At 73.8% G+C, this 57,671-nt stretch carries 47 protein-coding genes and 2 tRNA genes (2 of these 49 only partly in view); 27 read left to right on the forward strand and 22 right to left on the reverse strand.

What is annotated here, in order from left to right; genetic code table 11:
* From E4A51_RS09735 to E4A51_RS09765, 7 genes are all read left to right on the forward strand, one after another.
* A protein-coding gene (locus tag E4A51_RS09735; protein WP_134851614.1) for a DUF6049 family protein crosses the window boundary here: on the forward strand, positions 1-2,035 show its 3' portion. The gene continues 104 nt to the left of window position 1, outside the view; 2,035 of the gene's 2,139 nt are visible here — the last part of the coding sequence; its start codon lies beyond the left edge, outside the window; it ends in the stop codon at positions 2,033-2,035.
* The gene (gene murJ / locus E4A51_RS09740) at positions 2,032-3,720 is read left to right on the forward strand and encodes a murein biosynthesis integral membrane protein MurJ (protein WP_370297493.1); all 1,689 of its coding nucleotides are present in this window, start codon (positions 2,032-2,034) and stop codon (positions 3,718-3,720) included. The genes E4A51_RS09735 and murJ overlap by 4 nt, the downstream gene beginning before the upstream one ends.
* Before the next feature lie 73 nt (positions 3,721-3,793).
* Entirely contained in the window at positions 3,794-5,590 is a 1,797-nt protein-coding gene (locus E4A51_RS09745; protein WP_134851615.1) for a protein kinase family protein, read from the forward strand.
* Positions 5,591-5,738: 148 nt separating this feature from the next.
* Positions 5,739-6,755 carry a thioredoxin-disulfide reductase gene (gene trxB, locus E4A51_RS09750; RefSeq protein WP_134851616.1) on the forward strand — a complete coding sequence of 339 codons (1,017 nt, stop codon included), beginning with the start codon at positions 5,739-5,741 and terminating at the stop codon, positions 6,753-6,755.
* Positions 6,752-7,090, forward strand: coding sequence for a thioredoxin (gene trxA / locus E4A51_RS09755; protein ID WP_070319033.1), 339 nt, complete (start codon positions 6,752-6,754; stop codon positions 7,088-7,090). The genes trxB and trxA overlap by 4 nt, the downstream gene beginning before the upstream one ends.
* Positions 7,091-7,162: 72 nt before the next feature.
* Positions 7,163-8,506, forward strand: coding sequence for a PLP-dependent aminotransferase family protein (locus E4A51_RS09760; RefSeq protein WP_134851617.1), 1,344 nt, complete (start codon positions 7,163-7,165; stop codon positions 8,504-8,506).
* A 1-nt stretch (position 8,507) separates the two neighbouring features.
* Positions 8,508-9,482, forward strand: a complete 975-nt coding sequence (locus E4A51_RS09765; protein ID WP_134851618.1) for a D-alanine--D-alanine ligase — start codon at positions 8,508-8,510, stop codon at positions 9,480-9,482.
* A gap of 207 nt (positions 9,483-9,689) precedes the next feature.
* Here the strand turns inward: E4A51_RS09765 and E4A51_RS09770 are convergent, their stop codons facing one another.
* The 9 genes from E4A51_RS09770 to rpmH form a co-directional block, all read right to left on the reverse strand.
* Entirely contained in the window at positions 9,690-10,835 is a 1,146-nt protein-coding gene (locus E4A51_RS09770) for a ParB/RepB/Spo0J family partition protein (protein ID WP_134851619.1), read from the reverse strand.
* Positions 10,832-11,887 (reverse strand): ParA family protein, encoded by a 1,056-nt coding sequence (locus E4A51_RS09775; protein ID WP_046529674.1) that lies wholly within the window; start codon positions 11,885-11,887, stop codon positions 10,832-10,834. The genes E4A51_RS09770 and E4A51_RS09775 overlap by 4 nt, the downstream gene beginning before the upstream one ends.
* 979 nt (positions 11,888-12,866) lie before the next feature.
* Positions 12,867-13,544 carry a 16S rRNA (guanine(527)-N(7))-methyltransferase RsmG gene (rsmG, locus tag E4A51_RS09780; protein WP_226237924.1) on the reverse strand — a complete coding sequence of 226 codons (678 nt, stop codon included), beginning with the start codon at positions 13,542-13,544 and terminating at the stop codon, positions 12,867-12,869.
* Between the two features lie 3,697 nt (positions 13,545-17,241).
* A complete protein-coding gene (locus tag E4A51_RS09790; RefSeq protein ID WP_134851622.1) occupies positions 17,242-17,517 on the reverse strand; it encodes a hypothetical protein in 276 nt (91 codons plus the stop codon).
* A gap of 1,468 nt (positions 17,518-18,985) precedes the next feature.
* Positions 18,986-19,501 carry a R3H domain-containing nucleic acid-binding protein gene (locus tag E4A51_RS09795; RefSeq protein WP_046529676.1) on the reverse strand — a complete coding sequence of 172 codons (516 nt, stop codon included), beginning with the start codon at positions 19,499-19,501 and terminating at the stop codon, positions 18,986-18,988.
* Positions 19,502-19,565: 64 nt separating this feature from the next.
* On the reverse strand, positions 19,566-20,687 hold the full coding sequence (gene yidC / locus E4A51_RS09800) for a membrane protein insertase YidC (protein ID WP_134851623.1): 1,122 nt from the start codon (positions 20,685-20,687) through the stop codon (positions 19,566-19,568).
* A 22-nt stretch (positions 20,688-20,709) separates the two neighbouring features.
* Positions 20,710-20,997 carry a membrane protein insertion efficiency factor YidD gene (gene yidD / locus E4A51_RS09805; RefSeq protein ID WP_082740305.1) on the reverse strand — a complete coding sequence of 96 codons (288 nt, stop codon included), beginning with the start codon at positions 20,995-20,997 and terminating at the stop codon, positions 20,710-20,712.
* On the reverse strand, positions 20,994-21,365 hold the full coding sequence (gene rnpA / locus E4A51_RS09810) for a ribonuclease P protein component (protein WP_134851624.1): 372 nt from the start codon (positions 21,363-21,365) through the stop codon (positions 20,994-20,996). Before rnpA ends, yidD begins: the two co-directional genes overlap by 4 nt.
* A gap of 11 nt (positions 21,366-21,376) precedes the next feature.
* A complete protein-coding gene (rpmH, locus tag E4A51_RS09815) occupies positions 21,377-21,514 on the reverse strand; it encodes a 50S ribosomal protein L34 (protein ID WP_043601468.1) in 138 nt (45 codons plus the stop codon).
* A gap of 543 nt (positions 21,515-22,057) precedes the next feature.
* Between rpmH and dnaA the strand changes: the two genes are divergently transcribed.
* The 13 genes from dnaA to E4A51_RS09875 all read left to right on the forward strand — a co-directional run bounded on the left by dnaA (position 22,058) and on the right by E4A51_RS09875 (position 36,332).
* Positions 22,058-23,626 (forward strand): chromosomal replication initiator protein DnaA, encoded by a 1,569-nt coding sequence (gene dnaA, locus E4A51_RS09820; protein ID WP_070320752.1) that lies wholly within the window; start codon positions 22,058-22,060, stop codon positions 23,624-23,626.
* 779 nt (positions 23,627-24,405) lie between these two features.
* The gene (gene dnaN, locus E4A51_RS09825; protein WP_046529681.1) at positions 24,406-25,536 is read left to right on the forward strand and encodes a DNA polymerase III subunit beta; all 1,131 of its coding nucleotides are present in this window, start codon (positions 24,406-24,408) and stop codon (positions 25,534-25,536) included.
* An 87-nt stretch (positions 25,537-25,623) separates the two neighbouring features.
* Positions 25,624-26,553, forward strand: coding sequence for a phosphogluconate dehydrogenase (NAD(+)-dependent, decarboxylating) (gnd, locus tag E4A51_RS09830; RefSeq protein WP_046529682.1), 930 nt, complete (start codon positions 25,624-25,626; stop codon positions 26,551-26,553).
* Positions 26,554-26,558: 5 nt separating this feature from the next.
* Positions 26,559-27,755, forward strand: coding sequence for a DNA replication/repair protein RecF (recF, locus tag E4A51_RS09835; protein ID WP_070320751.1), 1,197 nt, complete (start codon positions 26,559-26,561; stop codon positions 27,753-27,755).
* A 127-nt stretch (positions 27,756-27,882) separates the two neighbouring features.
* The gene (locus E4A51_RS09840) at positions 27,883-28,446 is read left to right on the forward strand and encodes a DUF721 domain-containing protein (protein WP_226237914.1); all 564 of its coding nucleotides are present in this window, start codon (positions 27,883-27,885) and stop codon (positions 28,444-28,446) included.
* Between the two features lie 207 nt (positions 28,447-28,653).
* Entirely contained in the window at positions 28,654-30,729 is a 2,076-nt protein-coding gene (gene gyrB, locus E4A51_RS09845) for a DNA topoisomerase (ATP-hydrolyzing) subunit B (RefSeq protein WP_046529684.1), read from the forward strand.
* Positions 30,730-30,795: 66 nt separating this feature from the next.
* Entirely contained in the window at positions 30,796-33,390 is a 2,595-nt protein-coding gene (gyrA, locus tag E4A51_RS09850; protein ID WP_070320068.1) for a DNA gyrase subunit A, read from the forward strand.
* Entirely contained in the window at positions 33,387-34,382 is a 996-nt protein-coding gene (locus E4A51_RS09855; RefSeq protein WP_046529686.1) for a DUF3566 domain-containing protein, read from the forward strand. The genes gyrA and E4A51_RS09855 overlap by 4 nt, the downstream gene beginning before the upstream one ends.
* 134 nt (positions 34,383-34,516) lie before the next feature.
* Positions 34,517-34,590, forward strand: a tRNA-Ile gene (locus E4A51_RS09860).
* A 61-nt stretch (positions 34,591-34,651) separates the two neighbouring features.
* The gene (locus E4A51_RS18710) at positions 34,652-34,771 is read left to right on the forward strand and encodes a DLW-39 family protein (protein ID WP_213319957.1); all 120 of its coding nucleotides are present in this window, start codon (positions 34,652-34,654) and stop codon (positions 34,769-34,771) included.
* 16 nt (positions 34,772-34,787) lie between these two features.
* Positions 34,788-34,860, forward strand: a tRNA-Ala gene (locus E4A51_RS09865).
* A gap of 117 nt (positions 34,861-34,977) precedes the next feature.
* On the forward strand, positions 34,978-35,943 hold the full coding sequence (locus E4A51_RS09870; RefSeq protein WP_134851625.1) for an aldo/keto reductase: 966 nt from the start codon (positions 34,978-34,980) through the stop codon (positions 35,941-35,943).
* The gene (locus E4A51_RS09875; protein ID WP_070320070.1) at positions 35,940-36,332 is read left to right on the forward strand and encodes a MerR family transcriptional regulator; all 393 of its coding nucleotides are present in this window, start codon (positions 35,940-35,942) and stop codon (positions 36,330-36,332) included. The genes E4A51_RS09870 and E4A51_RS09875 overlap by 4 nt, the downstream gene beginning before the upstream one ends.
* Here the strand turns inward: E4A51_RS09875 and E4A51_RS09880 are convergent.
* On the reverse strand, positions 36,298-37,707 hold the full coding sequence (locus tag E4A51_RS09880) for an MFS transporter (RefSeq protein WP_206120019.1): 1,410 nt from the start codon (positions 37,705-37,707) through the stop codon (positions 36,298-36,300). The two genes, E4A51_RS09875 and E4A51_RS09880, sit on opposite strands and share 35 nt — an antisense overlap.
* 54 nt (positions 37,708-37,761) lie before the next feature.
* On the opposite strand from E4A51_RS09880, the gene E4A51_RS09885 reads away from it, so the two are divergent.
* Entirely contained in the window at positions 37,762-38,397 is a 636-nt protein-coding gene (locus E4A51_RS09885; RefSeq protein ID WP_134851626.1) for a TetR/AcrR family transcriptional regulator, read from the forward strand.
* Positions 38,398-38,472: 75 nt separating this feature from the next.
* On the opposite strand, the gene E4A51_RS09890 is transcribed toward E4A51_RS09885, so the two are convergent.
* The 6 genes from E4A51_RS09890 to E4A51_RS18345 all read right to left on the reverse strand — a co-directional run bounded on the left by E4A51_RS09890 (position 38,473) and on the right by E4A51_RS18345 (position 45,160).
* Positions 38,473-38,940, reverse strand: a complete 468-nt coding sequence (locus E4A51_RS09890) for an ATP-binding protein (protein ID WP_206120021.1) — start codon at positions 38,938-38,940, stop codon at positions 38,473-38,475.
* A 124-nt stretch (positions 38,941-39,064) separates the two neighbouring features.
* Complete coding sequence (locus tag E4A51_RS09895; RefSeq protein ID WP_134851627.1) at positions 39,065-40,069, reverse strand: hypothetical protein; 1,005 nt, start codon at positions 40,067-40,069, stop codon at positions 39,065-39,067.
* A complete protein-coding gene (locus E4A51_RS09900) occupies positions 40,056-40,622 on the reverse strand; it encodes a hypothetical protein (protein ID WP_070320073.1) in 567 nt (188 codons plus the stop codon). Before E4A51_RS09900 ends, E4A51_RS09895 begins: the two co-directional genes overlap by 14 nt.
* Before the next feature lie 146 nt (positions 40,623-40,768).
* Positions 40,769-41,449: a GNAT family N-acetyltransferase gene (locus tag E4A51_RS09905; protein ID WP_134851628.1), complete on the reverse strand. Its 681-nt coding sequence runs from the start codon at positions 41,447-41,449 to the stop codon at positions 40,769-40,771.
* A 248-nt stretch (positions 41,450-41,697) separates the two neighbouring features.
* The gene (locus tag E4A51_RS09910) at positions 41,698-44,088 is read right to left on the reverse strand and encodes a glycoside hydrolase family 9 protein (RefSeq protein WP_134851629.1); all 2,391 of its coding nucleotides are present in this window, start codon (positions 44,086-44,088) and stop codon (positions 41,698-41,700) included.
* Positions 44,089-44,296: 208 nt separating this feature from the next.
* Complete coding sequence (locus E4A51_RS18345) at positions 44,297-45,160, reverse strand: hypothetical protein (protein ID WP_046529692.1); 864 nt, start codon at positions 45,158-45,160, stop codon at positions 44,297-44,299.
* Positions 45,161-45,318: 158 nt separating this feature from the next.
* On the opposite strand from E4A51_RS18345, the gene E4A51_RS09920 reads away from it, so the two are divergent.
* Positions 45,319-45,858, forward strand: a complete 540-nt coding sequence (locus E4A51_RS09920) for a peptidylprolyl isomerase (protein WP_070320076.1) — start codon at positions 45,319-45,321, stop codon at positions 45,856-45,858.
* Positions 45,859-45,889: 31 nt separating this feature from the next.
* The gene (locus E4A51_RS09925; RefSeq protein WP_046530972.1) at positions 45,890-46,762 is read left to right on the forward strand and encodes a rhomboid family intramembrane serine protease; all 873 of its coding nucleotides are present in this window, start codon (positions 45,890-45,892) and stop codon (positions 46,760-46,762) included.
* A gap of 166 nt (positions 46,763-46,928) precedes the next feature.
* Here the strand turns inward: E4A51_RS09925 and E4A51_RS09930 are convergent, their stop codons facing one another.
* On the reverse strand, positions 46,929-47,180 hold the full coding sequence (locus E4A51_RS09930) for a cell division protein CrgA (RefSeq protein WP_046529694.1): 252 nt from the start codon (positions 47,178-47,180) through the stop codon (positions 46,929-46,931).
* A gap of 194 nt (positions 47,181-47,374) precedes the next feature.
* Between E4A51_RS09930 and E4A51_RS09935 the strand changes: the two genes are divergently transcribed.
* The 4 genes from E4A51_RS09935 to E4A51_RS09945 are packed head-to-tail and all read left to right on the forward strand — an operon-like array spanning position 47,375 to position 49,830.
* The gene (locus tag E4A51_RS09935; protein ID WP_233421154.1) at positions 47,375-48,235 is read left to right on the forward strand and encodes a DUF881 domain-containing protein; all 861 of its coding nucleotides are present in this window, start codon (positions 47,375-47,377) and stop codon (positions 48,233-48,235) included.
* On the forward strand, positions 48,232-49,002 hold the full coding sequence (locus tag E4A51_RS09940) for a class E sortase (RefSeq protein WP_070320077.1): 771 nt from the start codon (positions 48,232-48,234) through the stop codon (positions 49,000-49,002). The genes E4A51_RS09935 and E4A51_RS09940 overlap by 4 nt, the downstream gene beginning before the upstream one ends.
* 43 nt (positions 49,003-49,045) lie before the next feature.
* Positions 49,046-49,210: a hypothetical protein gene (locus tag E4A51_RS18350; RefSeq protein WP_156442110.1), complete on the forward strand. Its 165-nt coding sequence runs from the start codon at positions 49,046-49,048 to the stop codon at positions 49,208-49,210.
* Positions 49,207-49,830 (forward strand): aminodeoxychorismate/anthranilate synthase component II, encoded by a 624-nt coding sequence (locus E4A51_RS09945; RefSeq protein WP_070320078.1) that lies wholly within the window; start codon positions 49,207-49,209, stop codon positions 49,828-49,830. The genes E4A51_RS18350 and E4A51_RS09945 overlap by 4 nt, the downstream gene beginning before the upstream one ends.
* A gap of 63 nt (positions 49,831-49,893) precedes the next feature.
* Here E4A51_RS09945 and pknB read toward each other — a convergent pair whose 3' ends face one another.
* The 5 genes in view from pknB to E4A51_RS09970 are tightly spaced (each overlapping or abutting the next) and all read right to left on the reverse strand, a layout consistent with a single transcriptional unit that may run on beyond the window.
* On the reverse strand, positions 49,894-51,903 hold the full coding sequence (gene pknB, locus E4A51_RS09950; RefSeq protein ID WP_134851630.1) for a Stk1 family PASTA domain-containing Ser/Thr kinase: 2,010 nt from the start codon (positions 51,901-51,903) through the stop codon (positions 49,894-49,896).
* Positions 51,903-53,228 carry a serine/threonine-protein kinase gene (locus tag E4A51_RS09955; RefSeq protein ID WP_134851631.1) on the reverse strand — a complete coding sequence of 442 codons (1,326 nt, stop codon included), beginning with the start codon at positions 53,226-53,228 and terminating at the stop codon, positions 51,903-51,905. Before E4A51_RS09955 ends, pknB begins: the two co-directional genes overlap by 1 nt.
* Positions 53,225-54,676, reverse strand: coding sequence for a penicillin-binding protein 2 (locus E4A51_RS09960; protein WP_070320081.1), 1,452 nt, complete (start codon positions 54,674-54,676; stop codon positions 53,225-53,227). The genes E4A51_RS09955 and E4A51_RS09960 overlap by 4 nt, the downstream gene beginning before the upstream one ends.
* Positions 54,673-56,253 (reverse strand): FtsW/RodA/SpoVE family cell cycle protein, encoded by a 1,581-nt coding sequence (locus tag E4A51_RS09965; protein ID WP_134851632.1) that lies wholly within the window; start codon positions 56,251-56,253, stop codon positions 54,673-54,675. The genes E4A51_RS09960 and E4A51_RS09965 overlap by 4 nt, the downstream gene beginning before the upstream one ends.
* On the reverse strand, positions 56,253-57,671 hold the 3' portion of the coding sequence (locus E4A51_RS09970; protein WP_134851633.1) for a Stp1/IreP family PP2C-type Ser/Thr phosphatase. 39 nt of this gene lie beyond the right edge of the window; the window shows 1,419 of its 1,458 coding nt (coding positions 40-1,458); the start codon falls outside the window, past its right edge — the gene reads right to left on this strand; it ends in the stop codon at positions 56,253-56,255. The genes E4A51_RS09965 and E4A51_RS09970 overlap by 1 nt, the downstream gene beginning before the upstream one ends.

Raw genomic sequence — 57,671 nt, forward strand, 5'->3', positions numbered from 1 at the left:
GACGACGAGCCGGGGCGCGAGCACCCCCGCCGCGGACCTCGACCCGGTCCGCGTGCAGATCACGCAGGTCACGCCGAACGTGCTGCGCCCCGGCGACGACCTGGTCGTGCAGGCGCGCCTGACCAACACGACCGACGAGGAGATCGCGAACCTCCGTGCGCGTGTGCGCCTCGAACGCATCCGCCCGGGGTCGCGGGCCGACCTCGCGACGTGGCTCGAGCCCGGCACGGCCGACGCCCGCGCCCGCGTCGGCACGGTCGTCGCGACGGTCGCCCTCGAGGAGCCGCTCGCCCCCGGCGCGTCGGCGGACGTCGAGGCGCGGGTGCCCGCGGACGGCGTCGGGCTGCTGGACCGCCCCGACACGTGGGGGCCGCGCGGGCTCGCGGTCGAGGCGACCGGCGGGCGCAGCGCACGGCTCGGCCTGCAGCGCACGTTCGCGCTCTGGGCGACCGAGGGTGACGTCGCCCAGGCGCGGCTGTCGGTGCTCGCACCCGTGGTCGGCCCGGCGCCCGTGCCCGCCGGCGTCGACGTGACGGCGCCGGAGCCCGCCCTCGACGAGCTCGTGCGCGGCGGCGGCAGGCTCGCGGCCGTGCTCGACCTCACGCGCCGCCACCCCGACGTCGCGCTCGCGGTCGACCCGGCGCTGCTCACCGCCGCGCGTGCCGAGTCCGGCCCCGTCGCGACGTGGGCCGACGCGCTCGTGGCCGCGAGCAGCGGCCGCGACGTCGTCGCGCTGCCGTGGTCGGACCCCGACCTCGTCGCGCTCGCGCACGCCGACCAGCCCGACCTGCTGACGGCGGCGGTGGACGCGTCCGCGCGCGCGGCCGCGACGGACGTCACCGACGGCAGCCCGTTCGCCGCGCGCACCGACGTGCTGTGGGCACCCGGCCCGACCACCGACCGCGCGACCGTCGACCTCGCCGCGGCGGCCGGGGCGTCGACGCTCGTGCTCGCCCCGGGCGACCTCACGACCGACGTCGACGCCGCCGGCGCGCGCACGGTGCTGCCCACCGACGACGGCACCGTCACCGGGCTCGTGCCCGACGCGACGCTCACGACGCTGCTGGTCGACCCGACGTCGCTCGACCCGGCGGCGACCCGCGCGACCGTCGTGCAGCGCGTCCTCGCCGAGCTCGCGGTGCTCGCGCGCGCGTCGACCGACGGGCCGCAGCACGTGCTCGTCGCGCTGCCCCGCACGGCGACGCCCGACGTCGCGCTGGTCGACGCCGCGCTGACCGCGGTCCAGGGTGCGCCGTGGTCGCGCTCGGCGCCCCTGACCGCGCTGCTGGGCGCCACCGACGCGGCCGCGCCGCGCGACACGCTCCCGGCGCAGACCGACGTCCCCGCGGCGCTCGCGCCCGAGCAGGTCACGCGGCTGGCCGACGCGCGGTCCGCGACCGTCGCGTTCGCCGGCGTCACCGACGACCCCGCGACGGTCCTGCGCGGCGTCGACGCCGAGGTGCTCGCACCGCTCTCGACCGCGTGGCGCGCCGACCCCGACGCACGCGCCCGGCTCGTCGACGCGGTCATGGCGGACGTGGACGCCCGGCGCACCGGTCTCACGCTCGCCCCCACGAGCACGCAGAACCTCATCAGCGCCGACAGCGAGGTCCGGTTCTCGGTCCGCAACGAGCTGCCCGCCGCGGCGTCGGTCCGCGTGCAGGTCACGCCGCGCAAGGCGTGCCTCGACGTCGACCCGAGCGACGTCGTGGTCGTCCCGGCGGGCAGCGACGAGGTCGTGCCCGTCGCCGTGCACGCGATCGCCAACTGCGAGGTCGTGGTCGAGGCCGTGCTCACCGGCGCCGACGGCACCGCCCTGGCCGCACCCGTGACGTTCGTGGTGCGTGCGTCGCCGACCATCGAGTCGGTCGGCACGCTCGTCGTCGGCGCGCTGCTCGCGGTCGGGCTCGTGCTGGGCGTCGTGCGGACCGTCCGCCGCGGCCAGAGCGCGCGGCGCGGCGCGCACCGCGTCGAGGGCGAGGAGGGCACGCGCCCGCTGCCGGTGCTGGGCGGCGCCCCGGAGGAGGACCAGTGACCGCGACGCCCCCGCCCCGCGACCCCGCGACGCCGGGCGACCCGGGGGACGTCCCGGACGAGGCGCCTCAGGGCGGCCTCCGGCGCGGGGCGGCGCTGATGGCGAGCGGGACCGCCGTGTCCCGCCTGCTGGGGTTCCTGCGCGCCATGGTGCTCGCGGCCGCGATCGGTGCCACGGGCCAGGCGGCCGACGCGTTCTCGGTCGCCAACAAGCTCCCCAACGTGCTGTACATGCTGCTCGCGGGTGGCGTTCTCAACGCCGTGCTCGTGCCGCAGGTCGTCCGCGCCTACAAGCGCGACGGCGGGCAGGAGTACGTCGACCGCCTGCTGTCGTTCGGCTTCGCGCTGCTGGCGGGCGTGTCGGTGGTCCTCACGCTGGCCGCCCCGCTGCTGGTGCGGCTGTACGCCGACCCGTGCAGCACCACGCAGCTCGCGCTCGCGACGACCTTCGCCTACTGGTGCATCCCCCAGCTCTTCTTCTACGGCGTCTACGCCCTGCTGGGCCAGGTGCTCAACGCACGAGGGTCGTTCGGGCCGTACATGTGGGCGCCGGTCGTGAACAACCTCGTGTCGATCGCCGGGTTCGGCGTCTTCATGGCGGTGTTCGGCGGGGCGTCGGCAGACGTCACCTGGGGCACCCCGCAGATCGCGGTGTTCGCCGGCTCGGCGACGCTCGGCGTCGTCGCGCAGGCGCTGGTCCTCGTGCCGGCCCTGCGTCGCGCCGGCGTCGGCTACCGGTGGCGCTGGGGGCTGCGGGGCTCGGGTCTGGGACGAGCCGGCAAGGTCGCGACCTGGACGTTCATCGGCCTGGCCATCGGCCAGCTCGGCTACGTCGTGGTCTCGCGCGTGGCATCGGCGGCCCCCGGCGCGGCCTGCGTCGCGACGTCCGACATCGCCGGCAACGCGGCCTACGACTACGCCTTCATGCTCTTCATGCTGCCGCACTCGCTTGTCACGGTGTCACTCGCGACCGCCCTGTTCACGCGGCTGTCGGCACGCGCGCACGACGGCGACGTCGCAGGCGTGCGCGCGGACCTCTCGACGGGTCTGCGCGTCGTCGGGCTGTTCACCCTGATCGCGGGTGCCGGGCTGACGGTCCTCGCGCGGCCCGTCGTGCGGCTCATCCTCGTCTCGTCCTCCGAGGCGGCCGTGAGCGCCGTCGCGGGCGTCGTCGTCGCGATGGCCGTCGGGCTGCCGGCGTTCGGCGCCTGGTCGATGTGCCAGCGCGTCTACTACGCGTACGAGGACGCCAAGGGCATGGTCCCCGTCCAGGCCGCGATGGCGGGCGTCGTCGTCGCCGGGACGCTGCTCGGGCAGGCGGTGCTCCCCCACAGCGCGTGGGTGGCCGGCGCGGGCCTGTCGATGAGTGCGTCGTACCTGCTCGGGACGCTCATGGCGATGCGGGCCCTGCGCCGACGGCTCGGGGGTGACGTCGACGGCGCCCACGTGCTGCGCACGCACGCCCGCGCCGGTCTCGCGACGGTCGCGGCGGCCGCGGTGGGCGTCGCCGTGCTGCTCGTCGTGCAGGTCGTCGGCCCGGGCGGCGTCGTCGGCGCCCTGCTGCAGTGCGCGGTCGTCGGGACGGTGATGGTGCTGGTGTACGTCGGCGGGCTGAAGCTGCTGCGCGTGCGCGAGCTGGACCAGCTCGTGGGGCCGCTCGTCCGGCGCCTGCGGGGGCGGCGCTGACGGCAGGCCGTCTAGCATGCTCACGGGACGCGCGGCCGCGCGTCCCGCCGACGTACGTCTCGGAGGTGGCACGGTGACGGAGCAGGTCGGGCCGGGCACGGTGCTCGCGGGGCGCTACCGGGTGGTCGACCCGCTGCCGTCGGACCTCGAGGGCGTGTCCGTGTGGCAGGCCACCGACCAGATCCTCGACCGACCCGTCCGTGTCCGCGTCCTGCGCTCGGGCGCGGTCACGCCCGCTCTCGACGCCGCGCGCCGCGCCGCGCTCGTGACCGACGCGCGCCTCGTGCGCGTCCTCGACGTCGGCACCCACGAGGGCGTCGGCTACGTCGTGTCCGAGCAGATCACCGGGGCGTCGCTCGCGCAGCTCGTGGAGCGCGGCGCGCTCACCCCGGACCAGGCCCGTGCCGTCGTCGGCGAGGCCGCCGCCGCGCTCGAGGTCGCGCGGCGTCGCGGTGTGCACCACCTCGCGCTGCGCCCGTCCGTCGTCCACGTGTCCTCCGACGGACGCGTCGTGGTCTCGGGGCTCGCGATCGACGCCGCGCTGCTGGGCGTCGCGCCGACCGACGCGCGCGAGACCAGCCGGCGCGACGCCGTCGACCTGGTGCGCCTGCTGTACACGGGCCTGACCGGTCGGTGGCCGGCGGCCGACGACGACGCCGTGTCGCCGCGCGTCCCGGCCGCACCCGTCCTCGACGGGACGGTCGTGCCGCCCGCCGAGCTCGAGGCGGGCGTGCCCAACGACCTCGACACGCTGTGCTCGGTGACCCTCGGCCCGCACGAGGACGGCCCGCACTCGCCGGGCGACCTGGTGCACGAGCTCGAGCCGTGGGGCGAGATCCGCATCGGGCGGTCGGTCGACGACCGCGACGACGCGGGCGCGGGCGGCGCCGTCGCCGCGGCGGCCGCGGCCACCGCGCCCGAGGTGCCCGCCGAACCGGTGCGCGTGGCACGGCAGTCCGTGCGCTCGGCCTTCGACGAGCTCCCGCAGGGCGTCTCGCGCCCCGGCACGCCCCCGCCGGCGGCGCCGACGCGGTCGAGCGCGATCCCCCCGGCGCGCACGTCCGCGCAGCCCACCGCGGCCGCCGCCGCGACGCCGACGCTCCCCGCGTCCCTCCCGCCCGTGCACCAGGCCCCCGCGGCCCCCGCGCAGGAACCGGGCTGGGACGGTGGCCTCGGCTTCACCGAGGACCCGTTCGCGTTCGTCGAGGAGGACGAGGCGCCGCGACGCCGGTTCGACCCGACCGCGCTCGTGCTCGTGGTCGTCGGCGTGGCCGTCCTCGTCGGGCTCGTCGTCGCCGCACGCGCGCTGTTCGTCCAGCCGGACCGCGGCGAGGCCGGCACGGGGACGCAGACCGAGGCGACGCCCACCCCCGGTGGCGACCCGTCCGACGGCGGGGCCGCGGCTCCCGAGGAGCCGCCCGCGGAGGAACCCCCGGCCGGTCCGCCGCCCGCGATCGCCGGCATCCGCACGCTCGACCCGACCAACCCCGAGGGCGAGCGCGTCGAGAACACCGAGCGCGCGATCGACGGCGACCCGTCGACGTTCTGGTTCTCCTACACGTACAACCGCCCCGACTTCGGCGGTCTGAAGGAGGGCATCGGCATCGAGGTCCGCCTCGCCGAGGAGACCACCGTCAGCGGCGTGACCCTCGCCGTGAACGGCACCGGCGGCGGCGTGGAGGTCCGGTCGACCACCGGGGACGCCCCGACGCAGGGCGACGTCCTCGCGTCCGGGACGCTCGGCCCCACCACCGACCTGACGTTCGCCGAACCGGTCCGCACGGGCTCGCTCGTGCTGTGGTTCACCGAGCTGCCCACCAACGCGGCCGGGCAGTTCCGGCTCGAGATCACCGAGATCACCGTCTCCTGACCGGGTCCGCGCCCGGGCCGCCCCCGGTGCGGACACGCGGCGCGACGGGAACAACCGCGCCCTACGATCGGTTGCACGAGCCGTCATCAGGGCCGCCCAGCGGCCCCGTCGCCCGCCCGCGACGCCGACCGACACAGCGAGGCACCCCGTGACCGAACCCGCCGCCCAGCCCACCTCCGACGTGCGCGACCTCGTCATCGTGGGGTCCGGCCCGGCCGGGTACACCGCCGCGATCTACGCCGCGCGCGCGGGCCTGTCGCCCGTCGTCGTCGCCGGCTCCGTGACCGCGGGCGGCGCCCTCATGAACACCACCGAGGTCGAGAACTTCCCCGGCTTCCCCGACGGGATCCAGGGCCCCGAGCTCATGGACTCGATGCAGAAGCAGGCCGAGAAGTTCGGCGCCGAGGTGCTGTGGGACGACGCGACGTCGCTCGACCTCACGGGTGACGTCAAGGTCGTCACGACCGGCAGCGGCGACGTGTTCCGGGCCCGCGCGGTGATCCTCGCGACCGGCTCCGCGTACCGCGAGCTGGGGCTGCCCGACGAGAAGCGGCTGTCCGGCCGCGGCGTGTCGTGGTGCGCGACGTGCGACGGCTTCTTCTTCCGCGACCAGGACATCCTGGTCGTCGGCGGCGGCGACTCCGCGGTCGAGGAGGCGACGTTCCTCACCCGCTTCGGCAAGAGCGTGACGATGGTGCACCGCCGCGACGAGCTGCGGGCGTCGAAGATCATGGCCGACCGCGCGTTCGCGGACCCGAAGATCTCGTTCGCGTGGAACTCCGAGGTCGCCGCGATCCACGGCGAGGAGAAGGTCACCGGCGTGACGCTGCGCGACACCGTGACCGGCGAGGAGCGCGAGGTCGGCGCCGGAGGCCTGTTCGTCGCGATCGGCCACGTGCCGCGCACGGACCTGCTGCTCGGCCAGGTCGAGCTCGACGAGAACGGCTACGTGCAGGTCGAGGGCCGGTCGACGCGCACCAACCTCACGGGCGTGTTCGCGTGCGGCGACGTCGTCGACCACACGTACCGGCAGGCCATCACGGCCGCGGGCTCGGGCTGCGCCGCCGCGCTCGACGCGCAGCACTACCTCGCCGGCCTGACGCCCGTCGCGGACCCGATGGTGCCGGGCTCGGCGCTCGTGCCCGAGGACGAGGTCGCGCGATGAGCACGACCGACGTCACCGACCTCACCTTCGAGCAGGAGGTGCTGCGCAGCGACCTGCCCGTCGTCGTCGACTTCTGGGCGACGTGGTGCGGCCCGTGCCGCATGGTGTCCCCCGTGCTCGACGAGCTGGCGGACGAGTACGCGGGCCGCGTCAAGGTCGTCAAGGTCGACACCGACGAGAACCCCGGGCTGCGTGACGACTACAAGATCCAGTCGATCCCGTACATCGCGTTCTTCGCGGGCGGCGAGCTCAGCCACGCGGTGATCGGCGCCAAGCCGAAGGCGACGCTCAAGCAGTCGTTCGAGGAGCTGCTCGAGACCGCCGCCGAGGCCTGACGACGCGGAGGGACCGGGTCGCCCGCCGGACGGGTGCCCGGGACCTCCGGGCCGGCGTGCCACACTCGGTCGATGACCACCGTGCCCCAGCCCGACCGCAGGACGTCGGGCCACCCCACGTCCGCGGCCGCCGCCGGCACCCGTCTCGACCCCTGGCTCGGCGCGTACGCCGAGCGCACGGGCGGCATGCGGGCCTCCGAGATCCGCGCGCTGTTCTCCGTCGCCAACCGCCCCGAGGTCGTCTCGCTCGCCGGCGGCATGCCCTACCTCGCGCGTCTGCCGCTGGACCAGCTCAGCGACATCGCGGCGCGCGTCGTGGCCGAGCGCGGCCTCGTCGCGCTGCAGTACGGCTCCGGCCAGGGCGACGAGACGCTGCGCGAGCAGATCCTCGAGGTCATGCGTCTGCAGGCCGTCGAGGCGCACCCCGACGACGTGGTCGTCACGACCGGGTCCCAGCAGGCGCTCGACCTCGTGACCCGCGTGTTCGTCGACCCCGGCGACGTCGTGGTCGCGGAGGCCCCGTCGTACGTCGGCGCGCTCGGCGTCTTCCGCGCCTACCAGGCGGACGTCGTGCACGTGCCGATCGACGAGCACGGCCTGGTGCCCGCGGCGCTCGACGAGACGCTCACGGCGCTCGCCGCGGCCGGACGACGCGTCAAGCTGCTCTACACGGTGCCGAACTTCCACAACCCGGCCGGTGTCTCGATGTCCACCGAGCGACGCCCTCGGGTCCTCGAGATCGCGCGTCGCCACGGCGTCCTGGTGGTCGAGGACGACCCGTACGGCCTGCTCGGGTTCGAGGGCGAGCCGCGCCCGGCACTGCGGTCGCTGGACGACGAGGGCGTGCTGTACCTCGGGTCGTTCTCCAAGACCTTCGCCCCCGGGTACCGGGTCGGGTGGGTGGTCGCGCCGCACGCCGTGCGCGAGAAGCTCGTGCTCGCCAGCGAGTCGGCGATCCTCTCCCCGTCCAACGCGTCGCAGCTCACGGTGTCGACCTACCTGTCGACGTGCGACTGGCGGTCGCAGATCAAGGACTACCGCGAGATGTACCGCGAGCGGCGCGACGCGATGGTCGGCGCCCTGGCGGACCTCATGCCCACGGCGTCCTGGACCGTGCCCGAGGGCGGCTTCTACACGTGGGTGCGGCTCCCCGAGGGGCTCGACGCCCGCGAGATGCTGCCGCGCGCGGTCACGGCGCTGGTGGCGTACGTGCCGGGCACGGCGTTCTTCTTCGACGGTCGCGGCGCGGACCACATGCGCCTGTCGTTCTGCTACCCGACGCCCGAGCGGATCCGCGAGGGCGTGCGTCGGCTCGCCGGGGTCGTCACGGCCGAGCGGGACCTCGTCGAGCTGTTCGGGGCGTCCGGGACCGTGCCGCGCGACGCGGTGCAGTCTCCCGGGCCGGACGTCGTCTGACGTGGCCGCCACGGAGGGGCGGACGCCCCCTGACGCCGACGCGCCCACGGTCGCCGTCCTCGCGGGCGGGCTGTCGCACGAGCGCGACGTGTCGCTGCGCTCGGGCCGGCGCGTCGCCGAGGCGCTGCGCTCCACCGGCCTCGAGGTCACGGTGCACGACGTCGACCCCGACCTCGTCCCGGCGCTCTCGCAGCTCCGCCCCGACGTGGTGTGGCCGTTGCTGCACGGCGCCGGCGGCGAGGACGGCTCGGTGCGTGACGTCGTCCGGATGCTCGGTCTGCGCGTGCTCGGGTCCGACGCGCGCGCGAGCCGCGTCGCATGGAGCAAGCCCGTCGCGAAGACCGTGCTCGCACGCGCGGGGGTGGCGACGCCCGAGCACGTCACGCTCCCCCAGTCGCTGTTCCGCGAGCTCGGCGCGGCGCAGGTGCTCGACCTCGTGGTCGGGCAGCTCGGGCTGCCGCTCGTGGTGAAGCCCTCCCGCGGCGGGTCGGCGCTCGGCGTCACGCTGGTGACGACGCGCGACGCCCTGCCGGGGGCCATGGTCGAGTGCTTCTCCTACACGGACACGGCGCTCGTCGAACGGGCCGTCACGGGCACCGAGGTCGCCGTGAGCGTCCTCGACACGGGCGACGGGCCGTTCGCGCTGCCCGCCGTGGAGGTCGTCACGGACGGTCCCTACGACTACGACGCGCGTTACAGCCCGGGGCGCACCGAGTACTTCGCTCCCGCCAGACTCGACGCCGCCACGGCGGCGGACGTCGCGGAGGTCGCCGTGCGGGCGCACCGCGCCCTCGGGCTGCGCGACGTGTCACGGACCGACCTGGTGGTCGACGCGGCCGGCGTCCCGTGGTTCCTCGAGGTCAACGTCGCGCCCGGCATGACCGAGACGTCGCTCCTCCCGCAGGCCGCCGGGGCGGCCGGTCACGACGTGGGACGCCTGTACCGCGCGCTCGTGGACGCCGTCGCACGCCGCTGACCTGCGAAGACGCGAGTCGTACATACGGTTGTCACGTCGATGTACGTTGCCGTCGACGACCGGCGCGGGCGCGACCGCACCCGCTGCGCGCAGGCCGAGTCGACCGCCTCGTCCCCTCGGCGCTGGGGCGCGGCCGGATCGACGACGACGGCCGGGCGCCTGACGCCCGTCGAGAACGGTCGGCACCTCGCCGGCACGGGAGCCCGGTCAGGGCCGCAGGACGCCCGGGTCGTCGGGAGCGAGGGCCGTCAGGATGCGGTTGAGGTCCTGCACCGACGCGAACTCGACGGTGAGCTTGCCACGCGACTTGCCGAGGTCGACCTTCACGCGCGTCTCGAAACGGTCCGACAGCCGAGCGGCCAGGTCGTCCAACGCCTCGTTCCGGACGCCGGCACGCGGCCGCGGACGTCGCGTCGGCGCGGTCTCGTCCCCACCCAGCGCGACGATCTCCTCGACCGCGCGCACCGAGAGCCCCTCCGACACGATCCGCTGCGCGAGACGCTCGATGGCCGCACCGTCCGCCAGGCCCAGGAGCGCCCGCGCGTGCCCCGCCGACAGGACGCCCGCCGCGACGCGGCGCTGCACCAGCGGCGGCAGCTTCAGCAGCCGCAACGTGTTGGAGATCTGCGGACGCGACCGGTGGATCCGCGTCGCGAGCTCCTCGTGCGTGCAGCCGAAGTCGTCGAGGAGCTGCTGGTAGGCGGCCGCCTCCTCGAGCGGGTTGAGCTGGGCGCGGTGCAGGTTCTCCAGGAGGGCGTCGCGCAGCAGGTCGCCGTCCTCGGTCTCCCGCACGATCGCCGGGATCGTGGTGAGGCCCGCCTCCTGCGTCGCGCGCCAGCGCCGCTCCCCCATGATCAGCTCGTAGCCGTCGCCCACAGCACGCACGACGACCGGCTGCAGCACGCCGATCTCACGGATCGAACCCACGAGCTCGGCCAACGCGTCCTCGTCGAACACCACGCGCGGCTGTCGAGGGTTGGGCCGGATCGACGTGACGGAGAGCTCCGCGAACCGCGCCCCGGGGACCGGGACCAGGCCGTCCGTGTCGACCGACGCGGCCGCGCCACCCGCGACGACGTCGGTGGCTGCCGCCGCGTCACCCGCATCGACGTCCGCGGCTGCCACCGCGTCGACGGCGTCGGCGGTGGGGGCGGTGGGGGCGCCGGCCGCGATCGCGGACGCGTCCTCGACGGCTGGGTCGACCGTGCTCGCGGCCGACGCGGCCCGCTCGTCCTTGCGCGTGTCGGGGAAGAACACGTCGACGGGACGGTCCCCGGTGCTGCGCGGGGTCTCCAGACCCGTGGGGATCAAGGCCCCCAGTCCGCGGCCGAGGCCGCGACGCTTCTCGCTCACTGGTCCTCCTGGGCGGGCGTGGCCGGCACGGGCACGCCGTCGGTACGGGTGGTGGCCTGCACGGCACGCTCCGCGAGCTCGCGGGCCGCCTCGAGGTACGCGAGCGCGCCCGACGAGCTGCCGTCGTACGTGATGACGGTCTGCCCGTAGCTGGGCGCCTCGGAGATCCGGACGGACCGCGGCACCGTCGTGCGCAGCGTCTGCTCCGGGAAGTGCGTCCGCACCTCCTCGGCGACCTGCTGCGCGAGGTTGGTGCGCGCGTCGTACATCGTGAGGAGGATCGTCGAGACGGCGAGCCGCGGGTTCAGGTGCGCCTGGATGAGGTCGATGGTCTTGAGGAGCTGCGACAGGCCCTCGAGTGCGTAGTACTCGCACTGGATCGGGATCAGGACCTCGCGTGCCACGACGAACGCGTTGACCGTCAGCAGGCCGAGGCTCGGGGGGCAGTCGACGAAGACGTAGTCGATCCGCTCGTGGCCGTTGTCGGTGCGCCACGTCAGGTAGTTGTCGAGCGCGGTCCGTAGCCGGGTCTCACGGGCCACCATGGAGACGAGCTCGATCTCGGCCCCGGAGAGGTCGATCGTCGCCGGCAGGCACCACAGGCCCGGGACGTCGGGGCTCTGCTGGACCGCCTCGTGCATGGGCGCGCCGTCGACGAGCACCTCGTAGATCGACGGCGTCCCCGCGCGGTGCTCGATGCCGAGCGCGGTCGACGCGTTCCCCTGCGGGTCGTTGTCGAGGACCAGGACCTGCAGGCCCGCCTGCGCGAGCGCGGCCGCGAGGTTGACGGTCGTCGTCGTCTTGCCGACGCCACCCTTCTGGTTGGCGACCGTGATGACCCGCGTCCGCGGCGGTCGGGGGAACTTCCGCCCGCGCAGCTCGATCCTGCGGCGGGCGTCGAGCTGCAGCTCGGCGAGCAGCGGCGTGTCGTCCGACGCGCGCGGCAGGCTGTCGACGATCGCGGCGCGACGGGCCTCCTCCGGGTCACCCGCGGGGCTCGGCGCACCGGTCGCGCTCTCGGTCCCGGGGGCGGGGTCCTGCTGGTCGTCCACGGGTCCTCTTTCGTCCTCACGCGCCGCGCGGGCGGTGTTCGTGCTGGTCAGAGCGGTGTCGGCGAGCGTCGCACGCACCTGGTCGAGCGCACGCGGCTCAGCGGGGCGCTCCCCCGGAGGTGCGGACGACGTGTCACCAGCACCCACCGCCACGGCGTCCGACGGGTCGGGGTGCCGCGCACCGCCGTCCGCGTCGTCAGGTGGCCCGTCCGGGGTCGTGCCGGCCGGCTGCTCAGTCTCCCACGCGTACACCGCTCCCAGCTGCGTCACCGAGACGGGGCGCGGACGGGCGCCACGACGCGGGCGTGCATCCTCAGTCGTCGCGGCGTCGTCCAGCGCGGTGGGTGCGGGGGCCTCCCCTTCGACCGCCAGGGTCGACGTGGTTCCACGTGAAACGACGTCGTGCGGTGGGACGTGGGTGGCGCCTTCGGGGCCCGGGTCGACGCCCTCGTCCGCGGCCTCGCCGTGCGTCGCGGTCTCCGTCGCGGCACCAGCGCCGTCCTGGACCTCGGCTTGGGTGCTGTCGTCCACGCCGGGAGGCGCTTCCGTGTCGCGGCCGTGCGTGTGGACTCCAGCGCCCGCATCGGTCTCGGTGTCCGGCCCCGCGCTCCATCGGGGCACGCCGCCGGCGGTCGGTACAGACGTGGTCGACGGTCCGGGCACGTGGTCCCCGTCGGCTCCGCCGTCCTGCTCGGCCTGGGCCTCGTCGACGGCGACGGAGCTCGCGACCGACGGGCCGCGGGAGAGGTCGGCGGTCGCCGGCCACTGCGGGCTCGTCGCCCCGGCCACGGCTCCACGGGACGACCACGCCGGAGTGACCGGCGCCTCGGACGGCGTCGCGCCCGCGGCGGGACGGTGATCGGGAGGGCTTCCGGGCTGCCACTCGTCGGCCGGCGGCACTGCCGGTACGGGGACGTCGGTCGCCGGCGTCGCAGCCGCCGCGCGAGCAGCCGCCGCCTTCTCTTCGCGGCGCTTCTTCCTACCGAACACCTCGCACCCTCCTCACCGCGGTCACGACGCGTGTCGGTTCGGTCCCGGGGATGGTCACGGCCTCGTGCACGCGACCGTCGACCAGCCCGACCGCTCGCATCGCCTTCGCGGCTGCCGCGAGCTCGTCCTCGGCGCGGGCGCCCTTCATCGCGACCACCGTCCCGCCGTCGCGGACGAGCGGAGCGGTCCACCGGTAGAGCTTGTCCAGCGCGGCGACGGCACGCGCGGTCACGGCGTCGGCCTCGATCGCACCGTCGAGCTCCTGCGCCCGCGCACGTCTGACCTCGACGTTCGGGAGCGCGCAGCGCGCGACCACGTCGTTCAGCCACGCGACCCGCCGCTCCATGGGCTCGACGAGCACCACCTCGGCGTCGGGGAGCATGGCCGCCACGACGATCCCGGGCAGACCGGCCCCGGATCCCACGTCCACGACCACACCGGTCTGCGGGAGGTACGGCACCACCGCTGCCGAGTTGAGCAGGTGCCGCTCCCACAACCGCGGGATCTCTCGTGGGCCGATGAGCCCGCGCAGCTCACCCTCCTCGACCAGGTAGTCCCGGAAGGTGCGGACCGCCACCCACGCGTCGGCGAAGAACTCGGGCAGCCGCGGGTCACCGTCCCACGGGTCAGGCTCGTTCGCTGCGAGATCCGGTGACTGGTCCTGCACCCGGTGGCTCCTGTTCCACGTGAAACGAGCGGTCGACTCGACGGTGGCACGGCCCGTTCGTCGCGCCCCTACGCTACCCCGCCGCATACCGCCGGACCGGGAGGCCCGCGCCCGCGATCGCGTGCGCGACCTCCCGATGCGTGCGCGTGCCCGAGCGACAGCCGGATGCTCGGCGTCGCCTTGCCGGACCCTCCGGCTGGCGACGCGACGCAGCGGCGCACGAGCGACAGGGGGTGCTGGACCGGCACCCAGCACTCAGCAACGAGCACCAAGCACCCGGCACCCAGCACCGAGCACCGAGCACCGAGCACCGAGCACCGAGCACCGAGCACCGAGCACCGAGCACCGAGCACCGAGCACCGAGCACCGAGCGTGCATGACGTGCCGCATCGGTCGAACGGACGGTGCGGGAACGGCTGGAAGGCTGACGCGGAGGCGGTCCTCGGGGCGGCTGGTGCAGCGATCGGGCTCGCGGCCACGCGGTCGCTCGTGTCGACACCATCCGATCCTCGCGCGGTGTGGACGAACCGCTGCGGTCGGGTGCCGAAGTGCGCCCCCCGTCCGCGCCCGCTCGGTGGGAAGTTCCTCGGCGCCCCCACCAGGTGCCGCTGACACATTGACGCGCAGCCTGTCGCGGCACGTGTGCGCAGACCCGGACACTCGCGCTGACCCGCCGCCTCGGGTGGCGGGTCACGCTGAGGTGCCACGCGAACGTGTCCACCGCTCGAGCCCCGCACGAGGTCGATCCCGGCACGGGCACCGGAGCACGCCGTTTGGCGATGCGCCGCAGGACGTCGTCCTCGGTTGGACCGCACTGCTCCGCCCCTCGGTGCAGGCGCAAGCGCGCGGCGGCGGCGGGCCCTCCGCAGCGGTCGCTCCCTCGACCGCGTCGGTCCCCTCCCATGGAGGCAGGCTCGGCCGCCCTCCGCGGAAGCGCTGGCCGACGCCGCGCTGATCTCCTCGTGTCGAGCCACCTCGGTAGACGTGCGGCGCTTCCGCCTTTCGGCGGCCGTCCCATCGGCGTTGCGCGGGCGCTCGACCACGCTTCTGACACGCGCGGCTGCGCGTCCGTGGCAGTCGCACGTGCTGCACCCAGCTGATCGACCGAGTCTGGCGAGAGCCCCCTCGACTGCTGCAGTCGGAGTGGTCACGATGAGCAACTCCCCGCGCTGCGGTTCGACGACGGTCGCTCCCGCGCCATCGCAGGCGCTCAGCCGGTGCTACCGCCCCGACTGCCTTCCAGCGAGCACCTCAAGGTACGAGCACCCGCCGCGGCGTGCGTGCACCGGTGGGCGACTCGTCGTCCGGCGGAGGGCTGCTGACTCCCCCGTCACCGCACAGCGAAGACGGCGCGACGCTCTGTCAACCCGACCACGATCTGCCGTCCACGCTCACACTCAACCTCACGCTCACGCCCACGCTCACGCCCAACCTCACGCTCACGCTCACGGCGAGGCTCACCACTGGTCGCCGCGCCGGACGGGCCTTCCAGTGGACAGGGCGCGTCCGCCGAGCCGGCGTGCCCCTCGTGGGTCGGACCCCGATCTCGACAGTCCACCTCGGAGGGAGTCCCCACGTCCGCCGCGCGCACCACGCCACCACAAGCGGCGGGTGCCACACGGGCTGCTTCCTCCTCATGTGCCGCGCCGTAGCGAGTTGCTCCCTAGCCGTCGCATCGAGGACTCCCGCGGGCCCGGGGTCGCGGACGTTCGCGCCGGAGCACTGCGCGCCCCAGGACCCCCGTTGCCGCGCGAGGCCTGCATCGCCACTGCCCCTGGCCTCCCGCACGCCGTCGAGCGGGCGGCCCTCGTTCCCGCCAGCCGGGTGCTCATGGAACGGTCGATCGCACGCAGCATTGCCCGACATGAAGGAGCGCCCCGCGCCCTCAGGACGTGTCCACGCCAAGCAGTCCGCCAGTTCCACGTGAAACGCCGCGTGGCATGCGGTGTTGGCGAAGACTCATCGAGCCACCAAGAGGGCTCCCCTCTATGTCGCGGTTGCACGTGAGACCCGCGACGTGGCATCAATCCATCGTGTTCCACGTGAAACCGTGAGCCGGGTCCTCCCGCGCGGGGTGCCGCGTGCAGACGGAACAAGGGCTCTCTGATACCTCTCCGCGTGGAGACGAGCCTCGCCCCGTGCGGCGTGGTCCGACGCGGCGTGACGCCCGGCAGAAGTCCGCAGCCGGGCGGCACGTCTCTGCGCGGCCAGCCTTGCGCACGACGGCGCCAGCGCCGCGGCCTCTTCGATATGAGGGCATCGCGGTACTCGTGGCGTAGTCGTCGCGTCAGAACTCAGCCAGAACGAATGCGTCGGAGCGCGACGTGAGCGTCGACGCTCGTGACTCGAGGATCCGGCTCGCACGAAGCTCACCGACCGGTCGAGACCTCGCCGCTCGCCACAGCCTCCCTGCATGCTCGCGCCCTTCACCGCGCGTGAGGATCCCCGTGAGGGCTGGCGGTCTAGTGTCACCGGCGGGGTCACCCCAACGGACCCCACGAGGGAGCACCCATGTGCGCCTTGGCCGGTAGGTGACGGTCGAGCTGGATACGCCCATGTGGCCGTCCACCTCAGTTAAGAACTCACGCCTCCCCGTGACGCACCCCGGCCGCACCGCCCTGCGGGGCACACCCGAAGGAGCCGCGGCGAAGCGTGCGTGCCAGCGCCATGTGCCCGCGCCGCTCGTTGTTGGCCACCGCCGACCACAGCCAGTTGAGGGGGCCTTGCACCTGACGCTCCTCGCCTGGCGCGGCTGGGTCTCCGGTCACGGCGGAAGGTCTCGACATCTCGCCGGACTGCGGGGACCGAGAGGCGTCCGCATCCGTTCCACGTGAAACCGGCCGGCGGACGGCGCACACGACACCCCGTCCTTGCATCCACCTCGCCGGGCGCTCGGCACGCCGCCAACGGCCGCCGACCGCGCATGGCGATGAGCACCACCTCCTCACGACTCACAGCGCCGTCCACCCGCGCGGCGCCGCGGCGCTCGCGTAGCGTCGGCGATCTCAGTGCGTCGTCGGCGAGCTCAGCAACCCGTCGGTGAGCTCAGCATCTCGTCGGTGCGCTCAGGACCTCGGGCCGCAGCGTCGACGAAGGATGGGTCGAGCGTCGTCGCTCTGACCCGCGAGCCGCAGCCCGGCCAAGCGCACTGACCCACGGCCCCACGCACAGCGGCGCGAGGAACCACCGCCCCGACGCCCCCGCCGTGCGACGTCGGCGTTCTGAGCAGCACCCACCATCAACAACTCGCGGGTGCTGTCGTGCGCCCCGCGCCTCAGCTCACCGACCCATGACCGGCGACTGACAGCGCCGCGGCCGACCCCACGGACCACGATGTCTGAGCTCACGACGGTGAACCCGAGTCGCCGGACCAGCGCGAGCCGCGCGCACTCGCGCGGCAACACCGCACACGGTTCTACCGTCGACCGTCAACCGCCGCCGGCCCCGTTCCACGTGAAACACGCGGGCGCCCCGCGCCGCCGAGGGCGCGCAGCGACCACCGTCCCGCCGCCCGACGCAGCCGACGCAGCCGACGCAGCCGACGCAGCCGACGCAGCCGACGCAGCCGACGCAGCCGACGCAGCCGACGCAGCCGACGCAGCCGACGCAGCCGACGCAGCCGACGCAGGACGTAACCACTCCCCCCGACAGCCCGCGACTCATCGAGGAACGGCGCCGCCGGCCAGGCAGGCATCGATCACACCGTCCGCACGAGACGCGCGACGTCCCGCCGCCCCCGTCGACCGATCCCGTCCGGCTGGACCCCTTCATCGGGCCCGCAACCGGCGAGACGGCCACGCCGCGTCAGGCGCCCGCGGGCGCCTGACTCGCGCAGCTCGGAACGCCGGGTGCCTTCGAGCGGGGTGCCCGCCATCGTCGCGACGATGCCCGTACCGACGAGCTCGCGGTCGTTCTTCAGCAATCCGCACCAGGCGCACAGCACCCGGTGCGTGCGACTCTCGACCGTCCTCACTGGACGACACGTCCCGACCAGGTCGGGTCGCGACACGTCCCACCGCATTGAGTGCTCATTTCGGGCCTCGGCGGCGTTCGAGGAGCGCCCTTCAGAGCGTTCGCAGGCTCGTCAGGCCACCATCCTCCGCTCCGGATCGCCAGGAGGATCGTTCCTGGAGAACTTTCGGGGCGCTCAAACGCCCTGTTCCACGTGAATCACAGCCCCAAAGCGACCCACTGCTCGTCGAACGCGGGACTCCCACCCGCGCGACACCCCCATGCCGCCACCTCACCGACCGACGAACGCCGCCCGACGAACACCGCCCGACGGGCGTCGCGCAGAGGCGGAGCAGGACAACCTCGACGATCGAGACACCGGGACGAGAGCGCTCAGTACGACCTTCGACCCGGTGTCCGATCCGAGGCGTCGGTCTCCACTCTCACGCCAGCGGCGCAAGCCACGGACCGCTGCCGTCGCGGTCAGCTCCGGTGTGGCGAGCGTCGACCTGAGCGTGCCGGCGACCTGTGGACAAGACACGTCTCCACTCAGCACCCGACCGCACCCACCACCGACCCGCGGTCACCACCGAGACGAGCGAGGCGCGGCGCGAGCGTCCGGCAGCACTCCCCGATCCGGGTCACCGAGACGACGCTCGTCGCCAGGCAACGACGCACCACTCCACGCGGGTCGCCGCATCCGCCGAGCCGTTCCCGACCACCAGCGGCCGAGCGCACGACCCCGAGCCCGACCTAGCGATAGCTCTCCCCCGAGCGCGTGCACGACTGCGGTCGTCGACGGGTCGCCCGTCTGCCTCTGAGGCCGGGCCGAGCAGCTCGACTCACCTCGACGGCTCGACCTCCTCCGAGATCGACCACTCGCCGAACCGACCGACGGCCCTCACGCCATCCCTCAGGACGTGCCCGCCCCCCCGATCACCCGGGGCAGTGGCTAGCCGTTCGCGCCCCCCCGTGGGCGACACCGCCAGCGCACGGAGCGCACCGGCACGGTCCACCCGGTCACGCGCGAACCGAGGAAGACCTCGCCCTCGCCGGTAGTCCCTCTCGACACCCATGGCCCGTCCGCCCCTGAGACCCCCCGCAGGCCCGACCACCCAGGGTGTGCCGCAACGATGTCGGAGCACACCGCGACGACGGTGTCGCGCGGAGACCGGCACATTCCGGACATCGTACGGTTCCTGGAGGCCGGTCCTGCGGGCCACGCGCCGCGCCCACGAGGCGCTCTACGCTCCGAAACGCCAGGAGAATCGTTCCTGGCGAAGCCGAAGGGCCGCCGCGGCCACGTCACGGGGCCCCAGTTCGCCAGGAGCCAATCTCCCGCGCACGGGTCACGCGCCGCGGACACACCTCCCGACGCGGTCACCCGGCCCGAGGCATGGTCGACGACCACAGCCGTCGACTCGTGGAGACGACGCAGGGCGGGTGGCTCGCGCCACCCGCCCTGCGTGCACCGTCGTCCCGGGGTCAGGTCACGCCGGCTTGACGACCACCCGGCGGTCCGGCTCGACGCCGACGGAGTCGCTCACGAGGCCGGCCTCGGCCACCGCGTCGTGCACGACCTTGCGCTCGAACGGGTTCATCGCGGAGAGCGTGACCGCCTCGCCGTCTGCCTTGACCTGGTCGATGGCGGTGCGGGCGATCGCGACGAGCTCGGTCCGCCGCTGCGCACGGAACCCGGCGATGTCGAGCATCAGCCGGCTGCGCTCGCCCGTCTTCGTCTGGACGGCGAGGCGCGTGAGCTCCTGCAACGCGTCCAGCACCTCCCCCTCGGCGCCGACGAGACGGCGGAGCGCTGCCGCGTCCGAGCCGTCCTCGGCCACGATCTCCACGGCAGCCCGCCCGTGGTCGACGTCGATGTCGATGTCACCGTCGAGGTCGGCGATGTCGAGGAACTCCTCGAGGTAGTCGGCGGCGATCTCGCCCTCCTCCTCGAGGCGCTTCACGACGTCGGCGTCGGCGGCCGTGTCCGGCTCGGTCGTACCCATGTCTTCTCCGTTCAGCGGTGTCGCACCGTCGTCGGCCCTGCGGGGGCCGTCGTCGCGGTGGTGGTCAGGGACGGGGGCCGTCGGGCGTCGAGCCGCCGGAGGGCGGACCCTTGCGCTTCTTCTTCGGAGCGGGCGCGGTCGGTTCGCTCGGAGCGGCGGGCGCGTCCTCGACCGTGCCAGCGGCGTCGGATGCGTCGTCCGCGCCGCCCCCCGCCTGCTGCGGCCGCGCCTTGGCGCGGTCCTTGCGCTTCGGCTGCTGACGCTGGCCGCGGGGCTTCTCGTCGATGACGGCGGTCGCGGTCGAGGTCTGCTCGATCGTCTCGCCGCGGGCGGCCGCCTTCCTGGCCTGCCGCTCCTTGAGCGCCTTCTCCGCCTGCGAACCCGGTGCCGGCATGCGGCGGATCGTGTAGAACTGCTGCCCCATCGACCACAGGTTGGTGGTGGTCCAGTAGATGAGGACACCGATCGGGAAGTTCACGCCCGAGACGGCGAAGATGAACGGCAGCACGTAGAGCAGGATCTTCTGCTGCTGCGCCATCGGGCCGGTGAGTGCGGCCGGCGGCATGTTCTTCATGGTGAGCTGTCGCTGCGTCGTGAACGTCGTCACCGACATCGCGACGATGAGGACGATGGTGACGACGCGGATGTGCCAGTTGCCGTCCCACTGCATGAAGGTGCCGGACAGCGGCGCGCCCCAGATGGTGGCCTGCTCGGCCTGGCCGGCCAGCTCGCGGGTGAGGGGGCCGATCGACTCGGCGCGCGCGTACGTGCCGGACGCCAGGCTCGGGAGCTCGTAGAGCACCCGGAACAGGGCGAAGAAGATCGGCGACTGCAGGAGGATGGGCAGGCAGGACGCGAACGGGTTCGTGCCGTGCTTGCGGTAGAGCTCCATCATCTCGCGGCTCATCGCCTCGCGGGACGCGGGGTCCGTCTTGCCCTTGTACTTCTTCTGCAGGGCCTGCATCTCGGGCTGCACGAGCTGCATGCCACGGGACGCCTTGATCTGCTTGAAGAAGAGCGGGATCAGCAGGATCCGCATGACGATCACGAGTCCGACGATGGACAGCGCCCAGGCGGCGCCGCTCGCGGGGTCGAGGCCGATCCAGGTCAGCAGGTCGTGGAAGCGGACCATGATCCACGCGACCGCGACCATGAGCGGGAACAGCAGGCCGTCCATCCAAGGCATGAGGCGGTGCTCCTCGAGAGCGTCAGTGAGCGGCGGGGGCCGCGTCGAAGGCGTGGTGGTGCCGCGACGGTGGAACGTCGTCGACCCCACCGGGGTTCCAGGGGTGGCACCGCAGGAGTCGCCGCGCGGCGAGCCACGTGCCGCGGACGGCACCGTGACGCTGCACGGCGATGACCGCGTACTGCGAGCACGACGGGTAGAACCTGCAGGTCGGAGGCGTGATCGGCGAGATCACGCGTTGGTACACCCAGAGCAGGCCGAGAAGTACACGAGCGGGCAGAGAGCGCACCACGGCCCAGACGCGCGTCACGGCGTCACCCGGTGCTCGGCACGCCGCGCCGCGCGCCGCTCGGCGCCGTCGATCGCGCCGTCCAGGTCGCGGCCCAGCTGCGCGGAGGAGGCTCCCGCGGCGTCGGGCTGCGCGCGGACGACGACCCGCGTGCCGCTCCCCCAGCGGCCGAGGCGGTTCGCCAGCAGGGCGCGCAGCCGCCGCCGGACCCGGTTCCGGGTCACGGCGTTCCCCACGGCCTTGGAGACGACGAGACCGACCACCGGCGGGCCGGGGTCGGTCGTCGTCGTGAGGTGCACGACGAGGGTGTCGCGTCCCCCGCGCGCGCCGCGACGCACCGTCTGCTGGAAGTCGGCAGAGCGGCGCATCCGGTGCGCTGCAGGGAGCACCGGGGGTGGCGTCAGGCCGAGAGCTCGGCGCGCCCCTTGCGGCGGCGCGCCGCGAGGATGGCGCGGCCGGCACGCGTGCGCATGCGCAGACGGAAGCCGTGGGTCTTGGCCCGGCGCCGGTTGTTCGGCTGGAAGGTGCGCTTGGTCACGACGTTCTCCACACGTTCTCGTCACGGTCGTACGGAGTCGCACGACCAGGTCCTGGTGCCGTGTCCACCGCTCCAGGGATCGCACGCAAGGACACGTGCGAAGGCGTCAGGGCGCGCCGGACGGAGCCGTCGGAAGGCTGGGCCACGCTACGCCGCGGCAGGCGCGTGGGTCAAATGCGCCAGCGTACGCCGCACGGCGGGTGGCACCCACGGCGGCGCCGCGACGCGGCCTCGGACGCCTTACCCCAGGTCAGCAAGTTCTCGGTGGACCCGGCGCGGCGTGTCGTGGGTCTCACCCGCCGGTGCGCTTCTGCGGGTGCCGACCGACCACTAGAGTCGGACATCGTCGTGCCGCCCGGCGCGTGCGCCTCGAGGGTGCGGACGACGCCGTCGCCGGCCCTGTGGACGACGGGCGGGCAGGACCCCCGACGACGGGTCACGGTCCCGCACCGCTGCCACTCACAGGTGTGGACAACTATGTGGACGACGGTCCACCGTGCCAGACTCGCCGGGCCCCGCAGGACCGATCACTGAGGTAGGACGTTGTCACAGGACGAAGAACCGGCCCGCGTGTGGGGACACGTCGTCGCGAGCCTCGAGGCGAGCCCCGACATCACGCCCCGTCAGCTGGCCTTCGTCCGGCTCGCCCACCCGCTGGGCGTACTCGACGGCACGATGCTCCTCGCCGTCGGCAACGACCTCACCAAGGAGTACCTCGAGACGCGCGTCCGCGCCGAGGTCACGCAGGCGCTCGGCGAGGCGCTCGGCCGCGAGGCGCGGTTCGCCGTGACGGTCGACCCCGAGGTGGCCGGCGACGTCCCGCCCGCGCTGCGCGTGGTGCCCCCGGCGCCCGCCGCCACGGGCGCCCCCGCCTACGACGACGAGCCCGACGCGCGCCCCGACCTCGCCCTGGTGACCGCCCACCCTGCCTTCGGCACCCGCGACGAGCGCGCCGAGAGCGCCGACGACGCGCCGGTCGAGCACGCCGTCCGCGACGAGCACGCCGACCCCCGTCCCGTGCTGCGCGCGGTCGACGGCACGAGCGTGGTCACGTCCCCGCGGCGCGCGATGTCCGAGCCGGCACGCCTGAACCCGAAGTACCTCTTCGAGACGTTCGTCATCGGGTCGTCCAACCGGTTCGCGCACGCCGCGGCCGTCGCGGTGGCCGAGGCCCCGGCCAAGGCGTACAACCCGCTGTTCATCTACGGCGACTCGGGCCTGGGCAAGACGCACCTGCTGCACGCGATCGGCCACTACGCGCAGAACCTGTACCCGACGGTGCGGGTGCGCTACGTGAACTCCGAGGAGTTCACGAACGACTTCATCAACTCCATCAGCGAGGGCAAGGCGGGCGCGTTCCAGCGTCGGTACCGCGAGGTCGACGTCCTGCTGATCGACGACATCCAGTTCCTGCAGGGCAAGGAACAGACGATGGAGGAGTTCTTCCACACGTTCAACACGCTGCACAACGCGAACAAGCAGGTCGTGATCACGTCCGACCTGCCGCCCAAGCAGCTCAACGGCTTCGAGGACCGGATGCGGTCGCGGTTCGAGTGGGGCCTCATCACGGACGTGCAGCCGCCGGACCTCGAGACCCGGATCGCGATCCTCCGCAAGAAGGCCGCCAGCGAGCGGCTGCAGGCGCCCGACGACGTGCTGGAGTACATCGCGTCGAAGATCTCGACGAACATCCGTGAGCTCGAGGGCGCGCTCATCCGGGTCACGGCGTTCGCGAACCTCAACCGTCAGCAGGTCGACGTGTCGCTCGCGGAGATCGTCCTCAAGGACCTCATCACCGACGACCAGACGCAGGAGATCACCGCCACCACGGTGATCGGGCAGACGGCCGCGTACTTCGGTCTGAGCATCGAGGACCTGTGCGGGTCGAGCCGGTCGCGCGTGCTCGTCACGGCGCGTCAGATCGCGATGTACCTGTGCCGCGAGCTGACGGACCTGTCGCTGCCGAAGATCGGGCAGGCGTTCGGCGGTCGGGACCACACGACGGTCATGCACGCGAACCGCAAGATCCGCGAGCTCATGGCCGAGCGGCGGTCGATCTACAACCAGGTCACCGAGCTCACCAACCGGATCAAGCAGCAGCACCGCGGCTGAGCGGCTCCCCGGGACCTCACCCCGGGACGCCGGGATGTCGCGTTGGTCCGTTCCCATCCACCGGGTGACCCCGGTTGTCCACAGGTTTGCCCACGGGTTGGGGACACGTGTGAAACGGCTCACCCGACGCGAGAAGCCGGACCTCCTGGCGCGGGGCACGGCGCACGCACCGGCACCGACACCGTGCTGACCTGGGCAGACGCCGCCTCGGCCCGGCAGCACCCGCGCGTCGACGGACGTCGCCGGCGACCGAGGCGCCCCCACGACGGTGAGAGGCCTCTCATACCAAACCGGGGCGAACGCCCCAGCGTTGTCCCCAACCCGGGGGTGAGGGACGCGTAGGACGAATGTTCACACCTGTGCACAGACCTGTGGACGGCGGTGGACGACACGCGCCGACGATGTGGACGGGACCCGTCCTGTCGGTGGACGGCGGTGGAACGTCCCGCGGGCGTCCACCGCCGTCCACCGACGACCCGACGCCCGACCACACCGCCCCGCACAGCCCGAAACCGGCTGTGACCTGCTCGGCGACCCGTCGTCCACACCACCCACAGCCCCGACGACGACGACGACCCATCTCCCAGGAAGGGATCCACACACCGACGTGTGGGTGCTGCGGCGAGCGAGCGGGGCACCGCCCCGCGACGAGGCCCCGACGGTGTACCGGGCGTCGGAGGTGTCGCGTAGTCTTCGGCTCAGCCCCGCCAACGCCCGGATCGCACGCGTCCACGACGACGCGCGCCCCTTCCCCGGGCAGGACGACGAGAAGGTGATGCATGAGGTTCCGCGTCGATCGTGACGTTCTCGCCGACGCCGTCACGTGGACCGCACGCAGCCTGCCGACCCGGCCGCCCGTGCCCGTCCTCGCGGGCGTCCGCATCGAGGCCGACGCCACGGGCACGATCCAGCTGTCGAGCTTCGACTACGAGGTCTCGGCACGCGCGCAGCTGCCCGCCGACGTGAGCGAGCCCGGGACGGTGCTCGTCTCGGGGCGTCTGCTCGCGGAGATCTCGCGCGCTCTGCCGGCCAAGCCCGTCGACGTCGTGCTGGACGGCACCAAGGTGCAGGTCACGTGCGGTGCGAGCCGCTTCACGCTCCTGACGATGCCGGTCGAGGACTACCCGAACCTCCCCGCGATGCCGCCCGTGACCGGCACGGTCGACGGCGACGAGCTGACCCACGCGGTCGCGCAGGTGTCGGTCGCCGCGAGCCGTGACGACACGCTCCCCCTGCTCACGGGCGTGCGCGTCGAGATCGAGGGCGAGCGCGTGACGCTCCTGGCGACCGACCGCTACCGGCTGGCGCTGCGCGAGATGACGTGGAAGCCCGCGAGCCCCGACGTCGAGGCCGTCGCCCTCGTGCGGGCGCGCACGCTCTCCGACGCGGCGAAGTCGCTCGGCGGCTCGGGCTCCGTCGAGGTGTCGCTGTCGAGCGGCGGCGGCGTCGACCTCATCGGCTTCGAGGCCGGGGGCCGCCAGACCACGAGCCTGCTCGTGGACGGCGACTACCCGCCCGTGCGGCGGCTGTTCCCCGACGAGACGCCGATCCACGCGATCGTCAACCGCCAGGCGCTCGCGGAGGCGGCGAAGCGCGTCGCGCTCGTCGCCGAGCGCAACACCCCGATCCGGCTGACGTTCAGCGAGGGTCAGGTCGTGCTGGACGCGGGTCAGGGCGACGACGCGCAGGCGTCCGAGGCGCTCGAGGCGACGCTCGTCGGCGACGACATCTCGGTCGCGTTCAACCCGCACTTCCTCGCCGACGGGCTCGGTGCGCTCGACACGACGTTCGTGCGGATGTCGTTCACGCACCCGAACAAGCCCGTGGAGTTCACGGGCCAGGAGTCGCTCGAGAGCGACGACCGCAAGGACTACCGCTACCTGCTGGTGCCGATCCGCTTCGCGAGCTGACGCCGCTCGCGCGGACGGGCGGCGGGTGCGGCACAGTGGCCGGGGTGCCACGTCGAGCGACGTGGCCCGCGTCGAGAGGGGCGAGGCATGCACATCGGTCTGGTCGGGCTGGGCAAGATGGGCGCGAACATGCGCGCGCGCATCCGCGAGGCCGGCATCGAGGTCACGGGGTTCGACCGCAACCCCGACGTGACGGACGTCCCGTCGCTCGAGGCCCTCGCCGCGGCGCTGCCCGCGGGCGAGCGCGTCGTGTGGGTGATGGTCCCCTCGGGGCCGATCACCGACGCCGTCATCCAGGACCTCGCGGGCCTGCTCACGGCCGGTGACCTGGTCATCGACGGCGGCAACTCGTACTACCAGGACGACGCGGCGCACGCCGCGACGCTCGCCGAGCACGGCATCGGCTTCATCGACGCGGGCGTCTCGGGCGGCATCTGGGGCCTGGAGAACGGCTACGGGCTCATGGTCGGCGGCGACGCCGCCGACGTCGAGCGTGCGATGCCCGTCTTCGACGCGCTGCGCCCCGAGGGCGAGCGCGGCGACGGCTTCGTGCACGCCGGCCCGGTCGGTGCGGGGCACTACGCGAAGATGGTCCACAACGGCATCGAGTACGGCCTCATGCAGGCGTACGCCGAGGGCTACGAGCTGCTGGCGGCGAAGGACCTCATCACCGACGTCCCCGCGACCATGCGCGCGTGGACCAAGGGCACCGTCGTGCGGTCGTGGCTGCTGGACCTCCTCGTGCAGGCGCTGCACGAGGACCCGCGGTTCGCGGCGATCGACGACTGGGTCGAGGACTCCGGCGAGGGCCGCTGGACCGTCGACGAGGCGATCGACCTGGCCGTGCCGGCCCCGGTCATCGCGGCGTCGCTGTTCGCGCGGTTCTCGTCGCGGCAGGGCGAGTCGCCGGCCATGAAGGCCGTCGCCGCGCTGCGCCAGCAGTTCGGCGGGCACGCGGTGCGCGCCGCCGGCGCGGACACCGTGACGCCGTCGGCACCACCCACGTCGGAGGCCTGACCGGCGTGTACGTCGCGCACCTGTCCCTCACCGACTTCCGGTCGTACCCGCAGGTCGAGCTGCCGCTCGACCCGGGCATCACCGCGCTCGTCGGACCCAACGGGCAGGGCAAGACGAACCTCGTCGAGGCGATCGGGTACGTCGCGACGCTCGGCAGCCACCGCGTCCCCTCGGACGCGGCGCTCGTGCGTGCCGGCACGTCGCGGGCGGTCGTGCGCGCGAAGGTCGTCCGCGAGGAGCGCGCGACGCTCGTCGAGGTCGAGGTCACGCCGGGCAAGGCCAACCGCGCGCGGGTCAACGGCGGCTCGCCGGGCCGCGCGCGGGACGTGCTGGGCATCCTGCGCACGGTGCTGTTCGCCCCCGAGGACCTCGCGCTCGTCAAGGGCGACCCGGACGGCCGCCGGCGGTTCCTCGACGACCTGCTGGTGCAGCTCACGCCGCGCATCGCGGGGGTCCTGGGCGACTACGACCGGGTCCTCAAGCAGCGGTCGGCCCTCCTGAAGTCGGCCGCGGCGGCGTCGCGCGCGCGCACGGGCGCGGACCTGCGCACGCTCGACGTGTGGGACGCGAAGCTCGCGGCGACGGGTGCGCAGGTCGTCGTCGCGCGGCAGGCCCTCGTCGCGGCGCTGCGCCCTCGCGCGGCCGACGCGTACCGGCAGGTCAGCGCGGGGCAGGGCGAGCTCGGGATCACGTACCGAGCGTCGCTCGACACGGCCCTGGGCCGGACCGACGACGACCCCGCGCTGCCGGCGGCCGCCGACGCGGCGGCCGTGGAGGGGCTGCTGCTCGAGGCGATGGGCCGGTTGCGCTCCAAGGAGATCGAGCGGGGCGTGTGCCTGGTCGGCCCGCACCGCGACGACCTGGCGCTCGCGCTCGGCGACCTGCCGGCCAAGGGGTACGCGAGCCACGGCGAGTCGTGGTCGGTCGCGCTCGCGCTGCGTCTCGCGTCGTACGAGCTGCTGACGCACGGCGTCGACGACGCGGGTGCGTGGGCCGCGGACTGGGGCCCGGACGGCGAGCCCGTGCTGATCCTCGACGACGTGTTCGCCGAGCTCGACACGCGTCGGCGCGAGCGGCTGGCCGAGCTGGTCGCGGGTGCGCGGCAGGTGCTGGTGACGGCCGCGGTGCCGCAGGACGTGCCCGAGCCGTTGGCGGGCGCACGCGTGGACGTGCTCGGCGGCGAGGTCGCCCGTGTCCTCTGAGGGCGGCGCGGCTCGCGCGCGCCGCTCCCCCGGGACGAGCGCCGACGACGCCCCGCGTGCCGGGACGTCCCGGTCCCGCGCGGTCGCCCGTCCGGCGCGGGGGCCCGCGCCGGACGGCGTCGCGCCGGTGACGGGTGCCGGCGACGACGACGCGCTGCTGCCGGCGCCCACGGCGGTGCCCGACGGCGTCCCCGTGGCCGAGCTCATCGACCTGACGCCGCCCGAGCAGGTGGCCCGGGCCGCGCTGGCCCGGGCGAAGGCCGCCGCTCGCGCGCGCGGGTTGCGACCAGGCGTGACGCCGTCGCGTCCCGTGAGCAGCGGGTCGGCGCCCGGACCGCGGGACCCGCAGCCGCTCGCGATCTCGGCGGGGCTGCTGGCGCGGGACCTCGGCTGGGAGCCGGGCCTCGTGGTGGGCGACCTCGTGCACCGGTGGGCGCAGATCGTCGGTCCGCAGGTCGCGGACCACTGCGAGTACGTCTCGTTCGCGGCGGGGCTGCTGACGGTGCGGGCGTCGTCGACCGCGTGGGCCGCGAACCTGCGGCTGCTGGCACCGGCGATGCTCGCGCGGTTCGACGAGGCGCTCGGTCCGGGCGTCGTGGTGCAGGTGGACGTGCTCGGTCCGGTGGGTCACGGGTTCGGGCGGGGTCCGCGGCGGGTCGCCGGGCGCGGTCCGCGTGACACCTACGGCTGACCGCGCGCCGCGACGACCGTGACACCCCTGGTGCCTCCTGCCCGGGAACGGGCGCCCGGGAGGTAGACTGGACGGGTCAACAGAGCCGCCTGCCTGCCCTCGTGAGACGAGAACTCCGCCGCCGTGGGGTGATCCGGACTCCCGACGGCTCGCAGCCGCTCACGACGCGCCTGGCGCGTACCGAGCTCTCGAGGAGAACCGCTGCCCGTGGCCGACCAGAGCACCCCTCTCGACCCGCAGGACACGAACGACGAGGGGCAGGGCAGCACCCCCGCGCCCGCGCGCCCGAGCGGCGGCGACTACGACGCCAGCGCGATCACCGTCCTCGAGGGCCTCGAGGCCGTCCGCAAGCGCCCCGGCATGTACATCGGCTCGACCGGTGCGCGCGGTCTGCACCACCTCGTGTACGAGGTCGTCGACAACTCGGTCGACGAGGCCCTGGCCGGCTACTGCGACACGATCGAGGTGACGCTGCTCGCCGACGGCGGCGTGCGCGTCACCGACAACGGCCGTGGCATCCCGGTCGCGATCCACCCGACCGAGGGGCGTCCCACGGTCGAGGTCGTCATGACGATCCTGCACGCGGGTGGCAAGTTCGGCGGCAGCGGGTACGCCGTGTCCGGCGGGCTGCACGGCGTCGGCATCTCGGTCGTCAACGCGCTGTCGACGCGCGTGCGCACGGTCGTCAAGCGCGACGGTGCGACGTGGACCATGGACTTCGCCGACGGCGGCAAGCCGGTGGGTGAGCTCCAGCGCGGCGCCGCGACCGACGAGACCGGCACGTCGCAGACGTTCTGGGCCGACCCGTCGATCTTCGAGACCGTCGACTACGACTTCGAGACGCTGCGCGCGCGCTTCCAGCAGATGGCGTTCCTCAACAAGGGCCTGCGCATCACGCTCGTCGACGAGCGTCCCCAGCACACCGACACCGACGACGAGATCGCCGGCGAGAGCTCGCCGGCCGGCGAGGGTGCCGCGCCGCGCACGGTGTCCTACCGCTACGACGGCGGCCTGGTCGACTACGTCAAGCACCTCAACTCGGCCAAGAAGGTCGAGGTCGTCCACCCGGACGTCATCGACTTCGAGGCCGAGGACACGGTCCGCAAGATCTCGGTGGAGATCGCGCTGCAGTGGACCACCGCGTACTCCGAGTCGGTGCACACGTACGCCAACACGATCTCGACGACCGAGGGCGGCACGCACGAGGAGGGCTTCCGCGCGGCGATGACGTCGCTCATCAACCGCTACGCGCGCGAGAAGAACATCCTCAAGGAGAAGGAGGAGAACCTCACGGGCGACGACATCCGCGAGGGGCTCACCGCCGTCATCTCCGTCAAGCTCGGCGAGCCGCAGTTCGAGGGCCAGACCAAGACGAAGCTCGGCAACACCGAGGCCAAGCGGTTCGTGCAGTCGGTCGTCAACGACCAGCTCGGCGCGTGGCTCGACGCGCACCCGTCGGAGGCGAAGGACGTCATCCGCAAGTCGATCCAGGCGGCGGCGGCGCGGCTCGCGGCCCGCAAGGCCCGCGAGGCGACGCGCCGCAAGGGCCTGCTCGACTCGCACTCGATGCCCGGCAAGCTCAAGGACTGCCAGTCCAACCGGCCGGAGGAGTGCGAGGTCTTCATCGTCGAGGGCGACTCGGCCGGCGGCTCGGCGGTGCGCGGCCGCAACCCGCGGACGCAGGCGATCATGCCGATCCGCGGGAAGATCCTCAACGTCGAGCGTGCGCGCCTCGACAAGGCGCTGAGCAACCAGGAGGTGCAGGCGCTCATCACGGCGTTCGGCACCGGCATCGGCGAGGACTTCGACGTCTCGAAGCTGCGGTACCACAAGATCGTGCTCATGGCCGACGCCGACGTCGACGGCCAGCACATCCGCACGCTGCTGCTCACGCTGCTGTTCCGGTACATGCCCGAGCTCATCACGGCCGGGCACGTGTACATGGCGCAGCCGCCGCTGTACCGCATCAAGTGGACCAACGCGGACCACGACTACGTCTACTCGGACCGCGAGCGGGACGCGTTCGTCACCGAGGGCCGCGCGAACGGCAAGCGGCTGCCCAAGGAGAACGCGATCCAGCGGTACAAGGGTCTCGGCGAGATGGACTACTCGGAGCTCTGGGAGACCACCATGTCGCCCGAGCACCGCACGCTGCTGCAGGTGACGCTCGACGAGGCCGCGGCCGCGGACGAGATCTTCTCGGTGCTCATGGGCGAGGACGTCGAGGCGCGACGCTCGTTCATCCAGCGCAACGCCAAGGACGTCCGCTTCCTCGACATCTGACGCGCGCGCCGGTGACCCCGGCCCGCCCGCCCCTGACCTCGCGCCGACGACTGGAGTGACCCGCACGTGACCGAGACCCCCGGCGACATCGAGCACGGCCGCATCGAGCAGGTCGACCTGCAGCTCGAGATGCAGCGCTCGTACCTGGACTACGCGATGGCCGTCATCGTCGGCCGTGCGCTGCCGGACGTGCGTGACGGCCTCAAGCCCGTGCACCGCCGCGTGCTGTACGCGATGTACGACGGCGGCTACCGGCCCGACCGGCAGTTCTCGAAGTGCAGCCGCGTGGTCGGCGACGTCATGGGCAAGTACCACCCGCACGGCGACACGGCGATCTACGACGCGCTGGTCCGCCTCGTGCAGGACTGGTCGATGCGGTACCCGCTGGTCGCGGGCCAGGGCAACTTCGGCTCCCCGGGCGACGACCCGGCCGCTGCGCCGCGGTACACCGAGTGCAAGATGGCGCCGCTGGCCATGGAGATGGTCCGCGACATCGACGAGGACGCGGTCGACTTCCAGGACAACTACGACGGGCACACGCAGGAGCCCACGGTCCTGCCGTCGCGGTTCCCGAACCTGCTGGTCAACGGCTCCGCCGGCATCGCCGTCGGCATGGCCACGAACATCCCGCCGCACAACCTGCGCGAGGTCGCGGCGGGCGTGCAGTGGCACCTGGAGAACCCGGAGGCCACCAAGGAGGAGCTGCTCGAGGCGCTCATGCAGCGCATCAAGGGCCCCGACTTCCCGACCGCCGCGACGATCCTGGGCCGGCGCGGCATCGAGGACGCGTACCGCACGGGCCGCGGCTCGATCACGATGCGCGCGGTCGTCGAGGTCGAGGAGATCCAGGGCCGGCAGTGCCTCGTGGTCACCGAGCTGCCGTACCAGGTGAACCCGGACACGCTCGCGAAGAAGATCGCGGACCTGGTCCGCGAGGGCCGTGTGCAGGGCATCGCCGACATCCGCGACGAGACGTCGGGCCGTACCGGCCAGCGCCTGGTGATCGTGCTCAAGCGCGACGCGGTCGCGAAGGTCGTGCTCAACAACCTGTACAAGCACACCCAGCTGCAGGACACGTTCGGCGCGAACATGCTCGCGCTGGTCGACGGCGTGCCGCGCACGCTGAGCCTCGACGCGTTCGTGCGGCACTGGACGTCGCACCAGATCGACGTCATCCAGCGCCGCACGCGGTACCGCCTGGCGCAGGCCGAGGCGCGCATCCACATCTACCGCGGGTACCTCAAGGCGCTCGACGCGCTCGACGAGGTCATCGCGCTGATCCGCCGCTCCCCCGACGCCGAGGTCGCGCGCACGGGCCTCATGGAGCTCCTCGGCATCGACGAGGAGCAGGCGCAGGCGATCCTCAACCTGCAGCTGCGCCGCCTGGCCGCGCTGCAGCGCCAGGAGATCCTCGAGGAGCACGCCAAGCTGCAGGCGATCATCACCGAGCTCAACGAGATCCTCGGCTCGCCCGAGCGGCAGCGCACGATCGTGTCGGAGGAGCTCGCGACGATCGTCGACAAGTACGGCGACGAGCGGCGCACGCACATCCTGCCGTTCGACGGCGAGGTCTCGATCGAGGACCTCATCGCCGAGGAGGACGTGGTCGTCACGATCACGCGCGGCGGCTACGCCAAGCGCACGCGTGTCGACGCGTACCGTGCGCAGCGTCGCGGCGGCAAGGGGGTGCGCGGCGCGCAGCTGCGCGAGGACGACATCGTCGACCACTTCTTCGTCACGACGACGCACCACTGGCTGCTGTTCTTCACGAACCTGGGCCGCGTGTACCGCGCGAAGGCGTACGAGCTGCCCGAGGGCGGCCGCGACGCCAAGGGTCAGCACGTCGCGAACCTGCTGGCGTTCCAGCCGGGCGAGAAGATCGCGCAGGTCCTGGACCTGCGCGACTACGAGCAGGCCGAGCACCTGGTGCTCGCGACGCGCCGTGGGCTGGTGAAGAAGACGCGCCTGACGGAGTACGACTCGAACCGCACGGGCGGCGTCATCGCGATCAACCTGCGCGAGGACGACGAGGGCCGGGCCGACGAGCTGGTCTCGGCGCGGCTGGTCGACTCCGACCAGGACGTCATCCTGGTGTCGCGGCTCGGCCAGTCGGTGCGCTTCACGGCGTCCGACGAGGCGCTGCGGCCCATGGGTCGTGCGACGAGCGGCGTCACGGGCATGAAGTTCCGCGGCGACGACGACCTGCTCGCGATGGACGTCGTGCGTGAGGACGCGTTCCTGTTCACCGTCACCGAGGGCGGCATCGCCAAGCGCACCGCGCTGACGGTCGAGAACTACCGCCAGCAGGGCCGTGGCGGTCTCGGCATCAAGGTCGCGAACCTGCCCGAGGCGAACGGCGAGCTCGTGGGCGCCCTGGTGACGGACGCCGACGACGAGGTGCTCGTCATCATGGAGCGCGGCAAGATCGTGCGGTCCTCGACCTCCGAGGTCAACGCCACGGGACGCAACACCCAGGGCGTGATCTTCGCCAAGCCGGACGCCGGCGACCGCATCATCGCGGTGGCCCGGAACACCGAGCGTCACCTCGCGGACGATGGCGGTACCGTGGACGAGAACGTCAGCGACACCGACACATCCGACGTACCGGACCCGGAGGGGTCGGTGCCCGACAGCGGTGACCGGCCCTCGGAGGACGCATGAGCGACACGCCCCCCTCGATCCCGCCGCGCAAGCGGCCCACGACGCCCGTGACCGCCGGTGGCGGCCGCCCCTCGGCGTCGGGCGGGGCCCGGTCCGCGCAGCAGGAGAAGGGTGAGGGCGGCGCCACGTCGACCGCCGGGCGGACGTCCGCCGGCACCGCGTCGGGCGGGGCCGCGGCGAAGCCCGCCGAGCGGTCCACGGGCACGAAGGCCCCCGCCCCGGCGTCGGAGAAGGCCACGGGCGCGTCGTCCGAGAAGGTCGCCCGCACCACGTCGTCCGCGAAGGCCCCCGAGGCGCCGGCCGAGAGGGACGTCCCGACCGCGCCCGAGGTGCCCGCACCGCGGACGGACGGCGAGGCCGGAGCCGGTGCCGACCAGCCCTCTCCCCTGGTGACGGCGGTCGACGCGACGACCGTGTGGTTCAAGAAGGCCGCCGGAGCCACGGGTTCCGGGCTCTCCAGGGCGTACGCTCAGCTGACCCGACCCCGCACCGAGGATGCCGACATGACCACGACACCGTCGAAGGCGGGTCCGTCGACCGCTGAGCGCCCCGCGCCGCGGTCCACCGCGCCCGTCACCGGGGCCACCGCCCGTCCGGCGACGGGACGCGTCCCGTCGGTGGGGGGTGGCGGCCCGCGCCGCGTGCGCCTCGCGGTCTCGCGTGTCGACCCGTGGTCGGTCATGAAGCTCGCGTTCCTGCTGTCGGTCGCGGTCGGCATCATGATCGTCGTCGCGGCGGTCGTGGTGTGGTTCACGCTCGACGGGCTGCACGTGTTCGCGACGATCGACGACCTGGTGAAGCAGGTCGTCGGCAGCGGCACGGACCTGACGATCATGGACTACGTGTCGTTCGAGAAGACGGTGTCGGCGGCGACCCTCGTGGCCGTCATCGACGTCTTCCTGCTGACGGCGCTCGCGACGATCGGTGCGTTCCTCTACAACATCGTGGCGGCGCTGGTCGGCGGCGTGCACGTGACCATGACGGACGAGTGATCCGTCCACTCCCCCGACGGGCCGATCGGCTCCCGGCCGCCGGTTTGGGCGCGGCGGCCCGCCTGGGGTAGTCTCGACCGTCGCCCCCACCGGTGCGTTTCCCTCGCGGGAACGACGTCGACGGGTGGCGTGACGGGCCTATAGCTCAGACGGTTAGAGCGCTTCCCTGATAAGGAAGAGGTCACAGGTTCAAGTCCTGTTAGGCCCACCCTGCACCGCATGCCGCGCGCCCCGCGGACCGACCGGAAGCACCCGAGACGGGGGACCCGATGAAGAAGCTCCTGCTCCTGGCCGCGGTTGCGGCCGTCGGCTACGTCGCCTGGCAGAAGTACGCGCAGGACCGCGACGAGCGCGACCTGTGGGCCGAGGTCACCGACACCTTCGAGTGACCGGTCGGCTCGACCGGGGGCCATGGCGCAATTGGTAGCGCACCTGCTTTGCAAGCAGGGGGTTAGGGGTTCGAGTCCCCTTGGCTCCACGTACGTCCACGCGAGACGCTCCGCCCGACGGCGGGGCGTCTCGCGTCGTTCCGGGGCGTGCGCGGTCGTCGGGCCGACTTGACCTGGAGTGCGCTCCAGGCAGCAGGGTGCCGGGCATGGAGACGATCACGCTCGGACGGCAGGGGCCGGCGGTGCCCCCGCTCGCGGTGGGCACGCTGCCCTTCGGCACCACCCTCGACACCCCCACCTCGCACCGGATCCTCGACGCGGCGCTGGACGCGGGTGCGACGTTCCTCGACACCGCGAACAACTACGCCTTCTGGGTCGACGGAGCCACGGGTGACGAGTCCGAGAGCACCCTGGGCGGGTGGTTCGCCGCCCGGCGGGGTGCCCGCGACCGCGTGACGCTCGCCTCGAAGATCGGCGCTCGCCCGCGCCCGGGCGGCCGGAGCTTCGCGGACGCGCTGGGGCTGGGGGCTGCGGCCGTGCGCGCGCAGGTCGACGCGAGCCTGGCGCGGCTGCGCACCGACCGTCTGGACGTGCTCTACGCGCACGTCGACGACACCTCGGTGCCGCTCGAGGAGACGGTGGGGGCGTTGCAGGCCGAGGTGCGACGCGGGACGGCCCGCGTCATCGGCTGCTCGAACCTGACGGCCCCGCGGCTCGCGGCGGCGCTGGCGGCGGCGGGTGACGGCCCGGCCTACGCGGTGCTCCAGCAGCGCTTCACGTACCTCACGACGGTGCCGGGCGTGGACCTGCTGCCGCAGGTCGTGCTCGACGACGCCGTCAGGGGTGTCGCCGACGACGCGGACCTCACGCTGATCGGCTACTCGCCGCTGCTCCACGGCGCGTACACGCGACCTGACAAGGAGCTGCCGGAGCCCTACCGGCACGGGGGCACCGCGACGCAGCTCGCGGCGCTGGCCGACGCGGCGGCCGTCACGGGCCTGGACGCGGGGCAGGTGGTGCTCGCGTGGATGACGTCGCTCCCCCGGCCGGTGCTGCCGGTCGTGGGTGTGTCGAGCCCGGAGCAGCTCGCGTCCGCGGTGCACGCCGTGAGCGCGGGTCTGCCCGCGGAGGTGGTGGCGGCGCTCGGCGCGGCACGTACGGTGGGCCCGTGAGCGACGGCTACCCGATCGGTGAGGTCGCGCGGCGGCTGGGCCTGAGCGTCGACGCGCTGCGCTACTACGAGCGTGCGGGCGTGCTTCCGCAGGCGGAGCGGGACGCCGGCGGGCGGCGGCGGTACTCCGAGCACGACCTGCACCTGCTGGAGGTGCTGCTGCACCTGCGGGACACCGGGATGCCGCTGGCGGAGATCGCGACGTTCACGCAGCTGGTCGGGCAGGACCCCGCGGGCGTCCCGGAGCGGCTCGCGCTGCTCCGGGCGCACCGCGAGGTCCTGACGGTGCGCATCGCGGCGCTGACGCGGTCGCTGGCCGTGATCGACGGCAAGATCGCGGACTACGACGCGCGGCTCACGGCCGCAGCCGGCGCGACAGCAGGACGCTGAGCGTCGCCAGGATCCCGGTCGCGACGAACACGGCGACGAGCGCGGTCCGCAGGGCGGGCACCGAGGTGCCGGCGTGCGCGAGGGCGGCGCCGCCCACCCCGGCGACGAGGGCCGTGGCGAGGGTCTGCGCGAGCTGCAGCGAGCTGCTGACGAGCCCCTGCTGCGTGGCCGGCGCCTGCCCGAGGGTCTCGGTCGTCGAGGCGTTGAACGCCACGCCCATGCCGAGGCCTGCGACCGCCCACCCGAGCACGGCGCACCACGCGGGAACGGCGTCCGTGAGGATCGTCAGCGCGATCGCGGCGGTGCCGACGAGCAGGACCGCCGACCCGACGGCGACGCCGCGTCCGCGCGCGGTCGGACGCGCGCCGTCCCAGCGCGCCTGCAGGAACGACCCCGCGACCCAGGTCAGCGCGCCCGCGGACAGCCCGAGGCCGGCCGCCGTCGCGCTCTGCCCGCGCAGCTCCTGCAGGCCGAGGGGCAGGAACGCCTCGCTGCCGAAGTAGGCGCCGCTGAGCAGCGCGCGGACGACGATCCCGGCGGCGACGCCGCGCCGTGCGGCGAGCGTGCCGGCAGGCGTCACGCGCCGCAGCGCGGGCACCGCGGCGACGACGCCGACGACCGCGAGCACGACGAGCAGGCGCACGTCCTGCAGCAGCAGCGCGTGCAGCAGCAGCGCCGTGCCGACGGTGAGCTGGACGGAGCTCACGAGGGGGCCGCGCCACCAGGGGACGGCCGCCGGTGCCGGTGCGTCGGCGCCGGTCGCGTGGGGCAGGCGCCGCAGCGCGGGGAGCGTGAGGGCGGCCGCGACGGCGACGACGGGCAGCATCATGCCGAACACCCAGCGCCACCCGACGCCGTCGGCGAGCAGGCCCGCGGCGAAGGGCCCGACGAGCGACGGGACGGTCCACGCCGAGGACAGCAGCGCGAACATCCGCGCGCGCAGGGCCTCCGGGTAGGCCAGGCCGATCACGGTGTACGCCATGGCCATGACCGCGCCGACGCCGAGCCCCTGCAGGACGCGGCCGACGAGGAAGAGCGGCCAGGACCCCGCGACGCCCGCGACGACGCACCCGGCGAGGAAGACGACCATGCCGAGGGTCATCGGACCGGCGGGTCCGCGGCGGTCGGCGGCGCGGCCGGCGAGGACGGTGCCGACGACGTTCGCCAGCATGAGCGCGGACAGCCCCCACCCGTAGGCGCCGAGCCCGTCGAGGTCGCGGGCGATCACGGGCAGCACGGTCACGACGCCGAGCGACTCGAACGCGACCATGCCGACCGACAGCAGCACGCCGAGGGTCAGCGCCCGGTATCGCGGGCCCAGCACGCCGGTCTCGTCGTCGGTGGGCGTCACCGGGTCCCGTTGCACGTCCGTCACTGCGTCCTCCTTTTACGTTCCGTATCGAAACGAAACATATACTAGGATGACGCCATGCCCTCGCCGGAGAACACCAGCAGGCCCGCGCCCGCGCGAGGGCGGCCGCGCGACCCGCGGATCGACGCCGCGGTGCAGACCGCAGCGCTGGAGGTCCTCGAGGAGCGCGGCTACGCCGGCTTCACCCTCGACGAGGTCGCGCACCGCGCGGGCACCAGCACGCCCGCGGTGCGGCGCCGCTGGCGCTCCCGCCAGCACCTCGTGGTCGACACGCTCCTCGACCGCATCGGGCCCGCCCCCACCCCCGACACGGGGTGCACGCACTGCGACCTGATCGCCGGCATCGGCACGCTCAGCCCCGCGTTCGGCGCCGGCCTCGGGCGTCGCGTGCTCCCCGCGCTCGTCGCCGACCTCGCGGACGACCCCGAGCTCGAGGCCGAGTTCTTCGGGCGGCTCTTCCACCCCCGCCGCGCCTCGACGGCCGAGGCGCTGCGCCGCGGTGTCGAGCGCGGCGACATCGTGCCCGACGCCGACGTCGACCTCCTGCTCGACATGCTCGGCGCGACCGCCTACTACCGGCTCCTGTTCGGCCACCTGCCCGTCACGCCGTCGCTCGCCGAGGACGTCGTCCACGTCGTCATGGCCGGGGTCGCCACGGACTCCTGGCGGTCCCGCCACGCGCACGAGCGCTGACCGCGGTCGACGGCGCGACGAAGGACCAGCGCCGACCGCGCCGGGTCACGGCCGACCGACCGGGTGGTCCGGCCGTCAGCGGACGGGGAACGTCGCCCAGATGTTCTTGGTCGAGTCCGTGGTGTACCACCCGACCTCGAGCGACAGCTGCCGCGCGAGGTGCAGCCCGAGCCCGCCCGCGCCCGTGATGCGCGCGCCCGCGTACACGGGGACCGACTCGGGGTCGTGGTCGGCGACGTCGAGCAGCCAGCTGTCGTCACGCCGCGAGAGCTGCACGATCGTCGGCGGCAGCCCGTGCGTGAGCGCGTTCGCCGCGAGCTCGGTCGCGATGAGCACGAGCTTCTTGGGCGTGCCGGCCAGGTCCTGCAGGCCGCCCGCCTCCCCGTCGGCGATCGTGCTGGCGAGCTCGTGCCGCAGGTTGCGCAGCTGAGCGGTCGTCTCGAGGGACCACCGCCGCACGGGCGCGAAGCCCTCCGGGGGGCGGCTCAGCGGCAGCCCCGCGTCCGCCTCCGGCACCTCGAACACCGCTCCGCCGTCCGACACACGCCCCTCCTCGACATGGTGAGAGGACGAGCCTCACAGGGCGCGGGCGATCCCGCACCCGGAAGCGCGTCCGGCGCCCACCGAGATCGTCCGGGTCGGAGCGGTCCGACGGTCGAGACGCGCGTCACCGCGCGACGTCGCGCCGCCAGCGTGCGTCGTCGCGACACCATCGTCGCCCCGGCGTACAGATCGTGACGTCATCGGTGTACCAGTAGGTCGCGTCGGGGTCCCACCCGGCCAGCACGGTCGCGGTCTCCTTCCCCACGGGCAGCGCACGGCCGGCGGCGGCGGCCCACGCCAGGACCGTGACGTGCACGCCGTCGTACGCGTCGGCGATCGCGCGGTGGTCCGGCACGAGCCACCGGCCCGAGCGCCCCGTGGTCTCGTACCAGTCGCGCTGCCGGGACGCCGTCACCTCGAGCGGGTGGTCGGCGACCAGGGCGGCGACGTCCTCCGGCCCGGTGAGCTCGAGGACGCGCGCGCCGGCCGGGACGTCGACGGCGTACGCGGTCACCACGTCCCAGCCGTCCCCGTCCTCGACGAGGTCGAAGCCCGGTGCCGTGCCGTCCGGAAGGCGTCGGGTCGTCCGGGTCAGGCCGGCGGACGCCGGCGTGCTCCACCACGACCCGCTCACCGGCCGGCGACGTCCGCCGGCCTCCCGTTCCTCCGCGACCACCCGCGCACGCCAGGCGTCGAGCGCGGCGAGCACGCCCTCGCCGCGGGCAGGTGCGGCGTCGTCGTACGCCGTGAGGACCTGCGCCGCGGTCGTGCAGGGCTGCGACCACCACCCCGTGGACGGTGCAGCGAGCACAGCGCGGGCGACGGGCTCGAGCGCCGCCACGACGCGGGGGTCGGCCAGCACGGCGTCCTGCTCGTCCGGCGGCTGCCAGTACCGTGCGCCGGCGACGGCGAGGTCGAGAGCGCGTGACACGTCCGCGGGCGTCGGCGCGACGTCGCCCGCGGACCTCAGGGCGTCGACGACGTGGCGCGTCCCGGCGGGATCGGCCGCCGCGGCGCGGACGGCCGCCCGGGCTGCGGGCACGGCGTCGGCCACGACCTCCCAGCACACCGTGCGGCCCCGCGGCCCGGCGAGCAGCAGGTCGACGGTCGCGGCGTCAGCCGTGCGCACCCGCGCGCGCCCGGGTCAGGACGTCGACGAGGACGTCGTCGGTGTAGACCGGCTGCGGCTGGTCGGTGACGCGGCCCTCGTCGAGGGTCGACCAGTGCCAGTGCGGGTGCACGGCGGCGGTCGTCGCGTCGTCGTCGAGGCGCAGGTCGAGGACGACCGCGTAGCGGTACCCGAAGCGGCGCTGGATGGCCTGCGCGACGCCCAGGTCGGCCGAGCCGGGCGCGGCGGTCGCGGCGTCCGCGGTGAGCTCCACGAGCAGCAGGTTGTGCTCGGGTCCCAGCCGGCCACGGTGGTGGACGATCAGGTGTGGTGCGCGGTGCGTCGGACCGTCGAGGCGCACGGACTCCTCGAGGACCATGCCCGACCGGTCGTAGTCCGCGTCGACGTCCCAGGTCTTCTCGATCGTGCCGCGCAGGTTCCACCCGAGGTGGAACGACACGGTGCGTTCGGTGGGGCGGCTCGTGCCGGCGGACGGCGCGAACATCGTCCACTCGTCGACGAGCGTCGCGGTGAGGGCGATCCGCACCCGGGCCTGGAGGTCGGCGAGCTGCATGCGGGGACGGTACCCCCGCGGGGCCGTGGCGCACAGGGACTTCGGTCGACGGATCGTCTTGCGAAGGTGAGGCGATCACCACACGTGGGGCGAGCGACGGCAAAGTGCCCAGCGTGGGGCGTCGCCCGACCGGGGCACCCCCGGCTTCAGGGCGCGAGCCCGAGCTGGTCGAGGACGGGGTCGAGGCCCTCGATCCGGACGTCGAGACGCAAGGCGTCCGGCCGTGCGTCCCACGCCTCGCGGTCGAGCGCGAACTGCCGGCTGTCCACGGCGGCACCGTCGCGGGCCGTCCGGACCACGCCGTTGTCGCGGTAGCCGATCTTGCGGCTCACACCCGTCGACCCCGGGTTGTCGACGAACGCCGAGCTCGTGGCGCGCTCGGCGGCGAGGCCCTCGAACAGCAGGTGCAGGATCAGCAGGCGCATGCGCGTGCCGACGCCGCCGTGCTGGTGCCGTAGGCCGAGCCACGAGCCCGTCTCGGCCGTCCGCGTGATGCGGAAGTCCTTCGCGTACATGCCCTGCAGGCCCAGCGGCTCGCCGTCGCGCAGCACCGCGAGCTCGATCGCCCAGTCGGCAGGCGTCGTCCGCTGCCGCAGGCCCCACTGGTACGTCATGACGCTGCGCGCCACCTGCACGGGCGTGCCGCGCGTCCACGGCACGACGAACGGCATCTCGTCCTCGCGGTGCACGCCCTGCGCCGCCAGGCGCGCGAGGTCGAGCATGGTGCGGTCGTCGGGCGCGCGCAGCTCGAGGTCGTCGGACACCACCCGCAGCCCCGTGAGCGGCCAGATCTCGACGTCGGTGAGGGGAGCGGGGGTGTCGACCATGACCGCAGCGTCCTCGCGCGCGGCGTCGCCGGTCAACCGCGAATCGCCGCGCGCGGGTCGTGCACGGGTCGTGCGCGACGCGGCCGACGAGGGCGCCGCCCGTGCCGGGCGGCGCCCTCGTCCGGCGTCCGGCCACCCCCGTGCCGGACGCCGCACCCGGGGACGGCGGACGCGGACCGCGCGCTCCCCGGGGGTGGTGCGGTCCCGGTCCGGCGACGGCGAGGTCGAACCGGGCCGGGACCCGCTCGTCAGCCTGTCGTGCAGGCCGTGCCGTTGACGGCGAACGCCGTCGGTGCGGGGTTCTGGCCGGTGTGCGAACCGTTGAACCCGAGGTCGACGGACGCGCCCGGTGCGAGCGTGGCGTTCCACGCCGCACCCGTCGCGGTGACCTTCGCACCGGTCTGCGACCAGGTCGCGCTCCAGCCCTGCGTGAGCTGCTGGCCCGGAGCCAGGTCGAACGTCAGCGACCAGGTGAGGGGAGCGGCGCCGGTGTTCCGCAGGCGGACCGAGGCCGTGAAGCCCGTGCTCCACGAGCTCGCGGCGTAGGTGACGGCGCACGTCGCAGGACCGGACGTCGGCGTGGGTGTCGGCGTCGCCGTGGGCGTGGGTGTCGGTGTCGGTGTGACGGTGGGCGTCGGGGTCACCGTCGGCGTCGGGGTCGCGGTGGGTGTCGGCGTCGCGGTGGGTGTCGGCGTCGGGCCGCCCGGCTCCGTGCCCCACACCAGCACGCCCTTGTCGTACAGCGTGATCGCGCGCGTCTTCACCGGGTCGCCCGTCGCCGGCAGCCCGACGAACGACGGGTCGTTCGTCGCGTCCCAGCCCGCCGCGCCCGTGACACGGAACTGGATCTCGCGGCGGTGCTGCGACTGCCCCCCGGGGTGGATGTCCTGGCCCACGCAGCTGAGCTCGGCGTAGTAGAGGGCGCCGCCCGCAGGGACGACCTTCGCGGGCGTCGTGCCGCACTCGCTGTAGTTGGTGGTCACCGCGAGGCTCGAGGCCGGGACGCCGGCGTCGAGCGTGAACCAGTACCTGACCGTGGCGTTCTTCAGGGACCTGGCGGGGAACGCCGAGCGGTTGCGGACGATCGCCTTGACCTCGGTGAACGTGCCGCCGGCCGGCTGGTTGAGTTTGGCCTCGACGAACAGCTCGTCCTGGTCGGGCGTCTCGGCGACCGGGAAGCCGGCGAGCGGCGTGCCGCCGTACTGCGCCGTGAGGTAGGCCAGGGCGCTCGTGAAGCCCGCGTTGTAGTCGGTCGCGACCTCGTTGGCGACGTAGTCGTCGCGGCTGTCGGTGTAGGCGTCGTTCGCGGACCCGGGGCCGCCGACGAGCGCGCCGTACAGCACGTGCCGCGTCTCGACCGGCACCTTGCTGGAGTCCTGCCACGACCCGTGCGCGGTGCGGTGGTGCGGGTTCTGCGGCGGGTTGGCGCCGAACCCGACGACGTACGACGACTTGCGCGGGTTGTCGCCGAGCGCGTACCCGATCTGCCGCACGCCGAAGTCGTGGTACCGCGCCTTGCGCGTCGGGTCGGTGAGCCAGTCGCTGTACACGAGCGCGACGAACGACGTGTTGGCGGCGTACCGCAGCGCACCCCACGAGTCGAGCACGGCCAGACCGCCGGGGGAGTAGGTGATCCGCTCGCCGTCGTAGCCCGACGTCCAGTAGTCGAGCCAGCGGTTCGCGTCGTCGACGTACTTCTGCTTGCCCGTCTCCATCGCGAGCAGCGCGTACGCGGCGTAGGACTTGTCGTCCCACGCGACCGTCCACTTGTACGACTTGAGGTTCGTCTGGTTCTGGTTGCTGAGCTTGTCGTACTCGGTCTCGGCCTTCGCGAGGTACATCGCGTCACCCGTGGCCTTGTACAACCAGTAGGCGCCCCACACCAGCTCGTCCTGGTAGCCCGACCACGACTTGTAGAACGCCTGCGCGTCCGTGACGCAGTCCGAGTAGTTCCCGCGGTAGGTGTCGGCGAACGTGTACAGCTGCTTCGCGTGCGTCAGGAGCGTCGCCGAGTACGCCGGGTCGGCCGTCTTGAAGACGATCGACGCGGACGCCATGGCGGCGGCCGTCTCGCCGGCGGCGTCCGACCCCGGGCACGTCGCGCTGATCTTGTACGCCGGGCGCGGCATCGTCATGACCTCCGCGGGGCCCCACCACTTGTGGTCGTCGTCGCCCTTGCCGACCTGGACGTACAGCTCGTTCGGCGCCGTGTGGGCCTTGACCAGGTAGTCGTTGACCCAGCGGAGGTTGTCGCGCAGCTCGTCGAGCTGGCCGGCCTGCGCGTAGCCCTCGGGGCTCTCGATGGCGCCCCAGGCGAGCATCGTCGCCGAGAACGCCATCGGCAGCCCGAACTTCACGTGGTCGCCCGCGTCGTACCACCCGCCCGTGAGGTCCTTGCCGACGTCCTTGCCGTCGTCGAGGCCCGAGTCGCCGCGCCAGGACACCGGGAAGTCATCGGGCAGGTCGCCCGAGCGCTGCGCCTGGTAGAAGAACATCGACTTCTGCAGCGCCTCGGCGTAGTTGTGCGCGGGTGCCGCCTGGGCGGCCTGGAGGGGCACGAGCGTGCCGGCGACGACCGCGGCCACGGCGGCGCCCGCCCACAGCGCGCGACGCGGGCGGGAAGAGGTGAGGCGAGACATCGGCGTCCCTTCGCGAGGGGGGAGGAGCGCCGGTGGAGCGCTCCCACACCCCGTCACCGGGGTGCGACGACGTCGTCGCACCGGGGGTGGGGGCGTACCGCGATCGTCGTGACGAGGGACGCGAGGGTCAACGACCGAACCGTTTAGGCCGGACGCACCGCGGCCCCGGACCGACGGACGGTCCGGGGCCGCGGGACGGCGTGCGACGTCAGGCGCTGGGGGTGTCGCCCTCGTCCGGCGTCTTCGGCGCCGTGCGTCGCGTCGCCTTGCGCGCGGTCTCCTGCGCGGCGTCCTTCGCCTCCTTGGCCTTCTCGCCGACCTCCTCGGCCGCGTGCGACACGGCCTCGGCGGCCTTGCGGCTCGCCTCGCGGCCCTTCGCGACCGCCGAGCCGGCGGCCTCGCCCACGGCGTCCGCCGCGTCGCCGACGGCGTCCTGCAGGTCGCCCGCGGCCGCGTTGGCACGTGCCTTGAGCGAGTCGCCGCCGAGCGAGTCGGCCGGCTCCCACGGCTCGGCCCACGGGTCCGTCGTCGAGCGCGACCGCAGCCACGCGAACGCCGCGGCACCCGCACCCGCCACGAGCGCGACGGTCCAGAACACCTTGGCGCCCGAACGGCCCTTCTCGGCCTTGGCCGCCTCCTTGGCCGCCTTCTTCGCGGCCTTCGCGACCTTCTTCGAGTGCTTGCCGGCCTGCGTCGCGGCGACGTCCGCCGCGTGCTCGACCTGAGCCCCCGCGCGCACCGCGGCGTCGTTCACGGCCGCGACGAGCTTCGGGATCAGCTCCTCGACGAGCTTGTCGTGCGCGGTGTCGATCGCCGGCGTCGCCTTCTTGGCGGCCTTCTCGACCTGGGGCGCGGCGGTCTTCACGCTCTCCTTGTAGAGGTGCTCGACGCGCGGCGTCAGCCAGTCCACGAACGCCTCGATGCGCGGGGTCGTCCACTCCTTCGCCTGACCGGCGGCGTCGGACGCCCGGTGGGCCGCGTCCTTCGCTCCGTCGGCGAGCGTCGCGCCGAGGTCGGCCGCGTGCCCCTTGAGTCGTTCGGTGTCGACGTCGATCTTCGGACGATGGGTCATCTGCCACTCCCGGACTGGTCTCGGCTGGTCCCGACGCTGTGACCTCCCACTCTGCCACCGTCCGCGCGCGTGCGCCCGGTGCAGCGGGGTGGTTCGCCGGGGGCGAAGTGCGGCGCACGCCCGGGCGAGGCGTCGGCGGCGGGTGCCAGACTGGCCCCATGTTCGCGACCATCCACACGTCCGCCGGTGACATCCGGGTCGAGCTGTACGAGAACCACGCGCCGCGCACCGTCGAGAACTTCGTCGGGCTGGCCAAGGGCACGATCGAGTGGACGGACCCGTCCACCGGCGCCCCGCGCACCGACGCGCTCTACGACGGCGTGATCTTCCACCGCGTGATCCCCGACTTCATGATCCAGGGCGGCGACCCGCTCGGCAGCGGCCGCGGCGGCCCCGGCTACCAGTTCGACGACGAGATCCACCCCGAGCTGACGTTCTCGGAGCCCTACCTGCTCGCCATGGCGAACGCGGGCAAGCGCCTCGACCCCGTCACGGGCAAGGTCGGCGGCACCAACGGCTCGCAGTTCTTCATCTCGGTCGCCGCGACCCCGTGGCTCAACGGCAAGCACACGATCTTCGGCAAGGTCGCGGACGACGCGAGCCGCCAGGTCGTCGACGCGATCGCGACGACGCCGACGCGCCCGGGCGACCGCCCCGTGCAGGACGTGACGATCACATCGATCACGGTGGAGGACTGAGATCAGCGGTCCCCACGTGCCGGGCGGCCCCGTGCCGGGGCCGCCCGCCGTCCCCGGTGACGGCGGCGCCGGGGCCCCCGTGTGCCCCCGCCACCCCGACCGCGTGTCCTACGTGCGGTGCCAGCGCTGCGGCCGGCCCGCGTGCCCCGAGTGCCAGCGTCCCGCGGCCGTCGGCGTGCACTGCGTGGACTGCGTCGCCGAGGCCGCGCGCACGTCGCGCGAGGGCCGCACGGTGTTCGGCGGTCGCGTGCGCGGCGGCCGGCCGGTCGTCACGCTGACGTTCATCGGCCTGTGCGTCGTCTCGTACCTGCTGCAGCTGACGGTGCCCGGCTGGACGATGCGCTGGGTGTTCAGCCCCAGCATCGGCGAGGTCGAGCCGTGGCGCTTCCTCACCGCCGCGTTCCTGCACTCGCAGGGCCAGGTCTTCCACATCCTGTTCAACATGATCGCGCTGTGGATGGTCGGCCCCTACCTCGAGCAGGCGCTGGGCCGCGCCCGCTTCGCGACCCTCTACCTGCTGAGCGCCGTCGGCGGCTCGGTCGGCGCCGTCGTGCTCGCCCCGGTCGTCGGGGGGTGGAACGTGGGCCTGGTGGGCGCGTCGGGCGCGGTGTTCGGGTTGTTCGGCGCCGTGCTGGTCGTCATGCGCCGCCTGGGTCGGGACGCCGGGCCGATCATCGGGATCCTCGTGCTCAACGGGGTCCTCGGCTTCGTGCTGCCCGGGATCGCGTGGCAGGCCCACCTGGGGGGCCTGGTCGTGGGCGCGGCGCTCGGTGCCGCCTTCGCGTACGTCCCGCGCGAGCGGCGCGCGCTGGTCGGGTGGGCCGCCCCCGCGGTCGTCGCGGCGGTGCTGCTCGGGGCGACGCTGGCGGTCTACTCGGCGTACCCGATCTGGGCGAGGCTGTGACCGCCCCCAGGGTTGCTCACAGCTGTGGAATTACACGCGTGTAGTTATCCACAGCTCTGTGCACCGCCTGGGGATGACGAACGGCGGCGGATGTGGACGAGGCTGTGCGCACCGGGGTGCGCACAGCCTCGTCACGTGCGGGGACGCCCTGCGGGCGTCGGGGCGGTCAGCGCCAGCGGGAGAACATCCCGAAGCCGACGATGATGATCGCGAACCCGATGCCCAGGTTCCACTGGCCGATCCCCGGCACGGGGTACGCGGCACCCGGCGACAGGTACGTCACGACCAGCCAGACCAGCCCGAGGATCATGAGGCCCAGCGCGACCGGCAGGAACCACCGGGGCAGCGGCGCGGGGGCCGACGCCTTCGTGGGGGGCGGCGTGTACGCCGCCTTCTTGCGCGACTTCGACTCGGGCACGGGGTGGCTCCTGTCTGCGACGGTGCGGTGAGCAGGCGGCGCGTCGACGCCACGGGCACGGTCGGCGCCCGACGACGGCCGGGTGCCGGGACGTCGTCGACCTGCGGACCGGTGTCGGCATGGCGCCGAACGTGACCTAGCGTAGTGCCGTCGCCCCGCCGCCCGTGCGCGGGGTACGGCGGAGGGAGCCGGGCGTGACGCACGACGCGCACAGCGACGCGCAGGACACCGCGCGCACGATCGCGGCCCCGCCACGCGCCCGCGTCGCCGGGATGCGTCGCGGCGCCGTCGCCGTCGGCCTCGTCCTCGGCCTCTCCGGGCTGCTCTTCACCGTCAACGCGCGCGCCGCCGACGCGGGCGACGGGCGCCACCCGCAGAACCTCGCCGAGCTCACGCAGCAGCAGGCCGCGAACGTCGAGCGGCTGTCGGTCGAGGTCGACACGCTCCGCGCCCAGGTGCAGTCGCTCACGGCCGAGCAGGACGCGCTCGCGGGGCGCCCCGGGGCCCAGCCGCTCCCGGCGCAGCTGGTCGAGGGCGGTTCCGCGCCCGTGACGGGCCGTGGTCTCGTGATCCAGCTCGACGACGCACCGGCCGACACGCGCCGGGACGACGTCCGGGCCGACCTGCTGGTGGTGCACCAGGAGGACATCCAGACCGTCATGAACGCGCTGTGGGCCGGCGGCGCCGAGGCCATGGGCCTCATGGACCAGCGTGTGGTGGCGACGACGGGCGTGCAGTGCCAGGGCAACGTCCTGCGGCTGCACGGGCGCATGTACTCGCCGCCGTTCGTCGTCACCGCCGTGGGCGATCCCGACCGGCTGCGCGCCGCGCTCGAGGACGACCCCGCCGTCCGCACCTACGTCCGGCAGTCCGGCGAGCTCGGGCTCGGCTGGCACGTCGAGAGCAAGGACCGCCTCGAGCTGCCCGCCTACTCCGGTGCGACGGAGCTGAACTGGGCGCAGGTCCCCGACGACGTCGACGTCCTGCCCGGGGACGACACGACGCCGCCCGCGACGGCCCGTGCCGCGCGCACGCCCGAGGACGGTGCCCGATGACGGCCGCGACGACGCCCGGCCGACCCGCGGCGCACGCCCGGCCGCCGCGCGCGCGTCGCGGTGGCGGCGTCGTGTACGGCGTGATCGGCGTGCTCGGCGAGCTGCTCATCACCGTCGGCGTGCTGCTCCTCGGCTTCCTCGTGTGGCAGCTGTGGTGGACGGACGTCGAGGGTGACGCCGCGCAGGCGCAGATCGTGCGCGACCTCGGGTACGTGGCGCCCACGCCGGCGACCTCGCAGGACGACGGCGTCGCCGACCCCAGCACCGAGGACCCCCCGGTGCTCGCCGAGCCGGAGCACGCCGTCTCGTTCGCCACGCTGACCGTGCCGCGCTGGGAGGGCGAGCCCGCGCGGCCCATCAGCCAGGGCACCGACCGTCCCACCGTGCTCGACGTGCTCGGCATCGGGCACTACGAGGGCACCGCGATGCCCGGCGGCGTCGGCAACTTCGCGCTCGCGGGGCACCGCGTCACGTTCGGCAAGCCGTTCAACCGCATCGAGGAGCTCCAGGTCGGCGACCCGCTCGTGGTCTGGACCCCGGACGCCTGGTACGTGTACCGCGTGACCTCCTCCGAGGTCGTCATGCCCGCCGACGTGCGCGTGATCGAACCCGTGCCCAACGAGCCGGGGGTCGAGCCCACCGAGCGCTACATCACCCTCACGACCTGCCACCCGATGTTCTCCGCGCGCGAGCGGTACATCGTGCACGGCGTGCTCGACTACTGGGCGCCGACGTCGAGCGGCACCCCCGCGGAGCTGCTCGGATGACCCGGGCGCCGGGCGGGCGGCCGCGGACCACCACGGGAGGCTCATGATGTACGGATGGCTCTGGCGGCACCTGCCGGGACCGACCGTCGTGCGGCTGCTGATCGCCCTGCTGCTCGCGGCGGGCGTGCTGGCCGCGTGCTTCCTGTGGGTCTACCCGGCCGTCGCGCCGTACATGCCCTTCAACGAGACCACGGTGGGTGAGGGATGACGCGGATCCTCGTCGTCGACAACTACGACTCGTTCGTCTACACGATCGTCGGCTACCTCGACCAGCTCGGGGCGACCACCGAGGTCGTGCGGAACGACGCGGTGCCCCCGGCGGCCGAGCGCGCCGGGTACGACGGGGTGCTGGTCTCCCCGGGGCCGGGCGCGCCGTCCGACGCCGGCCAGAGCCTCCAGGTGATCCGCGACTGCGCGACGTCGGGCACCCCGATGCTCGGCGTGTGCCTGGGGCACCAGGCGCTCGGCGAGGTGTTCGGCGGCACGGTCACGCACGCGCCCGAGCTCATGCACGGCAAGACCAGCCCCGTCGAGCACGACGGGCAGGGCGTCCTCGCGGGTCTGCCGTCGCCGTTCACCGCGACGCGCTACCACTCGCTCGCGGTCGTGGACGGCACGTTCTCCGACGAGCTGGTCGTGACCGCGCGCACCAACGGCATCGTCATGGGGCTCCAGCACCGCGACCTGCCGCTGCACGGCGTGCAGTTCCACCCCGAGTCCGTGCTCACCGAGGGCGGGCACCGCCTGCTCGCGAACTGGCTGCAGGTCTGCGGCTCCGGCGACGCGGTCGAGCGGTCCGCGGGGCTGCACCCGCTCGTGCGGCTCTAGGCAGCGACGGACGACGCCCCCCGACCCGTTCCGGTCGGGGGGCGTCGTCGTGCGCGTGCGGCGTCAGTCCGTCGGCGTCGGCGAGGGGGTGGGCTGGTTGCCGCCCCCACCGCCGCCCTGCTGCGGTCCGCGCGAGACCCGGAGCGTGACGCGCTGCTCCTTCGCCACCTCGGTCCCGCCGTTCGGGTCGGAGGACACGACGGTCCCCTCGGGCTCGTCGGACGCGACGTCCTCCCGGGCGACGTTCGTCAGCCCGGCGGCGTTGAGCGCCTGCACCGCGGCGTCGTACGTCATCCCGCGCAGGTTGCTCGGGACGGTCGCGGTCGACGCCGGGACGGCGATCCCCAGGTTCACGACCGTGCCCTGCGGGATGATGTCGCCCTCCGCGCGGGACTGCTGCACGACCGTGCCCTCGGGCTGGTCGGACTCGACCTCGCTGGTGTTGACCCGCAGGCCCAGGTCGCCGAGCGTCTGGGTCGCGACCTCGGCGTTCTGCCCGGTGACGTTCGGGACCACCACGTTGCCCGACGCGAGGTAGAGCACGACGACCGAACCCGACGAGACGGGGGTGTCCGCCGCCGGGTCGGTCTTGGTGACACGGTCCTTCGGCTGCGTCGGCACGTCCTCGCGCTGCCGGGTGGGGTCGACGGTCAGGCCGGCCTTCTCGATCTCGGCGACGGCCTGCGCCTCGGTCATCCCTGACACGTCGGGCACGGTGACCTCGGCCGGTCCGGTGGAGATGTAGACGGTGACCGTCGTCTCCTTGTCGACCTTCGTCTTCGCCGCGGGGTCCGTGCGGGTCGCCTGCCCGGACGGGTACTGGTCGCTGGCCTCCTGCGCCGGCTGCGGCGTGAGGTCGGCGTCGCGGATCGTCTGCAGCGCCTGCTCCTGCGACATGCCGGCGACGTCGGGGACCTCGACCGTGGTCTCCGGGGGCGGCGACGAGTTGGCGATGATCGCCCAGACGATCCCGCCGACCGCGAGCAGCGCGACCGCGGCCAGCACCCAGATCAGCCAGGGACGCTTCTTCTCCTCGTCCTCCTGCCCGTCCTGGTCCTGCGGGGTGGCCACGAGGCCGGTGGGCCCCCAGGGCGCGCCGCCGGTGGCGGGCGGCATGGCCTGCGTCGCCGCGACCGGCGGCGTCATGACCTGCGTGGCGTCGGCCGCCGGGACGGCGGCCATCGCGGCGCCGACGGCGGGTGCGCCGACGTGCCCGCCCCGCAGCACCGCGTCGAGGTCCGCACGGAACTCCGCGGCCGACGAGTAGCGCGCGTCGCGCTCCTTCGCGAGGGCCTTGAGCGTGATGCGGTCGAGCGCCTCGGGGACGTCGCTCGCGATCGAGCTCGGCACGGGCGGGTTCTCCCGCACGTGCTGGTAGGCGACGGCCACGGGCGAGTCGCCGACGAACGGCGGCCGCCCGGTGAGCAGCTCGAACAGCAGGCACCCGGTCGAGTACAGGTCGGAGCGCGCGTCGACCTGCTCGCCGCGCGCCTGCTCGGGCGAGAGGTACTGCGCGGTGCCGATCACGGCCTGCGTCTGCGTCATGGTCGCCGCGGAGTCCGCGACGGCGCGGGCGATGCCGAAGTCCATGACCTTGACGGCACCGGTGGGCGTGATCATGACGTTCGCGGGCTTGATGTCGCGGTGCACGATGCCCGCGTGGTGCGAGTACTCGAGCGCCGACAGCACGCCCGCCGTGATCTCGACGGCCTCGTCGATGGGCACGGCGTGGCCGTCGCGCAGGATGTCGCGGACCGTGTGCCCCTCGACGTACTCCATGACGATGAACGGGACGTGCGCGACCGTGCCGGTGGGCTCGGTGAAGACGTCCTCGCCGGTGTCGTACACCGCGACGATCGCCGGGTGGTTGAGCGCGGCCGCCGACTGCGCCTCCCGCCGGAAGCGGTTCTGGAACGACGGGTCGCGTGCGAGGTCGGAGCGCAGGATCTTGATCGCGACCGTGCGTCCCAGGCGGTTGTCGTGCCCGATGTGCACCTCGGCCATGCCGCCGCGGCCGATGAGCTCACCGACCTCGTACCGGCCGGCAAGGATGCGGGATCCGTCGTCCACCACTAGGCGTCCTTCACTTCCGTCGATCGCGGGTCGTGGGCCGCTGCCCGAGTCCCGTCTGCCGGGCCGGCCGCGCCGCCCCCCTGCTGCACTGCGGCGATCATCCCACCCGGTCCGCCGCCACGAGGGTACTGGTCCGTCGTCGTGGACCAGGCGGGCTCGGCGGGCGCGGCGCCGAGCAGCCGGTCGGCCAGCGCCGCGCCGAGCAGCGCCACCAGCACGAGGACGAGCACGACCAGCGGCAGGCGCAGGCGGCGCACCCACGCGAGCACGCCGTCGAGCGGACGGGCGGCGGGAGCCTCGTGCCGGCTGCGTCGCCGCCGGTCGTCGGGAGCGGCGGCGCGTGCGCCGCGGTCCCGGCGGGACGGTGCGTAGGACGGCGGCGCCGCCGACGCGCCGCCGGGGTGCGTGCGCTCGGGGGCCGCGGAGGACGACCGTGCGCTCGTGCGGTGCTCGTCGCGGGCGCGCGTCGGCTTGCTGACCAGCACGGCGACGCCCGAGGGCGGCGTCCGGGGCACGAGCTGGTCGAGCAGCGCCGCGAGCTCCTCGCCCGACGCGGGTCGCTCGGACGGCTCCTTCGACAGCAGCCGCAGCACGAGCGCCGCGAGCTTGCGGTCGACGGCCGCGGGCAGCGGCGGCACCGGGTCGTTGACGTGCGCGACCGCGATGTCGACCGCGGTCGGGCCCGTGAAGGGACGCTTGCCCGCCAGCGCCTCGTAGGCGACGACGCCGAGCGAGTACAGGTCGGACAGGGGTGTGGCGGGGCGTCCGACGGCCTGCTCGGGGGACAGGTACTGCGCCGTGCCCATGACCATGCCGGTCGCGGTCATGGTCTTCTGGTTGGAGGCCAGCGAGACGCCGAAGTCGGTGATCTTCACCTTGCCCGAGCGGGCGAGCAGGATGTTCCCGGGCTTGACGTCGCGGTGCACGACGCCTGCGAGGTGAGCGGCGTGCAGCCCGCGGGCGGTCTGCGCGAGCACGGGCAGCAGGCGCTGGGGCGCCAGCACGGGCTCGCGCTCGAGCAGGTCGGACAGCGGCTCGCCGACGACGAGCTCCATCACGAGGTACGCCGAGCCGTCCTGCTCGCCGTAGTCGAACAGCGCCGCGATGTGCGGGTGGTGCAGGGACGCGGAGTTGCGGGCCTCGGTGCGGAAGCGCTCGAGGAACCCGGCGTCGCCGGCGAACTCGGCGCGCAGCACCTTGACGGCGACCGCGCGGGCGAGCGCGTCGTCGTTCGCCTCCCAGACCTCGCCCATGCCGCCGACGGCGATGCGGCGCAGCAGCCGGTAGCGGCCACCGCCGAGCGCGACACCCGGTGCGGTCCTCATGAGCCCAGCACCGCCTCGATGACGGCCTTCGCGACGGGCGCGGCCACGCCGCCGCCGGTCGCCTCGTTGCCGAGCGACCCGCCGTTCTCGACGATCACCGCGACGGCCACGCGGGGCGCGTCGGCGGGGGCGAAGGCCGTGAACCACGCGTGCGGCGGCTGGCCCTCGAGCGTCTGCGCGGTGCCGGTCTTGCCGGCGACCTGCACGCCGGGGATCTGCGCGGCGCGTCCCGTGCCGGAGTCGACGACGCCGACCATCATCCGCGTGAGCTGGTCGGCGGTCCCGGCGGAGACCGCCTGGGAGTACTCCTCGGGCTCGTTCTGCGACACGACCGTGAGGTCGGCCGAGCGCACGGTGTCGACGAGGTACGGCTTCATGAGCCGCCCGTCGTTGGCGATGGCCGACGCGACCATCGCCATCTGCAGCGGCGACGCCTGCACGTCGCGCTGCCCGATGGCCGTCTGCGCGAGGGCCGGCGGGTCGAGGTCGGTAGGGAACACCGAGCGCGTGACCCGCAGCGGCACCTCCAGGTCGGGGTCGTCGAAGCCGAAGCGCGCCGACTGCTCGCGCAGCGCGTCCTCGCCGAGCGTCACGCCGAGCTCGGCGAACGCCGTGTTGCACGAGATCCGCAGCGCGTCCGCGAGCGAGACCTGGTCGCCCCCGCAGCTGCCGCCGCCGAAGTTCGTGATGGGCCGCGACGTCTGCGGCGGCGTGTACTCGACCGGGGACGGCACGGGCGTGTCCGCCGTGTAGGAGCCCGACTCGAGCGCGGCCGCCGCCGTGACCAGCTTGAACGTCGAGCCGGGCGCGTAGCGCTCCTGGGTCGCGTTCGACCGCAGCGGGTTGCCGGGCTCGCCCTCGAGCGCGCGGTACGCGGCGGCCGCCTCGCTCGTGGAGTGCACGGCCAGCGCGTTGGGGTCGAACCCGGGGGTCGAGACGAGCGCGAGGATCCGGCCGGTGGTCGGCTCGATCGCGACGACGGCGCCGTCCTGGTCGCCGAGCGCGGCTCGCGCGGCCTGCTGCGCGGCGGGCAGGATCGTCGTCTCGACCGCGGCGCCCTCGGGACGGCGGCCCGTCAGCAGGTCGCGGATGCGGCTGAAGAACAGCTGGTCGGACCGACCGGTGAGCTGCGGGTTCTCGGCCTCCTCGAGCTGGGTGCGGCCGTTCGCGATCGAGTAGAAGCCCGTCACCGCCGAGTACAGGTCGCCGTCGGCGTAGGTGCGCTGGTAGCCGAACGGGTCGTCGACGGGCACCGAGGACGCGATCGCGACGCCGCCGGCCACGATCGGGCCGCGCGCGTTGCCGTGCTCGCGGTACAGCCCGCGCACGTTGCGGTTGTCGGTGTTCAGCGACTCCGCCTGGAAGAACTGCACCCAGGTGGCGGCGCCCATGAGCGCCACGAACATGACGAGCGTGAGGGTCGCGAGGCGGCGCAGCGGGGTGTTCACCGCAGGTCACCTCCCAGTCGCTCGGTCGGGTTGTCGTCGGGGTCGGGGCCCTCGTGGGCGTCGGCGGTGCGCCCCGGTCCGGACGTGCGCACCGGGGCGGTGCCGGTCGGTGCGGCGGGCGTCCCGCAGGCGGGCGTCCCGGTGCGCCCCGTGCTGCGCCGACCGCCCACCGGGCGTGCGTCGCCGATCGGCGGGAGCGGCACGCCCACGTCGGGCGTCGCGATCGTCCGCACCGCGGGGACGGGGCGTCGTGCCTCGTCGGAGATGCGCAGCAGCAGCGCCGCGATCATCCAGTTGGCCACGAGCGACGAGCCGCCGTAGGCGAGGAACGGCGTGGTGAGGCCCGTCAGCGGGATCAGGCGGGTCACGCCGCCGACGACGACGAAGAGCTGCACCGCGACGACGAACGACAGGCCGCCCGCGAGGAGCTTGCCGAAGCCGTCGCGGACGCCGATCGCGATGCGCAGGCCGCGCTCGACGAGCACGGTGTACAGCAGGAGGATCGCCACGAGCCCGGTGAGCCCGAGCTCCTCGCCGAGCGCCGCGACGATGAAGTCGGAGTACGCGAACGGCACGAGGTCGGGCCGTCCCTGGCCCAGGCCGGTGCCGAACAGCCCGCCGTTGGCCATGCCGAACAGGCCGTACACGAGCTGGCCGGAGCCGCCGTACTGGCGGCTGAACACGTCGTTGTCGAGCGCGTGCAGCCAGACGTCGAAGCGCGCCGCGACGTGGCTGAACGTGGCGGCCGCGACGGCCGCGCCGCCGGCGAACAGCGTGAGGCCGATGACGATCCACGACGTGCGCTCGGTCGCGAGGTACAGCACCGCGACGAACAGGCCGAAGAACAGCAGCGACGTCCCGAGGTCACGCTGCAGCACGAGCACCGCGAGCGAGGCCGCCCAGACCACGAGGATCGGCCCGAGGTCCCGCGCACGCGGCAGCTGCAGGCCCAGGACCCGCTTGCCGGCCAGCGCGAGCGTGTCGCGGTGCGTCACGAGGTACCCGGCGAAGAACACCGCGAGGGCGATCTTCGCGAACTCGGCGGGCTGCATGCCGACGGGCCCGACGCGCACCCAGATGCGCGCGCCGTTGATGGTCTGGCCGAGACCGGGCACGAGCGGCAGCAGGATGAGCACGAGACCGACGACCATGGCCGTGTACGTGTAGCGGCGCAGCGTGCGGTGGTCGCGCAGCACCAGCAGCACGACGATCGCGAGCACCACGGAGACGGCGGTCCAGGCGAGCTGCCGGTCGGCGATGTTCGCGTCGGCGCGCCCGCGTGCCGCGTAGGCGATCGAGATGCGGTAGATCATCGCCAGGCCGATGCCGTTGAGGGCGACCACCACGGGCAGGATCACGGGGTCGGCGTAGGGCGCGCGGATGCGCAGCACGACGTGCACGGCGAACGCGAGCACGGTCGTCCCGACCGCGTACGTCATGGCGTGCGGCGGCACGGAGCCGGTCGCGCCGAGACCGGCCAGCACGTAGCCGGCGATGCCGATGACCAGAGCGGGGACGAGCAGGAGCAGCTCGGTCCCGCGACCGGGACGGACCCGGTGGGGCTGGACGCTGGCCATCACAGCGCCGCGGCGGCCGGTCCGGGGCCCGTCGCCGGGGCCGCCGCGGTCGCGTCGCCCGCGGCCGCGTCGCCGGCGGCCGGCTCCGGGTCGGCGGGCGGCGGCACGACCGGCTCGGTCGGCATCGGGTCGAGCGTCGCGCCGGGCGTCGACGACAACGTGGGCGTGGGGACCGGCGTGGGCGTGGGCTCGGTGTCGTCGGCGAGCATCGCGACGAGGCGGCGCGCCTCGTCGAGCGATCCCGCGGAGATCGTCTGCTCGACGCGCTCGCGCAGGTAGGCAGGCAGGTCCTCGACCTGCACGTCCGAGGCCTCGACGAGCTCGGCCAGGTCGACCGGCCCGATGCTCTGCGGGATCCCGCGGTAGACCGCGACCGCGCCCTGCGACTCGGCGACGAAGTACTGCGTCTGCGTCCACGCGTACCCGCCGACGAGGGCTGCGACGAGCGCGAGACCCGCGACGACCCACGCGACGACCAGGCCGCGGCGGCGCGGCGGCGGTGCGAGCGGCTCGTCGTCGTCCTCGGGAGCGGCCTCGACCGTGGCGGGCAGGGCCGGGCCGTCGTCGCCGTCCGTGCCGTCGTCGGCGGGCGCCGACCGGGCGCTGCGGGACAGCCGTGCCGCGCGCGCCGCGGGCCCGTCCGCGGCGGCTGACGGTCGGTTGCGGCTCACGGCCGCGGCACCGACGACCGCGCTCGCGGTCGACGGCATCGCGCCGTCGGGCAGGTCGTCGAGCTCGACGACGTCCGCGAGCACCACGGTCACGTTGTCGGGGCCGCCGGCGCGCAGCGCGAGCTGCACGAGGCGGTCGGCGCACGCGTCGAGGTCGGGGACGTCCGCGAGCGTCTCGGCGATGGTCTCGGCCGAGACGTAGCCGGACAGGCCGTCGGAGCACAGCAGCCACCGGTCGCCCGGGCGGGCCTCGCGCACCGACAGGTCGGCGGTGACGTCGGCGTCGAAGTCGCCCAGCACGCGCATGACGACCGAGCGCTGCGGGTGGTGCTCGGCCTCCTCGGGCGTGATGCGTCCGGTGTCGACGAGGTGCTGCACGAACGTGTGGTCGGTGGTGACCTGCGTGAGCGTGCCGTCGCGGAACAGGTACCCGCGCGAGTCGCCCAGGTGCACCATCGCGAGCTTGTTGCCCGCACGCAGGATCGCGGTGACGGTCGTGCCCATGCCCGCGAGGTCGGGCTCGGCGTCGCTGCGCGCGATGATCTCCGACCGGGCGTCGTCGAGGGCGGTCTCGAGCTGGTCGAGCGCGTCGTCGGGCCCGTGCGACTCGCCGTCGAGCGGAGCGAGCGCCGCGACCGCGACGGACGACGCGACGTCACCGCCCGCGTGCCCCCCCATGCCGTCGGCGACCACCAGCAGGTGGGGTCCGGCGTAGGCGGAGTCCTGGTTGTCCGACCGGACGAGGCC

The organism is Cellulomonas sp. HD19AZ1 (assembly GCF_004535805.1).
GTDB classification, from domain to species: Bacteria; Actinomycetota; Actinomycetes; order Actinomycetales; family Cellulomonadaceae; genus Cellulomonas; species Cellulomonas iranensis.

Coding starts and splice junctions, on each gene's coding strand:
- E4A51_RS09965 (WP_134851632.1), bottom strand. CDS start 56,253: ATGGCCAGCGTCCAGCCCCACCGGGTCCGTCCCGGTCGCGGGACCGAG.
- E4A51_RS09855 (WP_046529686.1), top strand. CDS start 33,387: ATGAGCGACACGCCCCCCTCGATCCCGCCGCGCAAGCGGCCCACGACG.
- dnaN (WP_046529681.1), top strand. CDS start 24,406: ATGAGGTTCCGCGTCGATCGTGACGTTCTCGCCGACGCCGTCACGTGG.
- E4A51_RS18350 (WP_156442110.1), top strand. CDS start 49,046: ATGATGTACGGATGGCTCTGGCGGCACCTGCCGGGACCGACCGTCGTG.
- gnd (WP_046529682.1), top strand. CDS start 25,624: ATGCACATCGGTCTGGTCGGGCTGGGCAAGATGGGCGCGAACATGCGC.
- E4A51_RS09940 (WP_070320077.1), top strand. CDS start 48,232: ATGACGGCCGCGACGACGCCCGGCCGACCCGCGGCGCACGCCCGGCCG.
- E4A51_RS09945 (WP_070320078.1), top strand. CDS start 49,207: ATGACGCGGATCCTCGTCGTCGACAACTACGACTCGTTCGTCTACACG.
- trxA (WP_070319033.1), top strand. CDS start 6,752: ATGAGCACGACCGACGTCACCGACCTCACCTTCGAGCAGGAGGTGCTG.
- E4A51_RS09885 (WP_134851626.1), top strand. CDS start 37,762: ATGCCCTCGCCGGAGAACACCAGCAGGCCCGCGCCCGCGCGAGGGCGG.
- yidC (WP_134851623.1), bottom strand. CDS start 20,687: ATGCCTTGGATGGACGGCCTGCTGTTCCCGCTCATGGTCGCGGTCGCG.
- E4A51_RS18710 (WP_213319957.1), top strand. CDS start 34,652: ATGAAGAAGCTCCTGCTCCTGGCCGCGGTTGCGGCCGTCGGCTACGTC.
- E4A51_RS09760 (WP_134851617.1), top strand. CDS start 7,163: ATGACCACCGTGCCCCAGCCCGACCGCAGGACGTCGGGCCACCCCACG.
- E4A51_RS09905 (WP_134851628.1), bottom strand. CDS start 41,449: ATGGTCGACACCCCCGCTCCCCTCACCGACGTCGAGATCTGGCCGCTC.
- E4A51_RS09900 (WP_070320073.1), bottom strand. CDS start 40,622: ATGCAGCTCGCCGACCTCCAGGCCCGGGTGCGGATCGCCCTCACCGCG.
- E4A51_RS09920 (WP_070320076.1), top strand. CDS start 45,319: ATGTTCGCGACCATCCACACGTCCGCCGGTGACATCCGGGTCGAGCTG.
- E4A51_RS09910 (WP_134851629.1), bottom strand. CDS start 44,088: ATGTCTCGCCTCACCTCTTCCCGCCCGCGTCGCGCGCTGTGGGCGGGC.
- E4A51_RS09795 (WP_046529676.1), bottom strand. CDS start 19,501: ATGGGTACGACCGAGCCGGACACGGCCGCCGACGCCGACGTCGTGAAG.
- E4A51_RS09870 (WP_134851625.1), top strand. CDS start 34,978: ATGGAGACGATCACGCTCGGACGGCAGGGGCCGGCGGTGCCCCCGCTC.
- E4A51_RS09955 (WP_134851631.1), bottom strand. CDS start 53,228: ATGAGGACCGCACCGGGTGTCGCGCTCGGCGGTGGCCGCTACCGGCTG.
- E4A51_RS18345 (WP_046529692.1), bottom strand. CDS start 45,160: ATGACCCATCGTCCGAAGATCGACGTCGACACCGAACGACTCAAGGGG.